Origin of the sequence: Streptomyces sp. NPDC006624 (assembly GCF_040611555.1) — a bacterium.
Taxonomy (GTDB): Bacteria; Actinomycetota; Actinomycetes; order Streptomycetales; family Streptomycetaceae; genus Streptomyces.
In genome coordinates, this window is sequence record NZ_JBEXOM010000002.1 from 168,483 (window position 1) to 225,688 (window position 57,206).

The window sequence follows — 57,206 nt, forward strand, 5'->3', positions numbered from 1 at the left end:
CGATCGCCGGCCGGACCGGGTTCGGCAACGCGGCCGCGTTGCGCCACCACTTCGTCCGGGCGGTCGGCACCACGCCGAACACCTACCGGCGGACTTTCAGAGGCCCCGAGGCGGCCTGACGGTCACCCGGCGGCGTCCGGCCGCTCACCTCGCCACCGGCCGCACCCGCAGGTCGTGCGGCCGGAGTGTGATGCCGACCCGTGTGGCGTCCTTGGAGCCGGGCACCTGCTCGAACCGGTACTTGGTGGCCAGCGCCGCCGTGATCAGGGTCAGCTGCGCCATCGAGAAGTGATCGCTCGGGCACTTGCGGTTGCCCACGCTGAACGGGCTCATGGCGTATTTCGGGATGTCCTTGACCCGGTCCGGAAGCCAGCGGTCGGGGTCGAACTCCAGGTGCCGCCGGTACGACTTCGGATCGCGCTGGATCGCGTACGGGCTGTAGATGATGTCCGCCCCGGCCGGAATCCGGTATCCGCCGAGTTCCGTGTCCCGTACCGCCCGGCGGGTCAGAATCCAGACGGCTGGACTCAAACGCATGGACTCCACGATGACATTGTTGGTGTGCCGGAGTGCCCGGACGTCCTGGAATGCCACGGGTCTCCCACCCGTGACGGCTTCCACTTCGTCGCGCACCCGGTCCGCGTGTTCGGGATGTTCCGCGAGCACATGCAACAGCCACATGATCGTCGAAGCCACGGTTTCACTGCCGGGGGTCAGGATCGCGACGACCTGGTCGTGGATCTCCTGTTCCCCGATGGGGTCGCCATTGTCGTCCTTCGCCTCCAGCAATGCCGTCAGCAAATCGTCCGGCTTTCGACCGGATGCGCGGCGCTCTGCGACGATCTCGTCCACCAGGAGATGCAAATCGGCCAATGCCCGGTTGAATTGCCGGTTGGCCGGAAGGGGCAGCTTGTAGAGCGGTCCGAGCGGGACCACCATCCGCCGGTACATCCCGCGGAAGACGGTCGCGAGAGCGACGCACAGCCGCTCCGCCCGCTCGTCCATGTAGTCCCCGCGCAGCAGGCAGCGGGCCGCGATGCGCACCGCCACCCGGAAGGACTCGGAGGTGCAGTCGACCGTCTCCCCCGGCTTCCAGCGCTCGGTCAGGGCGTGCGCCTCCTCCTCCATGATCGGGCCGTAGGCGGGGATGGCGTCGAGCCGGAAGGCGGGCTGGATGGTGCGCCGCTGGCGCCGGTGGAGCGAGCCGTTGGCGGTGGCCACCCCCTCCTTGCCGAGCAGGTCCTCCAGGGACTCCCACAGCGGCCCGGCGATGATGAAGTCGTTGCTCAGCGCCAGCGCGCCGGTCAGATCCGGGGTGGTGACGGCGTGGACCGTCTTCGGCCCGAGCTTCAGCCGCACCACGTCGCCGTGCTCGCGCAGCCGGGACATGAAGGCCAGCGGATCGCGGGCCAGCTTCCAGCCGTGCCCCAGACCGGGCACCCCGCCACCCGCCTGGGGCGGTTCGCGCAGCTCCGCGACCGGGGCGGTTTCCGGCTTCACAGACTCGACGGTCATTTCTCACCTGCCGCTTCGTTGTTGACGTACGGGGGCGTGGACCGGTCGTCCCAGCTGTCGACCCTGTACCGGCCGGACTCGTGGTGGAACCAGTAGACGGAACTGAACCAGTTGCGCATGTTTCCCAGACAGGCCCGTACGGCGGCGCTCAGTTCCTTCCCCCGTACGCTGCCGTCGTCGAGTTCGTCGGCGAACCGCAAAGCCTCCTGTTCCCGGTCATGGAATTCCGTGATGCATTCCTCGACTCGGCGCCTGACATCCGCGACCGCCTCTTCGAGGGTGAACCCCTCATGGGTGATGAGGCTGATTCCGAGATTGTGGACCTCGTCGCCCGCTATTTCCTTCGGGAGCGAGCAGAGGTCGTTGTACCAGGCGGCGAACTCCTGGCTCAGTAATGCCGCCCGACGGTACGCCGGGTGGGTGCGCACCGCTTCCGGGAGTTCGCATCCGGCGGTCGGCTCCAGCAGATCCGTCCATATCCAGTGCGCGAAGGTGAGCCGGCGCAGTTCGAGGTATTCCTCGACCGTGGGGACGATTCCGTGCGTGCGGTTGCGGAACTCCCGGTCGTAGGCGTCGATCACCGCGTGGAAGTGCCGGGCGAACCGGAGGTTCCATGTCCGGGGCAGGAACCCGTACAGCCGCAGCACGCTGTCCGCGAACCCGGCGACCAGTGGATCCTCGTGCTCCAGGTGCTCCCCCGGGTCGTCGAGCGCGGTGTGCAGCCGCTCCTTCAGCCGTCGCCAGGCGTCCGGACGGCCGTGCACGATGTCGCGGTCGTGACGGTCGTCCCAGACGAAGAACCAGGCGCTGTAGTCGGCGATCGCCTGTATGACCTCGTCGGGGGCGCCGATGTAGTACCCCGCCATGAGGTCCGTGTAGCACAGGCCGTCGGCATATTCCGCCACCTTCTCCGCGGGCATGAGCCGCTTTTCGAGCAGCCAGGCCCGCGTCTTCTCCTGGCACTTCGGCCAATACGGGTGGAGTTGCCGGGGAAACGCCGCCTCGATCACCGGGAGAGAGAGCGACGGTGGAACTGCGATCGTGGCCGGTGTCGATGTGGTGCCGTGTGACAAAGCATGCACGAACTAACCCCTCTCAGCCGCCAGTTGGCGCGAGCGCCCCTCCCTTCGTGCCGGGCGTGCGCCGTTGCATACCCCGCTCACCCCATTCAGCACTACAACTGACCGTTCTGGGAACGCATTTGCTTCATTCACTACCCCTGAGCGCCGGGATCCTCCCGATGTGTGACGGGCACGGGATGACCAGGGGTACGGAAGCGGCCGAACGTGCGACGGACAGCCGAACGGCGCCCGTCCGGGTGCGGAAACCCGGACAGGCGCCGTCCGCCTGGCGCGTACGAGGGGTCAGTCGTTGGCGACCACGGGGTAGCGGGGCTCGTTCTCGGCCATCTGCCGCAGCGCGTCCTTGCGCTCACGCTTGGAGAGCCGGTCGATGTACAGGTAGCCGTACAGGTGGTCGGTCTCGTGCTGCAAACACCGTGCGAAGTATCCGGTGCCGCGCACCCTGATCGGGTTGCCCCGCTCGTCCTGCCCGGTCACCTCGGCGTAGTCGGGCCGGGCGAGCGACGCGTACGCGGTCGGCACGGACAGGCAGCCCTCGTTGCTGTCGTCCAGCCGGCGCTTGTCGGCGGGCAGTTCGACGAGCCGGGGGTTGCACACCACGCCGGTGTGCCGCACGCCCTCGTCGTCCGGGCAGTCGTAGACGAAGACCTTCGCGTCGACACCGATCTGGTTGGCGGCGAGACCCACGCCCTCGGCGGTGCGCTGGCTGGCGAACATGTCCGCGACGAGCTGCTGGAGCTCCTCGCCGAACTCGGTGACGTCCTGGCACTCCTTGTGCAGCACCGGGTTCCCGACGACCGTGATCGGCCGCGAAGTCCCCCGCTCCCGCCAGGCCGCCTCGCGCTCCTCGCAGTCCTCCGTGTCGATCACGTACCCCTCGTCATCGACGGGAAGCACGCCCGCGTGCTGCTGATCGGTGTCCTGCTGAGCCATGACGTCGCGTACGCCTTCCTGAACAAATCCGAGCCGGGATGCTGATACAGGGTACGGGCAGGCGCCCCCGTCAGGGGCACGGGGAACCGCGCGGGCGGCCACGCCGGCACGGCACCCGGCGACGGCGCTAGCAGACCTCTTCCAGATCCCGCCAGTCCCGGGAGTCAGGGCTGTCGGCCACCCACCCGTCCAGCAGCCCCCTCACCAGCGACGCCGGCGCGGCCAGCCCGCACTCCCGCTCCGGCACCCACAGCTGCCCGTCCGTCCGGTGCCCCAGCGGCCCGGGGTGGCCCGGCTCACTGTGGTCGTGCGGGTCCAGATGCTCCCCGTCGCCCTCGTCCGAGGGCATCCGGGACTCCGAGCACATCCGGCACAGCAGCCGCACCGAGGAGGACCAGTCCTCCGCGGCGAACCCGGCGTCGGCCGCGAGCTGCTCCAGCGCGTCCCGGTCCGTCTCCGTGGCCGCCTCCAGCAGCACCACCCAGGTCGGCACCGGCGACGGCGCCCACAGCTCGATCTCGTCGAACACCGGGTACGTGTGCCCGGCCGCCGTGCTCCGCTCCCCGTGCGGCACCCCGTCGTGCAGGACGACCTCGCCCCAGCGCCGCCCCGAGGACGGCAGCGGGATGGACAGCACCTCGATCCGCGCGGGGTCCAGCCGCCGCCCCCACACCACCTCGGCCTCCCCTTCCGGGGACAGCCGTACGGCCGCGCTGCCCAGGTCCATGCCGACCGGCTCACCCGAGTCGTTGGCGGCCCCCGGCACCTTCAGACCGTAGGCCTGCCAGGCGCGCCGGGCCAGCGGCCAGTCCTGCAGCGCGGTGGCGGCGATGCCGACGTTCCACCAGTCGGGGGCGCCGGTGTCCCGGTCGAGCAGCGCCACGGCCCGCAGGCCCGCCGCCCGGGCCTGCTCCCAGTCGTGCCGGAACTTGTGCAGCAGGGCGAGGTTGAACCACGACTCGGACAGCCAGGGCTCCAGATCGGCGGCGCGGGTCAGCAGTGCGCCCGCGTCCTCGTACCGGCCGTCGCCGATGAGAGTGAATGCCCGGTCTGTGGCCTGCCGCCAGGAGGCGGAGGGCCGGTGCCGTCCCTTGCCGAAGATCCTCACGATTCCCGCCTGCCAGTTCCGTGCGGTGGGCTGGCCGTAGCTGTGTTTCGAGCCCCCGGACACCTTCTCCTTCGCATCCAACCACGTACGGCCTCCAGGGCGCTCATTACCCATGGGTTACCCAGCCGAGGGCCGGGTCAGACTGCTTCTTGCCAGTACCCGGGCCAGGGATTCCACCACCTGGGGGGCGTATTCCCCGGCGGTGGCGAGCCGGAGTTCCTCCAGCGCCGTCAGCGGCCCGCCCAAGCCGCCTTCCCGGGACTTCTCCTCGTACGCGTTCACGGCCCGTACGATCCGCGCCGCCAGCGGCTGCTCCGCGCACGGGTCGGCCTGCCGCTCCACCACCACGGCGACCGCCTCGTCGACGCCCGTCTGCCGGACGACGGCCCCGCCGAGCAGCGCGATCCGGCGCTGTTCCGCGGCGGGCAGGCCGGCGGTGGCGCCCGCCGGCACCGGGTCGACGAGGCTCAGCTGGCCGATGTCGTGCATGAGCGCGGCGTACTCCAGCACGGCCAGTTCGGGCTCGGTGAGGCCCAGGTCGCGCCCCACCGCCCGGCTGAGCGCGGCGACGCGCCGGGCGTGCCCGGCGGGGGTGTATCCGGCCACCTCGGTGGCCCGGGCGAGGGAGGCGATGGTCTGCCGGTAGGTCGCCCGGACGGCGGCGTAGCGCCGGAAGGACATCTGGGCGAGCAGCAGGGGCACGGAGAAGACGGGCAGCGCCCACAGCCCCACCACGGCGACCGCGAGGGCCATCACCGCCCCGGTCGCGATGACGGCCGACCCGATGCCGTGCACGGCCCGCAGCTCGTCACGCAGCACCGGCCCGAAGGGCCAGCCGGTGCGGGAGTGCGCCAGGGCGGCGGCGAGCACCGCGTCGCACAGCGCGGTCAGGGACAGCAGCGCCAGCAGCAGCAGCGCGTAGGCGGGGCCGCCCCAGTCGTCGAACATGCCCCGGTTGTACGGGGGCTGGAAGCACACGGCGACGAAGCCGACGGTGAGCACCCGGCGCGCGAGGTGGTCGAGGGTGGGGCCCTGCCCGCGGGCGACGTGCGGCACGCTGCCGAGCAGCGAGGCGGCCAGCACGACCGCGACGACCTGGGCGGGACCGTGGTGCGTGGCCCGCCCGCCGGCCTCGCCGAGCAGCGCGTACGACAGCGCGGCGGCGGCCCCGAGGGGTGCCGGTTCCCGGACGTCGGCGCCGTTGCGGCGGGTGAGTTCCCCGACGGCGACGAGGACGCCGAAGGCGAGGGCGACGCGGCGTTCGTGGACCCCGTCGTAGAGGGTGACGGCGAGGGCACCGGTGGCGGCGAGGGCGGCGCAGGCGTGGACGAGGGTGAGGAGCGGGGGCGGCCGGTCTCCGGTCATCGCTGCGCCCCCGGCCGCCCGGCGACGGGGGCGCCGGACGGGGGCACGCGCGGTGCGGGGACGTCCTCGGTGTCGTCGGCGGTCACCGCGGGGCGCCACCCGGCCCGCCCCACGGCCTCGGCCAGGGCCGCCACCATCACGGGGTCGAACTGGCTGCCCGCGCACCGCTCCAGCTCGGCCAGCGCCACCGGAACGGGCCGGGCCCTGCTGTAGCAGCGCGTGGAGGTCATGGCGTCGAAGGCGTCGGCGACGGCCACCACCCGTGCCGACTCGGGGATCTGACGGCCCACCAGCCCGTAGGGGTAGCCGCTGCCGTCCAGGCGCTCGTGGTGGTGCAGCACGGCCGCCCGGGCCTCCCCCAGGAAGCCGATGCCGCGCACCATCTCGTGGCCGTACTCGGGGTGCAGCTCGATCACCCGCCGCTCCTCGGGCGTCAGCGGCCCGTTCTTCCGCAGCAGCCGGGTGGGCACGCCCAGCTTGCCCACGTCGTGCAGGATGCCGGCGAAGCGGAGCACCTCCACGCGCTCGTCGTCCATGCCGAGCTCGCGCGCGATCATCATGGAGGCCTGCCCGACGCGTTCGCTGTGCCCGCGCGTGTAGCCGTCCTTGATGTCGACGGCCTGCACCAGCGCCCGGATGGTCGCCTGGTGGGCGGCCCGTTCCCGGTGGTACTGCGCGAACGCCCACCAGGAGACGCACATCGGCAGCAGCACCAGCAGCGCGGCCACGGGCCCGTACGGGCTGCGCCACAGCACGGCCATCATCAGCCCGGCGAGTCCGTGCACGGCGATCGGCGCGAGGGAGCGCGCCAGCAGCCCGCGCCAGGCCCGCCGCAGCGGCACCCGTTCCGCGACGGCGAGGATCCCGCCGTCGAGCAGCGCGAGCACCAGGCAGAAGGCCAGCACGGCCGCTCCGGCGGGTCCGAGCGCGTAGGGGACGTCCCCCGCGACGACGGCGTCCCGCCCGCCGAGCGCCCGGTGCACCCTGCCCGCGGCCCACACTCCGAGGACGAGCTGCGCGGCCCGCCAGATCCGGCGCAGCGCGACGGGCCGCTGCGCGACCTGCGAGAGCAGCGCCCCGGGCACGGCCACCAGGGCGGCGGCGGGCGCGGACAGCAGGAAGGCGGCGGCGAGCAGGACGGGGTAGAAGGTCCCGGCCGGGTGGGAGATGCCGACGTACCGCGACCGGGCGACGCGCTCGCAGCCCGCGTACAGGGCGGCGAGCAGCGCGACCGCCCACCAGGGGGCGTCGACGCCGGGCAGCGGCAGCAGGCACAGGACCGCGGCCAGGGCGACAGAGGTGACGTACACACGTGTCCGTGCCGTTACCGCTTCCATGAGCCCCTCCCCCGGCCATGTCCGTCAGGCCCGGAGAGCCTAGGACGACGGGAGGGGGCGCACCGGCGACAAGCCGCGGATTAGCACGTTCGAGTGAAGCGTTCGAGAGGGGGACTGCCCCGGCCGGGCCGGGGCGGTCGACGGGGTCCGGGCTGTCAGGACTCCTGCGGCGTGGCCGGCGAGGCGGTCACGTCCTGCTCGGGGACGGCCTGGCCGGAGCGGATCAGATCGATCCGCCCCATGACCTTGGCGCGCAGGTCGCCGGGCACGTCGTCATGCCCGCAGCACCGCTTGACGAGCTTCTTCACGGCCTGCTCGAGGCCGTACTTCTCGAGGCAGGGCGAGCACTCCTCGAAGTGGTGCTCGAACTTCACGCAGTCCGAGTCCGGCATCTCACGGTCGAGGAACTCGTAGAGATGATCGAGGATTTCGCTGCAATCCGTCTCGTGCGGCTCTCCGCAGCTCATGACCCCGAGCCTTTCGCTTCGTTCGACTCTCCGGCGCCGGCCGGGACCATCCCGCGCTCACGGGCGTAGTCCTCCAGCATGCCGCGCAGCTGACGGCGGCCCCGGTGCAGCCGGGACATCACCGTACCGATGGGTGTCCCCATGATGTCGGCGATCTCCTTGTAGGCAAAGCCCTCGACGTCCGCCAGGTAGACGGCGATGCGGAACTCCTCGGGGATCGCCTGGAGTGCTGCCTTCACGTCCGAGTCGGGCAGGTGGTCGAGCGCCTGCGACTCCGCGGAGCGCAAGCCCGTCGACATGTGCGACTCGGCGCGGGCGAGCTGCCAGTCCTCGATCTCCTCGGCCGCGGAGCGCTGCGGTTCCCGCTGCTTCTTGCGGTACGAGTTGATGAAGGTGTTGGTGAGGATCCGGTACAGCCACGCCTTGAGATTGGTGCCCTCGCGGAACTGGTGGAAGGACGCGTACGCCTTGGCGTACGTCTCCTGCACCAGGTCCTCCGCGTCGGCCGGGTTGCGCGTCATGCGCAGCGCGGCCGAGTACATCTGGTCGAGGAACTCGAGCGCGTCCCGCTCGAAGCGCGCGCTGCGCTCCGCGTCGGTCTCCGCGCTCACGCCGCCGCCCTGGCCCTCGGGCTGCTCCGCCTGGCCGTTGTCGGTCCCTGCGTCGGTCCCAGTGACCGGACCCACCTCCTCCGGAGTTCTCGTGAGACCGAGAGCGGTCTCACCCGAATCGGAGGATAGACGACGATCCGGTCCGCCCGCCGCCCGGACCGGGGCGGTCTTCGCCGCGTGCAGCACCGTCCAGTCCAGGTCGGCGCGGCTGCTGCGGGTCGGGCATACGGTCGAACCCATGCGGCGGACTTCCTCTCCTACGGCGTCGGCGCTGGTCTCCAGCACGTACGTCCCGCACAACAGTGCGTCCCGCCCGGGCATTCCCGGGGCTCTACCCGAGTGACCCGGTCCACCCCACGACGGCGTCCGTGATGACCGCCACGGCCTCGTCCTGCGTGATCTCCGCCCGCTTCGGCACGGCGAAGCCGTGATCCCCGTACGGAATCTCCACGAGCTCGTACGCCCCTTCGGGGAACTCCCGCGGCCTTCCGAACGGGTCGTTGCCGCCCTGGACGACCAGCGTGGGCACGCCGGAGCCCAGCAGTTCCTCGGCGCGGGACTTCTCCGGCTTGCCGGGCGGGTGCAGCGGGAAGCTGAGGGCGAGCACGGCACGGGCTCCGAGTTCGGTGGCGGTGCGGCAGGCGACCCGGGCCCCGGCGCTGCGCCCGCCGGAGACCACCGGCAGCCCGGGCGCGGTCAGCGCGGGCCACACGCCCCGCCAGCCGGCGTCCAGCGTCTTCGGCGCGGGTGCGAGCTTCTTCCCTGCCACCCGCCAGGGCTGCTCCACCCGGGCCACGGTCACGCCGTGGGCGGGCAGGACGTCGGCCAGGGCCTTCAGGTCGCGGGCCTCGATGCCGCCGCCCGCGCCGTGGCCGACGGCGAGCACGAGCCGGGCCCGCCCTGCCTCGTGCCAGGTGATGCGGGCGGTACCGGCGTCCGTCTCTACGGTCTCGGTGGTCACGTGGGTCACGTCAGAAGAGTGTGCCCTCCTCGGGCGCCTCCAGCTCCTTCAGCAGCTCAGGTCCGTTGTTGCGGACGTTGCTGACGGCGGTGGAGACCGGGTAGGCGCGCATCAGCCCGCCGGGCGGCGGGGCGAGCAGCTCGCGCAGGCTCTCCGCCTCGGAGCGGGCCGGGTCCAGCCAGGCGTCCCAGCGGTCGGGCGTCAGCATCAGCGGCATCCGCGGGTGGATGTCGGCGAGCGCCCGGGGCCCCTCGGCCGGGGCCACCGCGAGCGGGCCGCTCTCGGCCTCCGTCGTGATGACCGAGCACGTCACCCACCAGGCCTGCGGGTGGTCGTCCGGCAGCGTCCTGTCACGCCAGAACTCGTAGAGCCCGGCCATGGCGAAGACCGACCCGTCCGCGGGCGTCACGAAGTACGGCTGCTTGCGGGGCCGCTTCTTCCTGCCCTCGACCTCCAGCTCGCGCTCCTGCGTGCCGGTGACCCACTCGTAGTAGCCGTCGGCGGGCAGGATGCAGCGCCGGGAGGTGAAGGCACGGCGGTAGGAGGGCTTCTCGTGAACGGTCTCCGCCCGGGCGTTGATCATCCGGGCGCCGCCCTCGGGCGTCTTCGCCCAGGACGGGACGAGCCCCCACTTGAGCCTGCGCAGCTGCCGAACCGGCCGCGGGTCGTCCGCGTCCTTCAGGGGGCGGTCCAGGACGGCGTAGACCTCTTTGGTGGGCGCCACGTTGTAGTCCGGTTCGAGGGTCTCCTCGGGCTCCCACTTCTCGACCTCAAAGATTCCTGCGAGATCCTCGGGCCCACGACTGGCTGCATACCGTCCGCACATACGTGCCACACTGCCAGATTCCATCCGACCTCAGGGAGCCGACGCCGCACATGGACAGCACCGCAACCGCCTCGCTCGCCTCCCTCTGGGACGAGGTCTCCGGCACCCAGCCCGACCCCGGCCTGTGGGTGGTGCTGGGGACTCTGGCCGCCGCGCTCGCGGTGGTGATCCCGCACGGCCTGTGGCGCATATCCCGCAACGCCATCACCATCGCCCACGAGGGCGGCCACGGGCTCGTGGCCCTGCTGACCGGCCGCACCCTCACGGGCATACGGCTGCACTCGGACACCAGCGGCCTGACCGTCAGCCGCGGCAAGCCGCACGGCATCGGCATGATCCTCACGGCCGCCGCCGGCTACACGGCCCCGCCCCTGCTGGGCCTGGGCGGCGCGGCCCTGCTCGGCGCCGGGCGCATCACGCTGCTGCTGTGGCTGGCCACGGCCCTGCTGCTGGCCATGCTCGTGATGATCCGCAACGCCTACGGCGCCCTGACCCTGGTCGTCACGGGCGGGCTGTTCGTGACGGTGTCCTGGCTGGCCGGCACCCAGGTGCAGGCGGCGTTCGCGTACGCGGTGGTGTGGTTCCTGCTGCTGGGCGGGGTGCGCCCGGCGTTCGAACTGCAGGCGAAGCGGGCGCGGGGCGGCGCCGGGGACTCCGACGCGGACCAGCTGGCGCGGCTGACGCACGTACCGGCGGGACTGTGGTTCTTCCTGTTCCACGCGGTGTCGCTGTGCTCGCTGCTCGGCGGGGGCCGCTGGCTGCTGGAGCTGTGAGCCGGGGGCGGCGGGCCGTGCGGGCGTGCGGCTCCCCCGTGCGGGCGCGACCAGCGCCGACGGCACCGCACCCGGGAGACGGCCTCCTTATAAAGTAAGGGCATGGCACTGAACCCCACCGCCCTCTGGCCCGCCCCGCACGCGAGCGGAGCCGTCGACGCGACGGTCCACGTGCCCGGGTCCAAGTCGGTCACCAACCGCGCCCTGGTCCTGGCCGCCCTCGCCTCCGAGCCGGGCTGGCTGCGCCGCCCGCTGCGCTCGCGCGACACCCTGCTGATGGCCGGGGCGCTGCGCGCGATGGGCATCGAGATCGAGGAGGGCGTCGGCCCCGACGGCACCGGCGAGGCCTGGCGTGTGCTCCCCACGGGCCTGCGCGGCCCGGCCACGGTCGACGTCGGCAACGCCGGCACGGTGATGCGGTTCCTGCCGCCGGTCGCCACGCTCGCCGACGGTCCCGTCCGCTTCGACGGCGACCCCCGCTCCTACGAGCGCCCGCTGAACGGCGTCATCGACGCGCTGCGCCGGCTCGGCGCCCGCATCGACGACGACGGCCGCGGCGCGCTGCCCCTGACCGTGCACGGCAGCGGCGCCCTGGAGGGCGGCCGGGTCTCGATCGACGCCTCCTCCTCGTCGCAGTTCGTCAGCGCCCTGCTGCTGTCCGGACCGCGCTTCAACCAGGGCGTGGAGGTGCGCCACACCGGTGCCACGCTGCCGTCCATGCCGCACATCCGCATGACCGTCGACATGCTGCGCGCGGTCGGTGCCCAGGTGGACACCCCCGAGTCGGGCGGCGAGCCGAACGTCTGGCGGGTCACGCCCGGTGCCCTGCTCGGCCGGGACCTGGTGATCGAGCCGGACCTGTCGAACGCCCAGCCGTTCCTGGCGGCGGCGCTGGTGACCGGCGGCAAGGTCGTCGTGCCGGACTGGCCGTCGCGCACCACGCAGCCCGGTGACCGGCTGCGCGAGATCTTCACCGAGATGGGCGGTTCCTGCGAACTGACCGAGTACGGGCTGGTGTTCACCGGTTCGGGTGCGATCCACGGCATCGACGTCGACCTGAGCGAGGTCGGCGAGCTGACGCCGGGCATCGCGGCCGTCGCCGCCCTCGCGGACTCCCCGTCGACGCTGCGCGGCGTGGCCCACCTGCGGCTGCACGAGACGGACCGGCTGGCCGCGCTGACCAAGGAGATCAACGAGCTGGGCGGCGACGTGACCGAGACGGCCGACGGGCTGCACATCCGCCCGCGCCGGCTGCACGGCGGGGTCTTCCACACGTACGACGACCACCGCATGGCCACGGCGGGCGCGATCATCGGGCTCGCGGTGGAGGGCGTGCAGATCGAGAACGTCGCGACGACGGCCAAGACCCTGCCCGGCTTCCCCGAGCTGTGGACCGGGATGCTCGGGGCGTAGGACGCGGGGATCACGTCATGCGCCGTTACGGCAAGCACACCGACGAGGACGACATCCGCAGCCGTCCGGGCCGCCGGAACACCCGGCCCCGGACCAACATCCGGCCCAAGCACGAGGACGCCGCCGAGGGACTCGTCCTCACCGTCGACCGGGGCCGCCTGACGTGCCTGGTCGGGGACCGTGTGGTCATGGCGATGAAGGCCCGCGAGCTGGGCCGCAAGGCGGCCGTGGTCGGCGACCGGGTGGCGCTCGTGGGCGACCTCACCGGCAAGAAGGACACCCTCGCGCGGATCGTGCGCATCGAGGAGCGCACGTCGGTGCTGCGGCGCACGGCGGACGACGACGATCCCTACGAGCGCGTGGTCGTCGCCAACGCCGACCAGCTGGCGGTCGTCACCGCCCTGGCCGACCCGGAGCCCCGCCCGCGCCTCATCGACCGCTGCCTGGTCGCGGCCTACGACGGCGGGCTGGAGCCGCTGCTGGTGCTGACCAAGTCGGACCTCGCGCCGCCCGACAAGCTGCTGGAGCTGTACGGGGACCTCGACATCCCCTACGTCGTCACCAGCCGCGCGGAGCTGGAGAGCGGCGCCGCCGTCGACCGGGTGCGCGAGCAACTGGACGGCAGGGTCACCGCGTTCGTCGGCCACTCCGGCGTCGGCAAGACGACCCTCGTCAACGCGCTGGTGCCGCGGGAGCGGCGGCGTACGACCGGGCACGTGAACGCGGTGACGGGCCGGGGCCGGCACACCACGACCTCGGCGCTGGCCCTGCCGCTGTCCGGCGGCGACGGCTGGGTGATCGACACCCCGGGCCTGCGCTCCTTCGGGCTGCACCACGTCGATCCGTCCCGGGTGATCCACGCCTTCCCCGACCTGGAGCCCGGCACCGAGGGCTGCCCGCGCGCCTGCAGTCACGACGAGCCCGACTGCGCGCTGGACGCGTGGGTGGCCGAGGGGCACGCGGACCCGGCGCGGCTGTACTCGCTGCGGCGGCTGCTGGCCACGCGGGAGCGGAAGGAAGGCGACTGACCTCCGCGTTGTTTGTGAGAGGGCGCGGACGGTAAGTGCATAATCGCACCAAGCCGGATGCAAGCCCGACCAAACCCCGACGAGCCTGACGAATCCGAAGCAGCGGTCTGCAGCGGTCACTGAACGTGGGATACGGGAGGAACGACTCATGGCGTGGCTGCTGGTCATCGTGGCCGGGTTGCTGGAGACCGGCTTCGCCGTGTCGCTGAAACTGTCGCACGGCTTCACGCGGCTCTGGCCGACGGTCGCGTTCTGCGCCTTCGCCCTCGGCAGTTTCGGGCTGCTGACCCTGTCGCTGCGCAAGCTCGACGTGGGGCCCGCCTACGCGGTGTGGACGGGCATCGGTGCGGCGGGGACGGCCATCTACGGCATGGTGTTCCTGGGCGACCTGGTGTCGACGCTGAAGATCGTGTCGATCAGCCTCGTCATCATCGGCGTGATCGGGCTGCAGTTGTCGGGGTCGGCGCACTGACGCGCTGTCAGGCGGCCTGCCGCTGAAGGACGCCGCGGACCAGGCCGGCGACGCCGCCCTCGTCCGGGGGCGCGGCCACGCAGGACAGGGCCAGCCGCACGGCGAGCTCACAGGTGCGGGCCAGGTCGGCGGTGTCGGACAGCGGGGTGTCGGTGCCCGCCAGGACGGCGACGGCGCGGTCGCGGACGAGGGCGACGAAGTCACCGGGCGAGGGCAGGGGGCCGTCGGCGCGGCGCTGGGCCGGTACGGCGGAGCCGGACGGGACGGCCGACAGGACCGGTGACGGCAGGCGCTCGCTCCAGCAGCCGGTGAGCATGGCGCGCACGAGGGCGTTGCCGCGGGCCGCCGCGGTGGTCCACTCGGCGGTGGCCGTGAGCCGGTCGCACAGGTCGCACGGCCCGGCCAGGGCACGGTCCACCCCGGCGAGGTACCCGTCGGCCTCCCTGCGCACGAGGGCGCGGGCGAGCCCGTCCTTGCTGCCGAACTCGTTGTACAGCGTCTGCCGGGACACTCCGGCCGCCGCGGCCACGTCCACCATCCGCACGGCTGACCACGGCCGGCGCGCCAGCGCCGCGAAAGCGGCGTCCAGCAGAGACTCCCGCGCTGCAGGCATCATCGCCTCCCCTTGGGGCGAGCGGCTCTGCGCCCCAGATTTGACGCGCGCAGGACCACTGTCAAGGGTTCGCGAGCGCACGCGGGGGCGCGTTTCAGCCGTCCTGCGCGACTGCCGGCGCCCGCGGCGGCGGACGGCGCACCCGGCCGCGCCCGGCGCCCGCCAGAGCTCCGTCAGAGACCCCACGCACCATCTCCCCCACCCGCACACGCCCCCGGTAGCCCCACCCCCACCTCGGCAGATAGGTTCGTCACATGCCCGACTACCTCGACGACCTGCGTCTCGCCCACGTCCTCGCCGACGCCGCGGACGCCGCGACGACGGACCGGTTCAAGGCCCTCGACCTGAAGGTGGAGACCAAACCGGACATGACCCCGGTGAGCGAGGCGGACAAGGCGGCGGAAGAACTCATCCGCGGCCAGCTCCAGCGCGCCCGCCCCCGGGACGCGATCCTCGGCGAGGAGTACGGCGTGGAGGGCACCGGCCCCCGCCGCTGGGTGATCGACCCGATCGACGGCACCAAGAACTACGTGCGCGGGGTGCCCGTGTGGGCCACCCTCATCTCCCTCATGGAGGCCGGCGAGGGCGGCTTCCAGCCGGTCGTCGGGGTCGTCTCCGCCCCCGCCCTCGGCCGCCGCTGGTGGGCCGCCAAGGGCCACGGCGCCTTCACCGGCCGCAGCCTCACCAAGGCCTCCCGGCTGCAGGTCTCCCGCGTCTCCCGGCTCTCCGACGCCTCCTTCGCGTACTCCTCACTCAGCGGCTGGGAGGAGCAGGGCCGCCTGGACGGCTTCCTGGACCTGACCCGCGAGGTGTGGCGCACACGCGCGTACGGCGACTTCTGGCCGTACATGATGGTCGCGGAGGGCTCCGTCGACATGTGCGCCGAGCCGGAGCTGTCCCTGTGGGACATGGCCGCCACGGCGATCGTCGTCACCGAGGCGGGCGGCACCTTCACCGGCCTCGACGCCCGCCCGGGCCCTCACAGCGGCAACGCGGCCGCGTCGAACGGCCTGCTGCACGACGAGCTGCTGGGCTACCTCAACCAGCGCTACTGACCAAGTCAGTTGCCCCCAGGGGCCCATGGGCACCGCCACGGCACCGCTCCCGCGTCGCACGCCCCCTTGTTGACCCTCCCTTTGCCTGCCACTCTGAGAGTCCCCCCACTTGTGAACTTGTGAAGCAATGAACAAAGGCGGGGGTACTCCCAGGAGGTGGCTCGATCCATGCTCGTCCGTGATGCCATGAGCACCGTCGTCCTCACCATCGGCCCGACGCACACCCTTCGCCAGGCAGCCGCGCTGATGTCCGCCCGCAAGGTCGGCGCGGCCATCGTCCACGACCCCGACGCCGGCGGCATCGGCATCCTCACCGAACGCGACATCCTCAACTCCGTGGGCCGGGGCCAGGACCCGGACTCCGAGCGCGCCCACGCCCACACCACGACCGACGTGGTGTTCGCCGCCCCGACATGGACCCTGGAGGAGGCGGCCGGCGCGATGGCGCACGGCGGTTTCCGCCATCTCATCGTCCTGGACCGCGACGAGCCCGCCGGCGTCGTCTCGGTCCGCGACATCATCCGCTGCTGGGCACCGGCGCGTCAGCAGGTGCCCGCCTGACGGCAGTCGGTCGGCACGCACCGCCCAGGAGAAGCGCGAACGGGCCGGGTCCCCCTGAGGGGCCCGGCCCGTCCTCTACCGCAAGCGGTCCAGCGCTGGAGTTCAGCCGCGCAGGGCCTGCACCGCGGCCTCCAGCCGCTTGCCGTAGTCCTCGTCGGCCCGACGGAAGTTGCCGATCGCCCGCTCGGCGATGTCGTCGCGTGAGACCTTGGCGATGAAGCCCGCCAGGTTGGCGATCAGACGCTCCTTCTCGTCCTCCGACATGAGCCGGTAGAGGTTGCCCGCCTGCACGAAGTCGTCGTCCTCGGCGTGGACGGGCGCCGGGTGGTTGCCCGTGACGCCGTTCACCGCCGTGGCGGACCACAGCGGACGGTCCGTCTGGAACGGGCCGCCGAAGCTGTTCGGCTCGTAGTTCTTCGCGCCCCCGTGACGGCCGTCGTACAGGTACCCGTCACGCGAGTGGGTGCGCGCCACGGTGGCGTGCGGACGGTTCACCGGCAGGTGGTCGGCGTTGATGCCGACGCGGTAGCGGTGGGCGTCGCCGTACGCGAAGAGGCGGCCCTGGAGCATCTTGTCCGGGGACGGGCCGATGCCCGGCACGAAGTGGGCGGGGCTGAAGATCGACTGCTCGACCTCGGCGAAGATGTTCTCCGGGTTGCGGTTGAGCTCCAGCCTGCCGATCTCGATCGGCGGGTAGTCCGCGTGCGGCCAGACCTTGGTCAGGTCGAACGGGTTGAAGCGGTACGTCGCCGCGTCCGCCTCCGGCATGATCTGCACCTGCACGGTCCAGGACGGGAACTCACCGCGCTCGATGGCCTCGCGCAGGTCGCGCTGGTGGGAGTCGGGGTCCTCGCCTGCGAGCCGGTTGGCCTCCTCCTGTGTGAGGCACTTGATCCCCTGGTCGGTCTTGAAGTGGTACTTGACCCAGAAGACCTCGCCGGCCTCGTTCTGCCACTGGTAGGTGTGCGAGCCGAAGCCGTCCATGTGGCGGTAGGAGGCCGGGATGCCCCGGTCGCCGAACAGCCAGGTCACCTGGTGCGTGGACTCGGGCGACAGGCTCCAGAAGTCCCAGACGTTGTCCGCCTCGGTCGAGCCGGTGTACGGGTCGCGCTTCTGGGTGTGGATGAAGTCCGGGAACTTGATCGCGTCCTTGATGAAGAACACCGGGGTGTTGTTGCCGACGAGGTCGTAGTTGCCCTCCTCGGTGTAGAACTTCAGCGCGAAGCCCCGCGGGTCGCGCACGGCGTCCGGCGCGCCCAGATTGCCCGCCACCGTCGAGAAGCGCAGGAACGTCTCCGTCTGCTTGCCGACCTCGGAGAGGAAGGCAGCGCGGGTGTACGGGGTGACGTCGGCGGTCACGGTGAAGGTGCCGTACGCACCCGCGCCGCGTGCGTGCACCACGCGCTCCGGGATCCGCTCCCGGTTGAAGTGGGCCAGCTTCTCCAGCAGGAGCTGGTCCTGGACGAGCACCGGGCCGCCGGCGCCCGCGGTCTCACTGTTCTGGTTGTCGGCTACCGGAGCACCGGCCTCCGTCGTGAGCGGTCCCTGCGACACGTACGCCTCCTGCGCCATTCCTGCTGTTCCTGTCCCTTGGCCAAAGCCGTTCCCGATCCTACAATAGACAATGTCTAAAGCAAGTGAGCCTCTAACTTCACACCTGTTCGGGACCTGGTCCCCTTTGCTGTTAGGCTGGTGGCCATGAGTGACCTTCTGGAACGGCTGCGCGGACGCGGATGGCGGATGACCGCGCAGCGACGTGTGGTGGCCGAGGTCCTCGACGGCGAACACGTCCATCTGACGGCCGACGAGGTCCACGCCCGGGCCGTCGCCAAGCTGCCCGAGATCTCCCGCGCGACCGTCTACAACACGCTCGGTGAACTGGTGACGCTCGGCGAGGTGCTCGAGGTCTCCACGGACCAGCGCGCCAAGCGGTACGACCCGAACGCGCACCGGCCGCACCACCACCTGGTCTGCGCCCGGTGCGGCGCGATCCGCGACGTCCACCCGAGCGGCAACCCGCTGGCCGACCTCCCCGACTCCGAGCGCTTCGGCTTCACGGTTTCGGACGTCGAGGTGACCTACCGCGGCGTCTGCCCGAACTGCGCGGCCGCCTGACCGTCCCTGTACCGAAGCCCCGGCACTGATGGGTGCCGGGGCTTCGTGCTGCTCCGCAGGGGAACGACGGGGAGAACGACCGGAGAAACACCGAGGGCCGGAACCCTTTCGGATTCCGACCCTCGGCCTTCAGTAGCGGGGACAGGATTTGAACCTGCGACCTCTGGGTTATGAGCCCAGCGAGCTACCGAGCTGCTCCACCCCGCGTCGTTGAATGCAACGTTACGTCACCGAAGACAACGGATGCAAATCGCTTCCCGCCCCTGAGGGCCCATGTGACCAGGAGCACTCCCCGAAGGAGCCGCCGCTACGCCGACAGCTCCTGCCGGAGCGCGTCCCGCAACCGCTCCGCCCGCTCCGTCACGGACGCCGGCCCGAGCGCCATGGCCCGGTCGGCCCACCGCTGCCCCTCAGCCAGCTCGCCCCGACGCGCGTAGACCAGGGCCAGCCGCAACGCCGCCCGCCCGTGCCCCGCGTCGGCCGCGCGCGTCCACCACACGGCGGCCTCCGGCTCGCTCCCCTCCCGGGCCAGCAGCAGCCCGAGATTGAAGGCGCCGTTGCGGGACCCGGCCTCGGCCGCCTGCCGGTACCACCGGGCCGCCTCCACGACATCGCCCCGGGCGGCGGCCAGCATGCCCACCCGGACCTGTGCCCGCCGGTGGCCCTGCGTGGCGGCCCGCTCGTACCACTCCTCGCACTCGCTGCGCCGGTGCACGGGCTCCCCGAGCTCATGCGCCGGCTCCGGCGGCCGCCGCGCGTCCAGCAGGGTCGCCAGCCGGTACGCGCCCTCCGCGCTCCCGCCCCCGGCCGCGCACCGCAGGTGCCGCTCGGCCTCCTGCTCGTCGCCGTCCCGCAGCCGCGCGATGCCGACCTGCAGCGCCGCCTCGGTGTGCCCCGCGGCAGCGGCCCGCTCGTACCAGCCGAGGGCGGCCTTCTCCTCGCCCCGCCCGGCGTGCAGGATGCCCAGGTTGAACGCGGCGTCCACGCTCCCGGCCTCCGCGGCCTTGGAGAACCACGGCTCGGCGCCCGTCTCGTCCCCGCCCTGGAGCAGCAGGATCGCCAGCGCGTTCGCGGCCTCCCGGTGCCCGGCGTAGGCCGCACGCCGGTACCACTGCTCGGCCTGCGGGGTGCGTCCCTGCTCGGCGCAGAGCAGCCCGAGGTTGTACGCGCCGTTCACGTCGCCCGCGTCCATCGCGGCCCGGTACCACCGCTCGGCGGTCTGGGTCTCGCCCCGCTCGGCGTGCAGGGCGCCCAGCGCGTTCGCCGCGTTGCCGTCGCCGTCCTGAGCGGCCCGCAGCCACCACACGGCCGCGTTCTCCGTGTCGCCCGCGTCGCGCAGCAGGAACCCGAGCGCGCAGGCGGCCCGTGCCTCGCCGTCCTTGGCCGAGGTCAGGTACCAGCGCCCGGCCTCCTTGAGCTCCCCCCGCCGCTCCAGGATGGTGCCCAGCTGCAGGGCGGCGTGCCGGTGGCCGCGCGCTGCGGCCTGCCGGTACCACTGCTCGGCCTCCTCGAGCAGGTGGACACCGTTGTCACCGCCGGTTTCCCGCGTCGCCTTGCGGTCCAGCGCCCGGGCCAGCCGGTAGGCCGCCTCCCGGTGCCCGCGCTCGGCGGCGACCCGCATCCACCGCTCGGCGTCCGCGTCAGCGCGGTGCTCCAGCAGGTCGGCGAGGGCGTACGCGCCCAGGGTGTGGCCCTGTTCGGCGGACTGGCGCAGCCAGTACTCGGCGGCGGGCTCGTCGCCGCGCTCGCGGTGGTGCCGGCCGAGCGCGTGCGCGGCCGGCGCGGACCCGGCGACGGCGGCGATGCGCCACCAGCCGGCGGCCTCGTCGGCGTAGCCGCGCTGGTGCAGGAGGACGCCCAGGTTGTTGGCCGCGGCCCGGTCGCCCGCGGCGGTGGCGGCGCGCAGATGGGGCTCCGCACCGTCGAGGTCGCCCCGGCGCAGCAGCATGGCGCCGAGGACACTCATGGCCTCCACATCGCCGGCCTCCGCGGCGAGCCGCTGACGCAGCTCCTCGGCGGCGTCGTCGGCGAGCACCCCGGCCTCGTCCGGGGTGTCGGTGTCTTCCCGACTGGAAGGCTGCACAAAACGCCCTGTCTCGAACAGAGTTCCCTTGTCCCCCATAACGTCCATCGTCGCACCACCTGCAACCTGGGTACACCTGGTATACCGCAGCCAGTGAGGTCACTACAGCGTTTTGTCGACATGCCCACAGAGAGACAAGTCAAACACAGACGGCGCAACTCCCCCCGGTGGCGCGGCCGTAGTGGGCGCCAGCACATGCGTTCACACATCGCGAAGGCCCGGATTCCTGTGTGGAATCCGGGCCTTCGTGTTCGCTCCGTCTTCGGACTTCGCGATATCAGTAGCGGGGACAGGATTTGAACCTGCGACCTCTGGGTTATGAGCCCAGCGAGCTACCGAGCTGCTCCACCCCGCGCCGTTGTGTGCACAACCGTACCACGGCGCGGGATGGGCATCCGACCAGGCCAGGGGCCCTAACTGCTCGGCTTCGGGCTCGGACTGCCGCTCGGGGCGGCGCTGGGCTTGCTCTCGCCGCCCCCGGCTCCGCCGGAATCGCCCGCCTCGGCCTGTGCCTCCTCGGCACGCCGCAGGGCGTCCTCCAGGTCCTTCTGCGCCTTGCCGTACGCCTCCCAGTCGTTCTCCTTCAGGGCCTCCTGGCCCGCGTCGAACGCCTTCTGGGCGTCTTCCAGGGCCTGTTGGACCGTCGGGTTCTCGGACGTCGGCGGCGGTGTCGTCGTGTCGCCCTCGTCCTCCGGCGGCTGCGGTGTGGTGCCCTCGGCTCCGAAGACCTTGTCGAGAGCCTCCTCGAGCGTGTTCTCGAAGGCCGTCTCGCCTCCGTAGGTGACCAGCACCTTGCGCAGCAGCGGGTACTTCAGTCCGCCACCGCGTACGTAGACGGGCTCCACGTACAGCAGGCCTCCGTCGAGCGGCACCGTGAGCAGGTTGCCGTACTCCACTTCGGAGTCGCCGCCTCTCAGGAGCCTGATGGACTCGGCGATGTCCTCTTGGGAGTTGAACTGGCTCTGGACCTGCTTGGGTCCGTTGACCGTCGTGTTCGTCGGCAGTTTCAGGATTCTGATCTTGCCGTAGCCGTCGGTGCCCGCCTCGGCGTCGACCGCCATGAACGCGCTGAGGTTGTCCCGGCCGTTGGGCGTGAAGGTCGTCGTCAGCGAGAACGCCTGCGCCTGCTGGTCGGGCATCTTCATGCTCAGGTAGTACGGCGGCACCGCGCTGCCCGACCGGTTCGTCGGGTCGTCCGGCACCTGCCACACCTCGCTGCCGCTGAGGAACGTCGTGGCGTCCTTCACGTGGTAGCGCGTGAGCAGTTCACGCTGGACCTTGAACAGGTCCTGCGGGTAGCGCAGGTGGTCCATCAGGCCCTGCGAGATCTCGCTCTTGGGCTTGACCGTGTCCGGGAAGGCCTTCATCCAGGTCTTCAGCACCGGGTCCTTGGTGTCCCACTGGTAGAGGTTGACCTGGCCGCTGTAGGCGTCGACGGTCGCCTTCACCGAGTTCCGGATGTAGTTGACCTGGTTCTGCTGGGCCACCACCGCGCGGTTGTCGTTGGTCGCGGTCAGCGAGTCGGCCGTGGTGTCACCGAGGGTCGTGCGCGAGGAGTACGGGTAGCCGTTCGTCGTCGTGTAGGCGTCGACGATCCACTGGATGCGGCCGTTCACCACCGCCGGGTAGGCGTCGCCGTCGATGGTCAGCCAGGGGGCGACCGCCTCGACCCGCTCCTTGGGCGTGCGGTTGTACAGGACCCGCGAACCCTCCCCGATGGCACCGGAGTACAGGATCTGCGGCTCGCCGAACGCCACCGCGTACGCGGCCCGGTTGACCGGGCTGGAGAGGTTGACCCCGCTGCCGCCCTTGTAGCTGGTGGTCTTCTCCCCGTTGTCGTCGGAGTAGTCGATCTCCTTCTGGGGACCGCCGACGATCGAGTACGTGGTGGTCTTCTCGCCGTAGTAGACCCGCTGCTCGTACGTGCCGAGACTGCCCTTGGAGGGCAGGTCGGACTCGGTGAACACCGGCCGTCCCTGGGCGTCGGCGCTGGTGCCCTCGGCGGCGACCACTCCGTATCCGTGGGTGTAACGGAAGTGGTTGTTGATCCAGTTCTTCTTCGGGATGCCGGCGAGGTTGATCTCCCGCAGCCCGAGGACCGTGTCCTGGTCCTTGCCGTCCTTGGAGTAGCGGTCGACGTCCAGGTTGGTCGGGAACGCGTAGTAGTTCCTGATCTGCTGGAGCTGCTGGAACGTCGGCGAGACGACGTTCGGGTCCATGATCCGGATGCTCGCCGTGGAGCCGACGTCGTCACGCAGCTTGGTCTTGTCCTCGGTCGCGCTCGTGCCCGTGTAGTCCGTGACCTTGGTGCCGTCGATGCCGTAGGCCTTGCGCGTCGCCTCGAGGTTCTTCTCGACGTACGGCGCCTCCTTGGCCTGCTCGTTCGGCTGGACCTGGAACTTCTGCACGATCGCCGGGTACAGACCGCCGATCAGGATGGCGGAGAGCACCATCAGACCGAAGCCGATCACGGGCAGCTGCCAGGTCCGCCGCCACAGGGTGGCGAAGAACAGCAGCGCGCAGATCACGGCGATGCAGAACAGGATCGTCTTGGCCGGCAGGTAGGCGTTGGCGTCGACGTAGCGCAGGCCGGTCCAGTTGTCGGTCGCGCGGAAGTCACTGGACTTGACCGCGAGTCCGTACCGGTCGAGCCAGTACGCGACCGCCTTCAGTGCCACGAAGACACCGATGAGGACCGACAGGTGCCCGGTGGCCGCGGCCGTGGCGCGCGCGCCGGGGCTGGTGACGCGCAGCCCGCCGTACAGGTAGTGGGTGAGCGCGGCGGCGATCACGGAGAGGATCGCGGCGGCGAAGCCGAAGCCGAGCAGGAACCGGTACCAGGGCAGGTCGAAGGCGTAGAAGGAGACGTCCAGCTGGAACTGGGGGTCCTTCTGGCCGAAGGGCACGCCGTTGACCCACATCAGCCAGGTGCGCCACTGGCCGGAGGCGGAGGCGCCGGCGATCAGGCCCACCAGGGCCGTGATCCCGATCAGCAGCCACTTCTTGTAGGGCGCGATGCTCATGCGGTAGCGGTCGAGGTTCTGCTGCTCCATCGACATGGCGCTCAGCGGCGGCCGCAGCCGGTGCGCCAGCCAGATGTTGAAGCCCACTGCGAGCGCCATGAGCAGGCCGAAGACGAAGAAGAGCCCGATCTTGGTCCACAGGGTGGTGGTGAAGACGGACGAGTACTTCACCGACCGGTACCAGAGCCAGTCCGTCCAAAAGCCCGCGAACATGGTGAACGCCATGCCGAGAACGGCCAGGACGCCCAGCGTCATGAGCAGGGTCCGGACACGCCGGGACGGGCGGCCCACTCTGATCCGCGGCCCTGTCGGGCCTCCGCCGCGGTCCGGCATCTGGAAAGCCAAGGTGCGCACCTCGAAGTTCGCTGTCGATTCGTCAGGCCCGCGTCTTCACGGACCGTGCGTGGCCCCCGTGATCGGTGGCCCCCATCTATGCAACTTACTCACCCTTTACTCAGTTCCCGATTCCGGCCGGGAACGAGGCAGGATTGTGACCATGTCCAACACTCCCATGGCTGCGAACCCGCTCACCCGGGCCGTGCTCGAGATCGACGAGTACGTCTCCGGCCTCGGCTGGGACCAGCCGGCCCGCCTTTTCGCCCTCGTCGACACCGCACGGCTGCGGGCAGAACAGCCCACGCTCGCGGACCGGCTCGGCCTCGGGGACGAGCCGGAGAGCTCCGGCCTCACCCCGATCGAGCAGGACGAAGTGCCGACGGGCAAGCCGCTCGACGAGTTCCTCGCCACCATCGCCTGGCCCGACGCGGTGGCCGGCTGCGCCCTCACCGTGGAGCGCCTGATGCTGCCCCCGTCCGCCGAAGCCCAGGTTCCGAAGGACCTGGACGAGGCCGCGCTCACGAAGTGGGTGGCGGGCCACCCGGACCGGCAGGAGGTCCGGATGACGGTCGGGGTGCTGCGCGACGGCACCCGGGATTCGGCCCTGCGCCTGCGCGAGAAGGACTCCCCCACGGAGGTCCTGACCGGCTCGGACCTCGTCCCGGGGCTGGCTCAGGCCCTGACGGCGACGTTCGAGGAGTAGCCGGGCGGGCGTGGCACGGGCCGGCGGCGGGCGCTGGTCCCACCGCTGTCCGTTGTCCGGGCCGGTGCCTGGCGGTTGCCGCCGCGGGCGCCGGCCCTCGCGTCACTTACCGCACGTCGGCAGGTCCGCGGTGTCGCCGCTGCGCAGGTCCTCCAGGGCGCCGAGGGCGTCCTTGATGGTGTCCACCTTGATGAGGGTGAGCCCTTCGGGGGTGTCCTTGACGGCGGTCGCGCAGTTGTCGGCGGGTGTCAGGAAGTACCGGGCACCCTTCGCCCGCGCGCCCACGGTCTTCATCTCGATGCCGCCGATCGGCCCGACCTTGCCCTGGTCGTCGATCGTGCCGGTGCCGGCCACGAAGCTGCCTCCGGTCAGGCTGCCCGGGGTGAGCTTGTCGTAGATGCCGAGCGCGAACATCAGACCGGCGCTGGGGCCGCCGACGTCGGCCAGCTTGATGTCGATGGTGAAGGGGAAGGTGTGGTCGGTCCCCGCGGAGATCCCGACGATGGCGCGCTTCTCGCCTGCGTCGTCGGACGTCGTGGTGGTGATGGTGATGTCCTGCGTCCGGGTCGGGGTCCGCTTCTCCTTCTCCGCGGCGGCCTGCTCCTTGGCGGGCACGATCGTGAAGCGGACGTCCTGGCCGGGCTCGTGCCGGGTGACGAGCTCGGCGACGTCGGCCGGTTCCTTCACCGCCGTGCCGTCGACCGCCTTGATCACGTCTCCGGCGTGCAGCTTGTCCTCGGCCGGGGAGCCCTTGACGACCGTCGAGACGATCACCCACGACTTCACGGGGACGTCGAGCTCCCTGAGGGCCGCGACCTTGGCGCTCTCCTGGGACTGGCTGAACTCCTCCGCGTTCTCCTGGGTGGACTGCTCCTCGGTCTTGCCGTCCGGGTAGAGCGTCTCGCGCGGCACGACCTTGTTGTCGTGCGCGAGCCAGCCGTAGACGGCCTCGACCAGGTTCATCCGGTAGTCGGCGCTCGTGACCCGGACCGTCGTCATGTTCAGGTGGCCGCTGGTCGCGTACGTCTTGCGGCCCGCGATCTGCAGCACCGGCTCGCCGTCGTGATCGCCGAGCGTGTTCACCGTCGGCCCCGGGGACATCTCCGCGTACGGCACGGGGATGAACACTCCCGCGCACAGGAGCGCGATCAGCATCAGGGTGGAGGCGAGCATCGTCGCGGTGCGGCGTGGCATGACTCGACAGTACGGGACGGGTCTGTCAGCGCACCGTCAGGGCCGCCCGTCCGGGGCGGAGCACTGCCCTCGCACGCCTGTGACCTGGCCTTTCCATGGCCGTCAGCCACCCGGCCGGGGCCGCTCCATGGCCTCGCGGAAGCGGGCGTAGCCGATGAGCTCCGGGCCGTCGCCGCGGACCTTGCGGGTCCGGTTGGCCCAACTCCCCCAGAGCCCCGCGCCGATCGCAGCCACAAGCGGAATCAGCAACCAGGCGAGCGCCGCCATGCCGACCTCCAACCCCTTCGCGTGTCCGCAACTGACTGATCAGCAGATTAACCATCCGCAGTGACAACGCTCGTATCAGGGGTGCGGTTACGCAACCGGAGTCGCCCTCACGGATCAGCAGGCGCCGACCCACTCCTCGGTGCCGTCGGAGAACTTCTGGTGCTTCCAGATGGGCACCTCGTGCTTGAGGTCGTCGATGAGCTTCCGGCAGGCCTCGAACGCCTCACCGCGGTGCGGACACGACACGGCGACGACCACGGCGAGGTCCCCGACCCGCAGGTCGCCCACCCGGTGCACGGCGGCCAGCGCGCGTACCGGGTAGTCGGCGGCGACCTTCTCGGCGATCCGCCGCATCTCGGCCTCGGCGCTGGGGTGGCACGAGTAGCCCAGCTCGTCCACGTCCGCGCCGCCGTCGTGGTTGCGGACCGTCCCCACGAAGAGCGCGGTGCCGCCGGACGCGTCGTCCCCGACGGCCCGGAACACCTCGTCCACGGAGAGGGCCGTGTCCCGAATCCCGATCAGCTTGATCGGGTCCTGCGCGGCCTGCTCACCGGGGTGGTCGTTCGTGGATGCCATGGCTCCATCGTGCCGCACGGCACCGACAGCGCGGAATAGAGGTATCGACCGGCACGCGCGCGGGGGCGTTGGACTCTCCTACTACAGAGAGACGTCCTCAGATCCGCCGCCGGGCCTTCCGGGCCCGCCGGACCACCGCGGCAGCGCCCAGCAGCGCGACCGTCGCGCCCGCGGCGCCCGCCGCCGTGGCGTCCTTGCGGCCCAGGCGCCGACCGGCCACCGTGTGCCGCCCGGAGACCTCCTCCAGCAGCTCCGCGAGCACCTCCTCGTTGGTGTACCGCGGCCGCCACCCGGCGTCGTGCAGCCGGCTGCCGCTCACCACCCACGGGTACATCGTGTACGCGAGGTCGCCCGCGGGGGACGGGGTGAGCCCGATGCGGTGCAGGCGGGCCGCCGCGCCGAGCGCGACCGCCGACGGCAGCTCCATCCGGCGGATCCCGCTGAGCTCCTCGACCTCCTCCTGCTCCAGCCACCCGTCGCACCCGACGGCGAGTTCGCCGTCGGCCTTCTCCAGGACGGCGTACTCCAGCGCGCTGCACAGGTCCTCGACGTGGCAGAACTGCCACGCGGGCCGCGACCCGGCGACGACCAGCAGCCGCGGGGACTCGAAGTACCTGGTCAGCGCGGTGTCGGTGCCGCCCACCAGGACCGCGGGGCGCACCACGGTGACATTGAGCCCCGGGTGGGCGCGCGGTGCCCGGCGCGCCAGCCGCTCGATCTCCAGCAGGTCGCCGACGCCCGTCGCCTCGGCGGTGGCCCGCAGCTCTGCGTCCTCCGACAGCGGCAGCTCGTTGTCCGGCAGCGCCCCGTAGACCATCGCCGAGGTGCACAGCACGACCCGGTGCACTCCGGCGGCCGCGGCGGCCGTCAGGACGGTCTGCGTCCCCCGTACGTTGTAGGCCGTTCGGGCGGCGGCGTCGGTCTCCAGATCCAGGTCCAGCGCCAGGTGCACCACCACGTCGGCGCCGCGCAGCTTGTCCGCGATGGCCGGATCCCGGACGTCCAGGATGTGCCACTGGGCGGCGGCGCACTCGCCCCGCCGCTCGTCGATGGCCACGACCTGCCTGACCTCGTCGGACGCGGCGAGCCGCTCGGTGAGCAGGGCGCCGACGCCGTACGCGGCACCGGTGACCGCGACGACGGGCCCGCGTCCCGCGGGACTCGCGGAACTGGTTGACTGGTTTCGCGCTGCGCGAACCTGCGGATCTGGGGAACTCACCGGGCGTCTCCAGCGGTTGTCTTCAGTACGAGCGCGAGCGACGCGTGCGTACCAGGTGGCATCCATCCTGCCGCAGGCCGTCAGTCGGCGAAGCACCGAGGCCCGATCCGTTCCAGGTGTCTACGCTGGGTGGTGATGTCGGGCAGCCGTGCCGCCGGAAAGAACCGGCGGCCCTACCAGCCGAGGAATCCCGTGAGTGACACCCCATTCGGATTCGGCCTTCCGCCGGAGGAGCCGGACGACGGCGACGAGGGCAAGAAGAAGGACCAGCAGGGCGGTGGTGGTCAGGGACCGGCCAACCCGTTCGGCTTCGGCGGCCTGCCCGGAGCCGGAGGCTTTGGCGGCGGCCCCGGTGGCCCCGGTGCGGACAATCCGTTCGCAGCCATGTTCGGCTCCCTGAACCCCAACGACCTGGGCGCCGCGTTCCAGCAGCTGGGCCAGATGCTCTCCTACGAGGGCGGCCCGGTGAACTGGGACATGGCCAAGCAGATCGCCCGCCAGACGGTCTCCCAGGGCTCCCCCGACGGCACCAAGGACACGAGCGTCGGCCCGGCCGAGCGCCGGGCCGTCGAGGAGGCCGTCCGCCTGGCCGACCTCTGGCTCGACGACGCCACGTCCCTGCCGTCCGGCGCCGCCTCCGCCGTGGCCTGGAGCCGCGCGGAGTGGGTCGAGGCGACCCTGCCCGCCTGGAAGGAGCTCGTCGACCCGGTCGCCGAGCGCGTGGGCACCGCCATGGGCGACGTCCTGCCCGAGGAGATGCAGGCCATGGCCGGCCCGCTGATCGGCATGATGCGCTCGATGGGCGGCGCCATGTTCGGCACGCAGATCGGCCAGGCCGTGGGCGTGCTCGCGGGCGAGGTCGTCGGCTCGTCCGACATCGGACTGCCGCTCGGCCCGGCCGGCAAGGCCGCGCTGCTGCCGGTCAACATCGAGACGTTCGGCAAGGACCTGAGCGTCCCGCAGGAGGAGGTGCGGCTGTATCTCGCCCTGCGCGAGGCCGCCCACCAGCGCCTCTTCGCGCATGTGCCGTGGCTTCGCTCGCATCTGTTCGGCGCGGTCGACGGCTACGCCCGCGGCATCAAGGTCGACACGGCGAAGCTGGAGGACGTGGTCGGCCAGTTCGACCCGCAGAACCCGGAGCAGCTGCAGGAGGCGCTCCAGCAGGGCATGTTCCAGCCCGAGGACACGCCCGAGCAGAAGGCCGCCCTGGCCCGTCTGGAGACGGCTCTGGCGCTGGTCGAGGGCTGGGTCGACGCGGTGGTCCACGCTGCCGCGAAACCGCGTCTGGGGTCCGCCGACGCCCTGCGCGAGACGCTGCGCCGCCGCCGCGCCTCGGGCGGTCCGGCCGAGCAGACGTTCGCCACGCTGATCGGACTGGAGCTGCGGCCCCGCCGCCTGCGTGACGCCTCCCGCCTGTGGGCCTCGCTCACCGACGCGCGCGGTGTCGACGGCCGGGACGCCCTGTGGCACCACCCGGACATGCTGCCGACGGCGACCGACCTGGACGACCCGGACGGCTTCGTGCACCGCGAGCAGATCGACTTCTCCGAGCTGGACAAGATGCTCGGCGAGGCCGCGGACAAGCCCGACCTCAGGAAGAAGCGGGACGAGGGCGACGGCGAGGACGAGAGCAAGGGCGACGACGCCGGGTGAGCCTGTACGACGACGCGGTCCTCGTGCTGAAGGGGTACGAGGACCAGGCGGAGCTGCGCCAGGCCTATCTGGACCATCTGTCGCATCACCCGGACGGCCTCTGGAAGTCCTGCCACGCCGGTCACATCACGGCGAGCGCCCTGGTGATCGACCCCGAGGGCGGCCGCGTCCTGCTGACGCTGCACAGGAAGCTGCGCATGTGGCTGCAGATGGGCGGTCACTGCGAGCCGGGTGACGCCTCGCTGGCGGGTGCGGCCCTGCGGGAGGCGACGGAGGAGTCCGGCGTCCCGGGGCTGACCCTGCTGCCGGGCGGGCCCGTGCGCCTGGACCGGCACCCGATCCCGCCGCCGTGCCACTGCCACTTCGACGTCCAGTACGCCGTCCTGGCACCGCCCGGCGCCGCGCACGTGATCAGCGACGAGTCGCTCGACGTGCGCTGGTTCGGGTACGACGAGGTGCCGGAGGTGGCGGACGAGTCGGTCGTACGCCTGCTGAGGGCGACCCGCGCGCGGCTCGCGGCCTGAGCACGGTTCCGCGGGCTGAGCACGGGGTCTGCGGCCTTGAGCACGGGTTCCGCGGACTGATTACGGGTTCCGCGGCCTTGAGCACGGGTTCCGCGGGCTGAGCACGGGTTCCGCGGCCTTGAGCACGGGTTCCGCGGGCTGAGCACGAGCAAGGGGCGACCGCCGTGGCGGCCGCCCCTCAGGGGGCGCGGGGCACCGCGCCACCGGCCATGGACGGCCGGCGGCCCGAGGCGGCACGGACAGCCCCGACCGGCGGAACCCGCGGAGCGCTCAGCTCCAGGCGTTGCCCTGGTTCTGACCGCGCGCTCCCTGCTGCCCCATGCCGTACTGCGCGGCGACGCCCGAACCGATCTGGGCGTTCTGCGGCGGGAGCAGCTCACTGGGCTGGACGAGCGCGTAGCCGGTGCCCATGAAGCTCAGCTCCCAGCCCTCGCCGGTGCTGCCGCGCCGCCGCCACACCCCGGAGGAGTGCGTCTGGGCCTGCATCTGCACCCGCAGTCCGGTCGACCAGGCGACGATCGCGTCGGCGTCGCAGTTGACGTACCTGTCGGGCGTCACCTGCAGCAGCAGCGGCATGCCGGAGGTCATCAGCGCGATCTTGCCGCGGCCGCTGATGTTGAGCTGGTACTTCCCGGAGCCGGAGATGCCGTAGAGGCTGTCCACGGCGATGACCTCGTGGTGCAGTGAGGAGTCCATCGCCAGCACGTAGCTGCTGTCGACGGTGAGGCCGTCCTGGTCGACGTCCATGACGTGGACGTGCTGCTTGAGGTTGGCGAGGTAGACCGTGCCCTGCCCGTGGCAGCGCATCAGGTCGAGTCCCTCGCCGGTGTGCGCACGCGCGCGTGCCTGGTCGTTGCTCTGGTACTCGGCGTCGAACTCGACGAGGCCCTGGTAGGCGACCATGGTGCCCTTGCGGGCCAGGATGTCGTCGTGGCCCTCCAGGGCGACACGCAGCATCTGCTTGTTCTGCAGGCTCCAGCGTTCCTGGGACTGCTGCTCGTTGTAGGCGAAAATCGGGCTCTGCATGACGTTCTGGCTCCCCCTCAGCCCCGGAACCGGAGGCGGTCGGTGCTGTCCTCGCTGGGCTGGACGACGACGATGCCCTGACCGGAGAAGGCCATCTGGTAGGCCTCGCCGCTGCCGCGGCCGATCAGCGACTGCGCCCGGAAGCTGCGCTTGCCCTTCACCTTGAGGTTCGGGGACCAGGCGACGAGCGCGTCCGGGTCGACGTACGTCTCGTCCTCGCCGCCTCCGCAGTCGACCACGATGGGCTTGCCCCGGGAGGTCAGCGCCACCCAGCCCTGCCCGGAGATCCTGGTGTTCCACAGGCCCTGCCCGGCGAACTTCGCCAGGCCCTTGACCCGCTCCACGCCCCAGGTGAGGTGGGCGTCGAAGGCGAGCAGGTTGGTGGCGTTGACGGAGATGCCGTCGCCGTTGAGGTTGATGACGACGACGTTGGCGCCGTAGTCGGCGAGGTAGAGCAGGCCGTCGCCGGAGCACTTCATCAGGGGCGCGCCCTCCCCCGTGAGCCAGTCCTTGGCGATCTGGCGCACGGCCGGCGGGTTCGGCTCGTACTGGACGAACCCTTCGTAGGCGACCATCGAGCCCACGCGCGCGAGGAGGTCGTGCCCGGTCTGCATGGCGACCTTCAGCATGTGGTTGCCGTGGTTCTCCATGCGGGCGGTGACGGGTGCGGGGGCGTGGCCCGCGAGCTGCTGTGTCATGACGGGCTCCCTCAGACCTCGTACGGCTGGACGACGATGAAGTTGCCGGGTGCTCCCCGGAACTGGAGGTTCACGCTCTCGCCGGTGTCCCCCGGGTAGGCGTGGCGGCGCATCCGCACCTGGCTGGAGACGACGACCTGGGCGGCGGCCGACCAGGCGACCACGGCGTTGCAGTCGGCGAACGTGGTGGGCGTGACGGGCAGCACGACGGGTGTGCCGTGCGTCTTCACGACGATGGTGCCGGTGCCCTGGAACTGCATGGTGAACAGGGCGCCTCCGGGGATGCCGTGCCCCTCGATGCGGCGGACCTCGTAGGTGAGGCCCTCGTCGAACGCGAGGACGTTCTCGGCGGAGACGCAGATGGCGTCGCCCTGCAGCTCGATCGGGTGCAGCATCGTCGAGTTCTCGGCGAGGAACACCTGCCCCTGACCGGTGCAGCGCATCAGCTGCATCTCCTGGCCGGTCGCGTTGCCCACGATCCGGCCGGCGAAGCCCGCGCCCTTGTAGCTGAAGTCGACCTTGCCCTGGTACAGCACCATGCTGCCCTGCCGGGCCAGGACGGGCTGTCCGCCGATGCCGAGGTCGACGCGGACGAGCTTCTTGTTCTGCTGCGTCCAGCGCTGCCCGGTCGGGGTCTCCTTGAACTGCTGGAGAGCGGCGGTGACGCCCGCTCCCTGGGGGGCACCGGCCTGCGGACCGCCCTGCGGGGCTCCGTAGGGGGCCTGACCGGGGGGCGGCTGCTGCCCGTAGCCCGGGGGCGGGGTGGGCTGGCCGTAACCGGGCGGCGGGGCCGGGGCCTGGGGCGCCTGGGGCTGGCCGTATCCAGGGGGCGGCGGAGCCGTCTGGCCGGGGGGCTGACCGTACGGCGGCGGCTGCTGGCCGGGGTGGCCCGGCTGGCCGTACGGGGCGGGCGCCGGGGCCGGAGGCGGCAGCGGGGAGCCGCCGGGCGGGGTGTGCAAGGGCGCGACGATGGTCGGGGCGGCGTGCACCTGGGGTGCGGGCGCCGGGGCCGGGGGCGGGGTGGCTCCGGGCGGGGGCGCGAACCCCTGTGCGGCGGGCCGGGGCGCGGGCGCCGGGGCGGGAGCGGGAGCCTGGGCGGGTTCCGGGGAGCCGGGGGCGGCGAAGCCGGGCGGCGCGAAGCCCGGGGCGGCACCGGTCTGGGGCTGCTGCGGGGCGGGCGCGGGGGTCTCCTCCTCGGCCACCTCGCCGCCGAAGTTCTTCAGCAGCGCGTCCAGACCGCCGTCGAAGCCCTGCCCGACGGCGGCGAACCGCCACACGTCCTTCAGGTAGAAGTCGCCCAGCATCACGGCCCGCTCGGTGGAGAACTCCGAGCCGTCGAACGGGTAGCGGGCCACTTCCTCGCCGCCCGCGACGATCCGGAGGTAACCGGGGCCGACCTGCGACATCTGCCCGTCGCCGTCGATCGTCGCCGTGAAGGACAGCTTCTGGATCTGCGGCGGGATCCGGTCGAGCGTGACCCGGAAGGACTCCGTGTCGCCCGCCTGGGCGCCCAGGAGCTGAATGGCCTCCTCGGGGGACTTCGGCTGATTGTAGAAGATGAAGTACCGGTCGTCCGAGAGCCGTTCACCGGCGTCCAGGCCGAAGCAGCTGATGTCGAAGCTGAGCCCGGGGCCGGAGATCTGCACGCCTACGTACAGATCCGTGCCCGCGGTGAGGTCACTGATCCTGGCCTTGTGGCCGCGTTGGAATTCCCTGGCCATGCGTAACGACCGTCCCCCATCCAGAACGTGAGTGCGTCGCGCCAGGCTAACGGCAAATCCGGACATCGGACGAGGCCGGTACAGAGCCGGTACAGAACTCGCGCTCAGCCGTATCGGCTGCTCGCTTGCGCAAAGCGGTCACTCACCCCGCGGGGAGTCACCGCGTGCGCCGGGCACGTGCGGCAACCGCTCGGCGGCGACCACGCCTTCGAGGTACCCACGGGCGCGCTCGGTCCGGGGGTAGGCCTTGAGCAGTTCCCAGAAGCGAGGCCCGTGTCCGGGAACCAGCAGATGGGCGAGTTCGTGGGCGAGGACGTAGTCGATGACGTACTCGGGCATGCCCTGCAGGCGGTGCGAGAGGCGGATGCTGCCCTCGGACGGGGTGCAGGACCCCCAGCGGGTGTTCTGGTTGGTCACCCAGCGCACCGACGTGGGCCGGGCCCGGCCGCCGAAGTACTGCTCCGACAGCCGCCGTGCCCGCTCGGCCAGCTCGGCGTCGCCCAGGGTCCGCCTGCTCTCCTGCGCGGCCAGCTTGTCGAGCATGACGTTGACCCAGCGCTTTTCCTCCGCCTCGGACATCCGGGCGGGAATCAACACCACGGTGCGGTCGCCCTCGCGGTACGCGGAGACCGTCCTGCGGCGGCGGGGGCTCCTGCGGACCTCGATCGCGCTCGCCCCCGAGATCGCGCTCGCCCCCGAGCCGCTCGGCGGCTGGCTCGTCGTGCTGCGCTGTGGGTTTCCGGCGCGGTGCAGTGGGTCGGCGGGCACGCCCCGACGTTACCCGCTGCACACGGGGAAGTCTTGGCTCCGGGACGGTTCGAGTGCCGATGGCGTCACCGGCCGCCGGACTTGTACGACGAATTCGCCTGCCTGTGGACAACTGCGGGCAGCACATGGCGGGTTTGGGCATGCTGGGTCATGTCGACGGCGCGGCGGGCGGGGCCGGTCCAGACCAGGGACGGCCCCACAGGCAGGTTCGGTCCGCGCCGGACGCGGATGACCAGACGCGGATGACCGGACGCGGATGACCGGACGTGGTGCGACCAGCCGCGGCACGGACTTCGCCGGCTCGACATACAGGGACGATCTATGACACACGGGGGCTGTCGTGCATCCGATGGTGAAACCCGCGCTCCGGCGCGGCTGGCGGGACCTCAACACCGTGCAGTTCGGCATGACACCGGCGCACGCGATGACGCTCGGCCCGATGGACCTGGCGACGGGCAGCTTCCTCGACCTGCTGAACGGCACGCGGGGGATGGAGCTGCTGCGCGAGGAGGGACGCCGGATGGACCTGCCCGACGGCCATGTCGACGGGCTGGTGCGCCGGCTGTCCGGGGCCGGGCTCCTGGACGACGCCCGCGGCGGTGGACCGGCCGCCGACGCCCTGCGGCGCAGGCAGGAGACCCTCGACCGGCTGCGCCCCGACCTGGCCACCCTGTCCTTGACTGCGCCGGCACCCGGCGACGCGATGAGACGGCTTGCCGCCCGGCGTTCGCTGCGTGTCCAGGTGCGGGGCGCCGGCCGGGTGGGCACCGTGCTGGCCTCACTGCTGGCGGCAGCCGGTGTGGGTGAGGTCGATGTGCGCGACGGCGGGCGGGTGGAGCCCTGGGACGTCGCCCCGGGCGGGCACCCGGCGGAGGCGGTCGGTGACCGCAGGGAGGAGTCGGCCCGCCGGGCCGTGCGGCGAGCGGCCCCGGACCGGCGACCGCGCCGCGCGGAGATCCCGGCGCCTGCGGCGGAGGGCGATCCGGGCTTCTCGCTGGTGATCGTCGCCCCGCGGGACGATGTCGCGGTGCATGCTCCCGACCCGTCCGCGGTGGCACCCCTGATGTCCTCGGGGACACCCCATCTGTACGCCGGTGTCGTGGAGGGGACCGGCGTGGTCGGCCCGCTCGTCCTGCCCGGTGAGACGGGCTGCGCTGGGTGCCTGCACGAGAACCGCACGGACCGCGACCCGGCCTGGCCGCGTCTGCTCGCCCAGTGGCGCTCCGGCGGACAGCGGCAGGTGCACCCCTGCGATGTGACCCTCGCCACATCGGTGGCAGGGCTGGCCGCCGCCCACGCGCTCACCTTTCTGGACGGCCGGGTGCCGTCAAGCGCCGGGGCCCGCTGGGAGGTTTCCGTCCCTGGTCTGGACTGGCACGCCCGTCCGGTCCGGGCTCACGCCGCCTGCCCGTGCGGGGCGGCGGAGAGAGGAAAGAGGGAACACCTCTCGGAGGACGGGGAGCCAGGGGAGACAATGGCGGTGCAACGGCCGTCGAGGCAGTGCCGTAAGGCAGCGGCGGAGCGGCCGGCTGGGACTTGGAGGGCGCATGTCTGATCTTCCCCGGAAGGCGGTCACCCGGACCGCCAAGCTCGCCGCGCTCCCGCTCGGCATCGCCGGGCGGGCGACCTGGGGATTCGGCAAGCGGATCGTCGGTGAGTCCGCCGAGCTGGTCGGCCGCGAGCTGCAACAGCGCACGGCCGACCAGCTGTTCAAGGTGCTCGGCGAGCTCAAGGGCGGCGCGATGAAGTTCGGGCAGGCCCTGTCCGTCTTCGAGTCCGCGCTCCCCGAGGAGGTGGCCGGCCCCTACCGGGCCGCGCTGACCAAGCTCCAGGAGGCCGCGCCTCCGATGCCCACCCGCACGGTGCACGGGGTGCTCGCGGAGCGGCTCGGCGAGGACTGGCAGGAGCTGTTTCTGGAGTTCGAGGACAAGCCCGCCGCGGCGGCCTCGATCGGCCAGGTCCACCGGGGGGTGTGGCACGACGGCCGTGAGGTGGCGGTCAAGGTGCAGTACCCGGGCGCCGGCGAGGCCCTGCTGTCCGATCTGAACCAGCTGAGCCGCTTCTCCCGTCTGCTCGGTCCGCTGATCCCCGGCATGGACATCAAGCCGCTGATCACGGAGCTGAAGGACCGTGTCTCGGAGGAGCTGGACTACGGCCTGGAAGCCCAGGCACAGCGGTCCCACGCCGAGGAGTTCTCGCAGGACCCGGACGTCCTCGTGCCCCAGGTGGTGCACCAGTCCGACCAGGTCCTGGTCACCGAGTGGATCGACGGCATCCCGCTGTCGGAGATCATCTCGGACGGCACCCCGGAGCAGCGGGACCGCGCCGGCCAGCTCCTGGCCCGCTTCCTCTTCTCCGGCCCCGCCCGCACGGGCCTGCTCCACGCCGATCCGCACCCGGGCAACTTCCGGCTGCTGCCCGGCGGCCCGGACGGCGAGGACGACTGGCGCCTGGGCGTCCTGGACTTCGGCACGGTCGACCGTCTCCCGGGCGGTCTGCCGGACACCATCGGCGAGTCGTTGCGCATGACCCTGGACGGCGAGGCCGAGTCGGTCTACGAGCTGCTGTGCGCGGAGGGGTTCGTCAGGGAGACCATAGAGCTGGACCCCGACGCCGTCCTGGACTACCTGCTGCCGATCATCGAGCCGGCCCAGGTGGAGGAGTTCACCTTCACCCGCGGCTGGATGCGCAGCCAGGCGGCCCGGGTCGCCGACCCCCGCTCCCCCGCCTACCAGCTCGGCAAGCAGCTCAACCTGCCCCCGTCGTATCTGCTGATCCACCGCGTGACGCTGAGCACGATCGGTGTGCTGTGTCAGCTGGGGGCGACGGTGCGGCTGCGCGAGGAGCTGGAGGAGTGGCTGCCGGGGTTCCTCCCGGAGGACCCGGTGGACGACGAGATGCCGGCGGCCGAGGCGTGAGCCCGGGGGCCCGGGACCTGTCTCACCACCAGTCCGAATCCAGGCGCCCCTCGATCGATCTGAGGTTCTCCCGGGAACAGACCGCGCAGAAGTAGCGCCGGGCGCCGTGCTCCACGGAGAAGATCCAGGTGGGCGGCGCGGCTCCGCCCGGGGCCTGTGCCGACGCGCCGCAGCGAGCGCACACCACGTGGCGCGGCTCCTCGGCGGAGCCGTCGTCACCGTCCCCGGAAGGGCTGGCAGGACTCGTCGGACTCGTCACCCGGCGACGATAACTCCGCGCCCGGCGGCTCCGCGCACCAGGCGACCACCTCGCGGACACGACGCGTCCAGTTGCGACACAACGCACCTCGGGGGCCGGTCCGTTCGATACGGACCGGCCCCCGAGGGGAAGTGGTCGGCCTCCCGGGCGGGGAGGCCACCGGGTCAGCGGTCGGTCACCGCGTGGCCGCTACTGCATGACCGCCATGGCGAGCGCCCGGCGGGCACGCCGGGAGGCGCGCTCCGCCCTGCGCTGCATCCGGCGGGCGGTCACCAGGCGCACGGCCAGTCGCTCCCGCTCCACCTCGTGCAGTCGCTCGCGCATATGCGCACGAGCCATGGCTTCTGGGATGAGTTGCATCTCTCGGGTCCTGTTCTGACGCGAGTCGTTCGCGCCGGTGGTGGTGACGTCTTGGGTCGCGGAGCCTGCGGGCTCGTCAGCGGACGGCTTCATCGGGGCCTGCTTCTGGGGGTCGTGCGTGAGGGGGCGATCGATCGTTCCTGTGGTGTTCATGCTGTGACCGGGTTCTTGCGCGGGCGGCCACGCGGCCGCTTCCGGGCGACGACGACACCCTGGACGAACAGCTCCCCGCCCCAGACGCCCCAGGGCTCACGCCGCTCCTTGGCGCCGGCGAGGCAGGCCTCGACCAGCGGGCAGGTGCGGCAGAGGGACTTGGCGTACTCCACGTCCGCGGGCGACTCGGCGAAGAAGACCTCGGGGTCGTAGGAGCGGCACGGGACCGGGACGCCGAGGTTCTCGATGGCGTCGTCGAGCGCGGTCAGCGCGGTGAGCGGGGTCAAGGCGGGGTCCTCCGTGGAGCCGGGCTTGGGGATCGTTTGCGAAGGCGGTACGGACGGGGCGTGCGCTTCGAGTTGCACGGTTCGTCTTCCTCGTCTGGTCGTTCCGGCCTGTGGGCCGGGGGGCGGCTGGTACCGGGTTCTTTTCTTGTCCCGAGGCTCCTTCGGTCTGCCGTCCCTGGTCGGGGACAAACAGAAGGGCCGCGGATCCCGGATGGGGTTCCGCGGCCCTGAAGGCGCCGGCCTGATCGGCGATCAGGCTGGATCACTCCAGGGTTCTGGCCCACGGAAGGCCCACATCAGGTGGTGCTGCGTCGTCTGCTTCCGGAATCCGGCACCGGTCGCCGTAAAGGCATAGGCCTGCGCCTGTGCCGCTACTGCCGCTTCCAGTGCCTTGGTCGGTCGCTCGCTGCGCTCGCGGACAGGAAGACCCGCGGGGGCAACGGAGGAGGACGCCGGACGCACGGCACGAATGCCGGACAGACCGGTGCCCAGGTTGGAAACGCCGAGCATGCACGCGGAGACGGCCGAGCGATCGGTCATTTTCACGGTGCTGATGGAGCTGGTGTTGATGCTGATCACTTGACTCGCCTCCTCTCGGCGTCTCGGGGGACCGGTTGAACCGGTCCGACGGATATGTAAGTACAACACGAAATCAGGGCCTTCGAGAAGGCCGCTGCTCTCGTGGCTAAGAACCTATGGGGATTGCTGGGGCATGCGCAAACTATTTTTTCGACGAGTTCGTTTCAGCCGGATCTGCGTCCGTCCCGGGGTACTGGCCTGCGCAGATGGCCAGTACGTCGGTTCCGTAGCGGGTGAGCTTGCGCATGCCCACGCCCGGGATGCGCGCCAGCTCGTGCTCGTCGCCGGGCGCGGTCTCGGCGATGGCCATCAGCGTCCTGTCGGTGAAGACGCAGAAGGCGGGCTGACCACTGGTGCGAGCCTGTTCGGCGCGCCAGTCGCGCAGCCGCTCGTAGAGGCCCTCGTTCATGTCGGAGGGGCAGTCGTCGCAGCGCATCAGCTTCATCTCGCCCGCGTCGGTCAGGGTGCGGCCGCAGACGCGGCAGCGGGCGGGGGTGCGCTGGACCCGTCTCGGGGCGGACCCCCTGATTCCGGGGGTGCCGCGCTCGATTCCGCCCGCACCGCCGGCGGCGGCGCGACCGGTGGTGGCCGTCGAACCGGGGCGCAGCCCGTCGAGGAAGCGGCTGGGACGGCGGCTCGGGCGGCCGCCGGGTGAGCGGGCGAGGGCCCAGGAGACGTGGAGGCGTTCCCGCGCACGGGTGACACCGACATAAAGGAGGCGGCGCTCCTCCTCTATCTGTTCGTCGGTCTTGGCGTAGGTGATCGGCATCATGCCCTCGGCCACGCCGACCAGGAAGACGACGTCCCACTCCAGTCCCTTGGCGGAGTGCAGGGAGGCGAGGGTGACGCCCTGGACGGTGGGGGCGTGCTGGGCGTTCGCCCGCTCGTCCAGCTCGGTGACGAGGTCGGCGAGGGTGGCGCCGGGGCGGGCGGTGGCGAAGTCCTGGGCGAGGTTCACCAGGGCGGCCAGGGACTCCCAGCGCTCCCGCACGGCCCCGGAGCCGGCCGGGGGCCGGGGCGTCCAGCCCTCCCCCGAGAGCACGGCGCGCACCTGGGAGGGCAGGTCCACGACGTCGTCGAGGAGGGAGTCGTTGCCGCCGAAGCGGGCCGCTCCTCTCAGGGCGACCCCGGCCTTGCGCACCTCGGGGCGGTCGAAGAACCGCTCGGCGCCGCGCAGCTGGTAGGGCACTCCGGCGTCGGCGAGGGCCTGCTCGTAGGTCTCGGACTGCGCGTTCGTACGGAACAGGACGGCGATCTCGGCGGCCGGGACCCCGGAGTCGATGAGTTCGCGGATGCGGCGGGCGGCGCCCTCCGCCTCGGCCGGCTCGTCGGTGTACTCGGCGTAGACCGGCTCCGGTCCCGGGGCCCGCTGGGAGACCAGCTCGAGGCGGTGGTCGGCCGCCCGGCCCCTGGCCTGGGCGAGCAGGCCGTTGGCGAGGTGCACGACCTGGGGGGTGGAGCGGTAGTCGCGGACCAGCTTGACGACCGTGGCGCCGGGGTGGCGGGTGCGGAAGTCGAGCAGGTGGTCGGGGGTCGCTCCGGTGAAGGAGTAGATCGTCTGGCTGGCGTCGCCGACCACGCAGAGGTTGTCCCGCTCTCCCAGCCACAGTTCCAGCAGGCGCTGCTGGAGGGGGCTGACGTCCTGGTACTCGTCGACCACGAAGTGCTGGTACTGGGCGCGGACCTGTTCGGCGATGTCGTGCCGGTCCTGCAGGACGGCCACGGTCAGCAGCAGCACGTCCTCGAAGTCGATGACGGAACGCTCGCGCTTGACGTCCTCGTAGGCGGCGTAGAGCTGGGCGATCTCGGCGGGGTCGCGGGGGGCCTCGCGGCCGGCCTTGGCGGCGGCGGGCGCGTAGTCGGCGGGGACGGTCTGGGTGACCTTGGACCACTCGATCTCGGCGGTGACGTCGCGCAGCTCGCCGCGGTCGAGCCGGATGCGGCAGGCGGCGGCCGCGTCGGCGACGAGCTGGATCTTGCGGTCGACCAGCCGGGGCATGGAGCCGCCGATCGCTTTCGGCCAGAAGTACTGGAGCTGGCGCAGCGCCGCCGAGTGGAAGGTGCGCGCCTGGACGCCACCGGCGCCGAGCTGGCGCAGCCGGCCCCGCATCTCGCCGGCGGCCCGGGCGGTGAAGGTGACGGCGAGGACGCTGGAGGGCTGGAGGATGCCGGCACGCACTCCGTAGGCGATGCGGTGGGTGATCGCCCGGGTCTTGCCCGTGCCCGCGCCCGCCAGGACGCACACCGGGCCGTGCAGGGCCGTGGCGACCTCGCGCTGCTCGGGGTCGAGCCCGTCGAGCACCGCGTCGGCCGAGTCCGGTACCTGTGGGAACAGGGTGGAGTGCGTTGCTGCTGTCACACAGCCATGCTGCCAGGTCGCGCGAGATGGCTGCGCCGGGTTGTCCACAGGCAGGCACTGATAGTCGTATCAATGCGGCAGGCGTCACGTGGGGCGCGGCCGGCCCGGGGAATGGTGGACGTTTCACATACGTTCCCCCACTGCGAACCCGACACCGAGCCACTGAAGGAGCACGAGAGACATGCCGGGCACTGTGACGATGTACAGCACCACGTGGTGCGGCTACTGCCGTCGGCTGAAGAGCCAGATGGACCGAGAGGGCATCGCGTACACCGAGGTCAACATCGAGCAGGACCCGGACTCCGCCGCGTTCGTGGAGAAGGCGAACGGCGGAAACCAGACGGTGCCGACCGTCCTCTTCCCGGACGGCTCCACCCTCACCAACCCCTCGCTGGCTCAGGTGAAGCAGCGGATCGGCGCGTAACCGAGACGTACGGAAGGCGGCTCCTGAGGCAGCTCAGGGGCCGCCTTCTTGTCGTTCGCCCCCCTCAGGACGGGGCACCGGAGCAGCGTGCGGCGGATGTCACATCGCAGGGTGGGCCCGCCGCCCGGCCGGCCCTCCCGTCGCCGGGCACGGCCAGGCCGGTGACCGTCCGCTCGAACGGTGCACGGCGCCGCCCCAGCCCGCGACGACGACGGGCTCGAACCGCCACGGCGACGTCAGGCGACGCTCCTCGTGGGGAGCGGCTTGCCGTACCAGAGCTCGATCAGGCGGGCCGCGATCGAGATGCCGTAGGGCGGGAGCACCTCGCCGGACTCGAAGGCGGCGTGCAGCTCCTCGCGGGAGAACCAGCGGGCTTCATGGATCTCGTCGCCGTCGACGTCGATCTCGGTGGTGGTGGCGCGGGCCATGAAGCCCAGCATCAGGCTGGACGGGAAGGGCCAGGGCTGGCTGGCGACGTACTCGACCTCGCCGATGGTGATGCCGACCTCCTCGTGGACCTCGCGGCGCACCGACTGCTCGATCGCCTCGCCGGGCTCGACAAAGCCGGCGAGCGTCGAGAAGCGGCCCTCGGGCCAGTGCACCTGGCGGCCGAGCAGGATGCGGTCGTCCTCGTCGGTCACGGCCATGATCACCGCCGGGTCGGTCCGCGGGTAGTGCTCCGCGCCGCAGGCCGGGCAGCGGCGGATGTGACCCGCAGCGGCGATGACTGTGCGCTCGCCGCAGCGGGAGCAGAAGCGGTGGGTGCGCTGCCAGTTCTCCAGGCCCACGGCGTGCACCATCAGGCCCACGTCACGCGGCGACAGCAGCAGCCCCGCCTCGCGCAGGCCGGCCGGGCGCGCGGACTGGTCCATCCGGCCCGGGAGCGAGTCCTTCTGGAGGGCGAAGTAGCTGACGCCGTCCTCGTCGATGCCGAGGAAGTAGCGGTGCGCCTCGGTGAGGGGGGCCTCGAAGGAGGGGGTCATGACGAGCTCGGTGCGGCCGTCCGCCGTGTCGTCGATGAGGACCTGGCCGCCGGAGACCACGAAGCAGCGCGTGGAGGGGTGGCTCCAGGCCGCCGCGAGCCAGGCCTCGTCGAGCCGGTGGTGGGCGGCCCGGTCGATGCCGCTCGGGTCGGTGAGCGAGATGGGTCGCTCGGGGTTGTGGTCGGTCCTGATGGTCACGGGTGCTTCCAACTCCCCGGTGGAACGGTCGGGTTCGGCAGGCTGATCAGCGGGACGTACGGCGGGAGGGGACCGGTTGCGGTGGCTCGGGCGGTACGCGGCGGCTCTTCCAGTGTGCCCCGCGCGCGTGCCCGGTCCGGACGGCGGAGGTGCCTCAGGGCGCGTGGTGCCAGTGCTCGGCGAGGTCCCCCCAGAGGTACGCGGTGGTCTCGACGCCCTTGAGGAGCAGGTCGAGTTCCACTTTCTCGTTCGGCGCGTGCCAGCCGTCGGACGGGACGGAGATGCCCAGGAAGAGCACGGGGGCGCCGAGGACGTCCTGGAGGTCAGCGGCCGGACCGGAGCCGCCCTCGCGGGTGTAGCGGACCGGTGTGCCGAAGGCCCGGCCCATCGCGCGGGCGACCGACTCCAGGGCCGGGTGGTCCAGCGGCGTCAGGCACGGGCGCGTGGCGCCGCTGAACGTGATCTCGCAGCGGATCCCGTCGGGCACCTGCTGCTCGGCCCAGTTGCGGACGGCCTTCTCCACGTGGCCGGGGTCCTGGCCCGCCACCAGCCGGAAGGACAGCTTCACCATGGCGGAGGACGGGACGATCGTCTTGCTGCCGGGGCCCTGGTAGCCGCCGCCGATGCCGTTGACCTCCGCGGTGGGGCGGGCCCACACGCGCTCCAGGGTGGTGTAGCCGGCCTCGCCCTGGGCGGCGTGGGACCTGGCGGTGCGCAGCCACCGGTCCTCGTCGAAGGGCAGCTCGGCGAAGAGTTCGCGCTCGCGGTCGGTGAGCTCGATGACGCCGTCGTAGAAACCCGGGATCGCCACGCGTGCGTGCTCGTCGTGCAGGGCGGCGACCAGGCGGGCTGCGGCCGTCGCCGGGTTGGGCACCGCGCCGCCGAAGGAGCCGGAGTGGATGTCCTGGTCGGGGCCGTGCAGCCGTATCTCGCACTCGGCCAGGCCGCGCATGCCGGTGCAGACCGTGGGGGTGTCCTCGGACCACATACCCGTGTCGGAGACGAGCACGGCGTCGGCGGCGAGGCGCTCGGCATGCCGCTCCACCAGGGCCCTGAAGTGCGGCGAGCCGGACTCCTCCTCGCCCTCGATCAGCAGCTTGAGGTGCACGGCCGGGGCGGTCCGGCCGGTGGCGGCGAGGTGGGCGCGGACGCCGAGGGTGTGGAAGAAGACCTGACCCTTGTCGTCGGCCGCCCCGCGCGCGTAGAGACGGTTCCCGCGGACGACCGGCTCGAAGGGCTCGCTGTCCCAGCCGTCCTCCCGGGCCGCGGGCTGGACGTCGTGGTGACCGTAGACGAGCACGGTGGGCGCCTGCGGGTCGCCCGAGGGCCACTCGGCGTAGACGGCGGGCGCACCGGGGGTCTGCCAGACCTCGGCCGTCGGGAACCCGGTCTCCCGGAGCTTGGCGGCGAGCCAGTCGGCGCTGCGTCGTACGTCGGCCGCGTGGTCCGGCTGGGCGGACACCGACGGGATGCGCAGCCACTGGACGAGGTCGTCGAGGAAGGCGGCGCGATGCTGCTGGATGTACGTACGGACGACGCTGTCCGGGGTCTGGCTCATGGTCACGAGCCTATCGGCCCGCGGTGACGTCCTCGGAGTGCGGTTCCTCACCGGCCCGCCCGCCGGACGGCTCCTCCAGCAGCAGCCGTTCCAGGGCGGCGCGGTCCGGCAGGGCGTGCGGGCGTACGACCTCCCCGGTACGCACGTACAGGAACGCCGCCGTGACCGACTCGGGGGGCACGCCCTGCTGCTCGGCCCAGGCCAGGCGGTAGACGGCGAGCTGGAGCGGGTCCGCGGTGCGGGAGCGGTTGGTCTTCCAGTCGACGATCTCGTACCGCGCGTCCTGCCCGTCGCCCTCCTTGTAGACGGCGTCGATACGGCCCCGGACGACACGGCCGGCGATCGCGAGCTGGAAGGGTGCCTCGACGCGGTGGGGCGTGCGGTGCGCGTACTCGGTGCGCTCGAAGGCGTCCTTGAGCGTCTGGAGGTCCCGTTCGTCGGCGATCTCGGCGTCGTCGCCGGGCAGTTCCCCGGGCTCCAGCAGGGGCAGGGTCAGCTCTTCGAAGCGGGCTTCGACCCAGGCGTGGAAGCGGGTGCCGCGGCGGGCGGCGGGCTGGGGCGGGCGCGGCATGGGGCGGGCCAGCTCCTGTGCGAAGCCGTCGGGGTCGGCGGCCAGGCGCATGAGCTGGGACGCCGTGAGGCTGGTCGGCAGCGGCACCTCGGTGACGCTGTCACGGGCGCGCAGGAGCTCACCGGTGAGCGCGTCGAGGTCACGGTCCCAGGAGGCGACGGTGCGGGCCTCTTCCGGGGTGAGGCGCGGGTGGCTCCTGGAGGAACGGTGGTTCCCGGGGGGACCCTGGCTCCCGGAGGGACCGTGGTCCTCGGCGGGCCGGCGGTTCCCGGCGTGCGCAGGTTCGGACGGGGCCGCCTGGTGGGGGACGGTGGGGCGGCCCGCGGAGCGGGCGTTCCCGTCCGGCCTGGCCTCCCCGAGGGGGCCGCCGTCGAAAGGGATCTCGTCGGACAGGCCGGTCGCATCGAAGGGCCCGTCGAACGGGTCGGCCTCGTCGAACGGGTCCGCCTCGTCGAACGGAGGCTCGTCGTCCTCCGGCGGCGGGGGCCACTCCGGGTCTTCGAGGACGTCCTGGTCGTGTACGGCCGCGGGGTGGCCGTGCCGGTGCCCGTTCTCGTGCCCATGCCCGTGCTCGTCCTCGTACTCGTGGGGGGCATCGTAGGAGGCGAGGTGCTCCAGGTGGGCCAGGACGGTCTCGGCGGCGGCGCGGCGGCGGGCCAGGGCCGTCTCGTCCAGGGGCAGGGGCCAGGCCTGGTCGGCGGTGGCCCGGTGCAGGGCCGGGTTCTCCTCGTCCTCGGCCGGTTCCTCCGCCCAGGCCTCGATCTCCCCGTATCCGGCCTCGCAGTGCTCGTAGAGGGCCTGGAGGAACGCGGAGGGGCCGCGGCGCTTCTTCTGGGTGGGTCCCCACCAGTGGCCGGAACCCAGGAGCAGGGAGCGGGGGCGGGTGAAGGTGACGTAGCCGAGGCGGAGTTCCTCGGTGTGCTGGTGGTCCTTCATGGCCTCGTGGAAGGCCTTCAGGCCCTTGGGGTCCCAGGACGCGACGTCGGGCAGGGTGTCGGCGTCGCCGCGCAGCTCGTGCGGCAGGACCTTGCCCTGGGAGGTCCACTTCTCGCGGCCCTGACCGCTGGGGAAGGTGCCGGTGACCAGGCCGGGGACGACCACGACGTCCCATTCCAGGCCCTTGGACTTGTGGGCGGTGAGCACCTTGACGGTGTTCTCGCCGCCGGGGAGGGCGTTGTCGAGCCCTTTCTCGTACTGGGCGGCGGTGCGCAGGAAGCCGAGGAAGGCGAGCAGGGTCGCCTCGTTGTCGCCGGCGGCGAAGGAGGCGGCGATGTCGAGGAAGTTGGACAGGGTCTCGCGGCGGCGGGCGGCCAGGGCGTGCGGGGACGCCGACAGCTCGACCTCCAGGCCGGTGACGGCGAGGACGCGGTGCAGGACGTCCATGAGCGGGTCGGCCAGGGAGCGGCGCAGCTCGCGCAGTTCGGTGGCCAGCCGGGCGAAGCGCACGCGCGCGTCGGGCGAGAACGGCAGTCCGTCGTTGTCCCCGTACCCGTCCAGGGGCGTCTCCAGGAAGGTGTCGAGGGCGTCCGCGAGCGAGATCACCTCGGCCGGGTCGACCCCCTCGACGGCCTCGGCCAGGCGGCGGTCCGGGTCGTCGTCGCCCTCCACGCGCGCGTGGGACACCAGGAGCCGGGCACGCCGTCCCAGGAGGGCGAGGTCGCGCGGGCCGATGCGCCAGCGCGGGCCGGTCAGCAGGCGCACCAGGGAGGCGTTGGCGCCGGGATCCTGGAGTACCTCGCAGACGGCGACGAGGTCGGCGATCTCGGGCAGGTGCAGCAGCCCGGACAGGCCGACCACCTCGACGGGGACGTCCCGGGCGACCAGGGCGCCCTGGATCTCGGCGAAGTCGGTCGCCGTGCGGCACAGGACGGCGATCTCGCCGGGTGGCGTGCCGGTGCGGACGAGGTGGGCCACGGAGTCGGCGGCCCAGTCGATCTCCTCGGCGTGGGTGCGCAGCAGGGCGCAGCGCACGATGCCGTCGCGTTCGGCGCCGGGGGCCGGGCGGAGGGCCTCCACGCCCGCGTGCAGGGCGCGCAGGGGTTCGGCGAGGCCGTTGGCGAGGTCGAGGAGGCGGCCGCCGCTGCGGCGGTTCTCGCTGAGGGCCTGGCGGGTGGCGGGGCGGCCGTCGGCATGGGCGAAGTGCTCGGGGAAGTCGTCGAGGTTGGCGACGGAGGCGCCGCGCCAGCCGTAGATCGCCTGGCAGGGGTCGCCGACGGCGGTGACCGGGTGACCGGTGCCCTCGCCGAAGAGGCCCGCCAGGAGGACGCGTTGGGCGACCGAGGTGTCCTGGTACTCGTCGAGCAGGACCACCCGGAACTCGTCGCGCAGCACGCGGCCCACCTCGGGGACCCGCGCGAGCCGCGCCGACAGGGCGATCTGGTCGCCGAAGTCGAGCAGGTCCCGCTCGCGCTTGGCGGCGCGGTAGCGGGTCACCAGCTCGGCCAGTTCACGGCGGGCGGCGGCCGCCTCGGGGACCTTGCGCAGGTCGGCGTTGCTGAGCTTGGCGCCGCGCAGGGCCAGCAGCAGCTCGGCGTCGTATGCGCGCAGCGCCTCCGGGCGTACGAGGTGCTCGGCGAGTTCGGCGTCGAGGGCGAGGAGGTCGCCGACGAGGTCCGGGAAGGAGCGGGTGAGCGCCGGGTAGGGGCCGGGGGACTCGCGCAGCACGCGCGCGGCGAGCTGGAAGCGCGTGGCGTCGGCGAGCAGCCGGGACGTGGGCTCCAGCCCGATGCGCAGGCCGTGGTCGCTCAGCAGGCGGCCCGCGAAGGCGTGGTACGTGGAGATCACCGGCTCGCCCGGCGGGTTGTCGGGGTCGATGACGTCCGGGTCGGTGACACCGGCCCGGACGAGCGCCTTGCGGACGCGCTCGGCCAGTTCGGCGGCGGCCTTGTTGGTGAAGGTGAGGCCGAGTACCTGTTCGGGGGCGACCTGGCCGGTGCCGACCAGCCACACCACACGCGCCGCCATCACCGTCGTCTTGCCCGAACCGGCGCCGGCCACGATCACCTGCGGGGCGGGCGGCGCGGTGATGCAGGCCGTCTGCTCCGGGGTGAAGGGGATGCCGAGGAGGTCCTTGAGCTGTTCGGGATCGGTGATACGGGCGGGCACATCCGAGAGGCTAGCGGCGGCTACTGACAGCGGTGGCCGGATCGGGCGTCCGCGAAGGAAGAACCGCAGGTCAGCTTGTGGGGTGCGATGGGTCACTCCACGATGTGACGTCCCTCCTGGCGCGCGCTGCAGGAGGCCTGGAACGCGCAGTGGGTGCAGTGCTGCCCGGCGGTCGGGGTGAAGCGCTCGTCGAGGACCTTGCCGGCGGCAGTGGCCAGCAGGTCCCCGACCCACTCCCCCTCCAGCGGCTGCTGCGCCTGCACCTTGGGCAGGGTCTCGCCGCCGTCGCGGCGGGCGGCGCCCTGGCGCAGGTGGACGAGTTCGGCGCCGCCCGGCTCGGGGCGCACGCCGTCGAAGGCGTCGTCGACGGCGCCCTCCCGCACGGCCAGCTGGTAGACGGCGAGCTGCGGGTGGCGCTCCACCTCCTTGCCGGTGGGTGCCTGCTTGCCGGTCTTGAAGTCGACGACGTAGGCGCGGCCGTCGCCGTCCGTCTCGACGCGGTCCATCTGGCCGCGGATGCGCACCTGGTACTCGCCCGCTTCGAGGGTGACGTCGAAGTCGTGCTCGCTGGCCACCGGGGCGCGTCCGCCGCGGTCCATCACGTGCCACTGCAGGAACCGCTCGAGCGCCACGCGCGCGTTGTCCTTCTCCTGCTGCGACTTCCAGGGCGCGTCGAAGGCGAGCGCGTTCCACACGGAGTCGAGGCGCTCCAAGAGGACGGACAGATCGGCCGGGGTGTGCCCGGAGGCGACCTCGTCGGCGAGGACGTGCACCACGTTGCCGAAGCCCTGGGCCGCCGTCGCGGGGGCGTCGGCCTTCACCTCGCGGCCCAGGAACCACTGCAGGGCGCAGGTGTTGGCCAGCTGGTCGAGGGCGCTGCCCGAGAGGACGACGGGCTGGTCGCGGTCGCGCAACGGCACCTTGGACTCGGTCGGCTCGAACATGCCCCACCAGCGGTAGGGGTGCGCGGACGGCACCAGGGGGCGGCCGTCCTCGTCGGCGAGGGCGGCGAGCCGGGCCAGGCGCCGGGCGGCGGCCTCCCGCAGCGCGTCCGAGACGCGCGGGTCGACGGTGGTGGCGCGCAGTTCGGCGACGAGCGCCGCGACGGACAGGGGGCGGCGGGGGCGTCCCGTGACGTCCTTGGGTTCGACGCCGAGTTCGGTCAGGAAGCGGGAGGGCTGGTCCCCGTCGTCCGCCGGAGCCTTGACCGCGGTGACGACGAGGCGCTCCCGCGCGCGTGTGGCGGCCACGTAGAACAGGCGGCGCTCCTCGGCGAGCAGGGCGCCGGGGGTGAGGGGGTCGGCGAGTCCGTCGCGGCCGATGCGGTCGGCCTCCAGCAGGGAGCCGCGGCGGCGCAGGTCCGGCCAGAGCCCTTCCTGGACGCCCGCGACGACCACCAGGCGCCACTCCAGGCCCTTGGAGCGGTGCGCGGTCATGAGGCGGACGGCGCCGGGGCGTACGGCACGCCGGGTGAGGGTGTCGGCGGCGATGTCCTCGGCGTCGATCTCCTCCAGGAAGTTCAGCGCGCCCCGGCCGCCGGTGCGCTCCTCGGCGCGGGCGGCGCTGGCGAACAGCGCGCAGATCGCGTCCAGGTCGCGGTCCGCGTTGCGTCCCGCCGCGCCGCCGCGGCGGGCGGCCCGCTCCAGACGGGTGGGCCAGGGTGTGCCCTCCCACAGGTCCCACAGCGCCTCCTCGGCCGTACCGCCACCGGCCAGCCGTTCCCGGGCCTTGCGCAGCAGCGCGCCGAGCCGCTGCGCGCCCCGCGCGTACGTGGGGTCGTGCACGGCGAGCCGCTCGGGTTCGGCGAGCGCCCGCGCGAGCAGGACGTCGGAGGGCGGCGGCAGCGGGTTGCCGGCGGCCCGCTCCTCGTCGCGCAGGGCGCGGCCGAGGCGGCGCAGGTCGGCGGCGTCCATGCTCGCGAGGGGCGAGCTGAGGAGGGTGAGCGCGGTTTCGGTGTCGAGCCAGCAGTGGTCCGGCTCTCCGGACGGAGCATCGTCGGCGCCGGCGTCTCCATCGACAGTCCCGGGCTCGGAGAGGGCTGCCTGCGCCGTCCGGGGCTCGGCAGCTCCCGCCTCCGCCGTTCCGGAAGCCGAAGCTTCCGCCTCCGCCGGCCCAGACTCCGAGGGTCCTCCCTCCGCCTCCGCCGGCCCAGACTCCGAGGGTCCCCCCTCCGGCGCCGCAGACCCGGATGCTCCCGACTCGACCGCGCCGGCCCCCGAAGCTCCCGCCTCCGCCACCGCAGCCCTTGAAGCTCCTGCCCCCGCTGCCGTCCCAGTCCCCGCAAGCCCCGCCTCCGCCGCGGCCACCGCCCGCAGCGCCGTCAGCAGCGGCGCGACCGCCGGTTCGTGGCGCAGCGGCACGTCGTCGCCGTCCACGTCGACCGGGACGCCCGCCGCCGTGAGGGCGCGGCGGACCGTCGGGATCGTGCGGGAGCCGGCCCGTACCAGCACCGCCATCTCGCCCCACGGAACCCCGTCCTCCAGATGGGCCCGGCGGAGGATGTCGGCGATGTTGTCCAGCTCCGTCCCCGCCGTCGGGTACGTGTAGGCCTCCACGCGGCCGCCTTCCCGCACGGCGGCGAGTTCGCGGTGGGCGCGGACCTTCTCGGCGGGCAGCCGGGTCAGCGGCATGCGCTGGGTGAGCAGCCGGGTGGCGGCCAGCAGCGCGGCGCCGGAGCGGCGGGACGTGCGCAGTACCGCGACGGGGGCCGGGCGGCCGTCCGCGCGCGGGAAGGCGTACGGGAATTCCAGGATGCCGTTCACGTCCGCCCCGCGGAACGCGTAGATCGACTGGTCGGGATCCCCGAAGGCGACGAGGGTGCGCCCGTCGCCCGCCAGCGCGTGCAGCAGCCGCACCTGGGCGGGATCGGTGTCCTGGTACTCGTCGACGTAGACGGCGTCGTACCGGTCGGCGAGCCACGCGGCGACCTCGGGGCGGCGGGCGAGGAGCACCGCGCGATGGACGAGTTCCGCGTAGTCGATCACGCCCTGCAGGTCGAGCACGTCGAGGTACTCGGCGAGGAAGGCGGCGGCGGCGCGCCAGTCGGGACGTCCCGTGCGGCGTGCGAAGGCGTCCAGGGCGTCGGGGCCGAGGCCCAGTTCCCGGCTGCGGGCGAGGACCGCGCGGACCTCGTCGGCGAAGCCGCGGGTGGTCAGGCAGGCGCGCAGGTCGTCCGGCCAGCGCACGTGCGCGAGCCCGCGCCGCTCCAGGTCCACCTGGCCCGCGAGGAGTTCCCGCACGGAGACGTCCTGCTCCGGGCCGGACAGCAGCCGCAGCGGCTCCACGAACAGGTCGCTGTCCTGGTGGGCGCGGACCAGGGCGTAGCAGAAGGAGTGGAACGTGGTCGCCTGCGGAGCGCGGGCGGCGCCGGTCCGCAGGGCCATGCGGTCGCGCAGCTCGACGGCCGCCTTGCGGCTGAAGGTCAGCACGAGGATGCGCTCGGGGTCCCCGCCGCGGGCGAGCCGCTCGGCCACGGACTCCACGAGCGTGGTGGTCTTGCCGGTGCCCGGACCCGCGAGGACCAGCAGCGGTCCGGAGGCGTGGTCAACCACGGAGCGCTGCGGGGCGTCCAGAAGAGGGGGGTCCGGTCGGGCAGGAGGGGTACGTACCAGTCGGTAGGCGCCATGGCTCCCCCGCCGCACCCGGGGGTGCGACAGGCCGCTGGTGGAGGAAGAGGAGCTCACGTGGTTCGCCGGTTCTGGTGGATGTGCGGGTTGGCGGGCCCTCGCGCGCGTGGCGGGCGGTGACCGCGGGGTGACGGGGACTCGTGCGGCCGACGCTACGCCGGGGAATGAGGCGGAAGGGGGACTTCCCCTTCTTCCCACCGGTCACTCCCGGCGCCCTCGGCACTCCTGGCGCTCGCGCCCCTCGTCTCTCGAACGTACGTCATGGCGGCGGTGTGCCCCGATTCCCCCGTCCGGATCACGGGTCACACGACGGGCCGCGCAATGGCCGAAGCTGTCAGGTGTGACCCTCCGCGCGTTCGCCGCCGTCCCACCGCGCCCGTCTCATGTCGATGCGCGGCGGGTGGCCCTCGGCGGCCCGGCCCGCCTCCTTCAGCGGCGTGCCCTCGTCGCGGTAGTGGCCGAGCGCCCGCTGTTCGTGTCCCGGGAGCAGGACGCCGTCCGCGCGGACGACACGCCACCACGGGGCGGCTCCCCCGTAGAGGGCCATGACGCGGCCCACCTGGCGCGGCCCGCCCTCCTCCAGCCACTCGGCGACGTCCCCGTAGGTCATGACCCGGCCGGGCGGGATCAGTTCGGCGACGTCGAGGACGCGCTCGGCGTAGGCGGGCAGCGCCGGTGCGCACTCGTCGCCGTACCGGCCCCCCTCAGGGCTCTGCTCACTCATCCGCCCCATCCTGCCCCACCCCACCGACAACGGGACGTGGGTGCTCCGGAGCGTTTGCCCCACCTTGCCGGAGCGCGTCGGGCAGACTGTCCGCCCCCGCATGTGCACCCTGATGCCCCCGTGTGTCGGTGTGGCATGCCACCATCGTGCGGGCGGTGACCGGTGATACGAGACCAAGAAGAGACGATGAAGCAGCAGGGTGCGCACCCCGAGAACACGGAGGGCACCTCTGACGCTTCGTCGCGCCCGGACACCGGGGACGGCGGCCGCAAGGGCCCCCTGAAGAAGGCGCGGCAGGTTCCCGAGGAGCCCGACGTCGCGCACATCGACGAGGTGGACGGCGACGAACCGCTGCTCCCCGCGCGCGTGCACCGCCCCTCGGACCTCATGCGGCTGCTGGTGGGCGTGCTGGCCATCGCGGTGCTCATCGGGATCGCCGCGTTCGCGCACGGCACCACCTCGGGCCTCGAACAGGACATCAACAAGGGCACCGGGCAGGCACCCGACCTGCTCATCAAGATCGCGGGCCTGGCCTCCAGCATCGCGATCCTGCTGGTGCCGGTGGCCTTCGCGATCGAGCGGCTGATCAAACGGGACGGGCTGAGGATCGCCGACGGCGTCCTCGCCGCCGTCCTCGCGCACGGAGTGACGCTCGCCACAGACCTGTGGGTCGCCCGGGCCGCCCCGGACTCCATCCAGGAGGCGCTCACCCAGCCCTCCCCGGGCGACGTCCACGCGCTGACCGACCCCGTGCACGGCTATCTGGCCCCGGTCATCGCGTACATGACCGCCGTCGGCATGTCCCGCAGACCGAGATGGCGTGCGGTGCTGTGGGTCGTGCTGCTCCTCGACGCCTTCTCGATGCTCGTCACCGGGTACACGACCCCGTTCTCGATCATCCTGACCGTGCTGATCGGCTGGACGGTGGCCTACGGCACGCTGTACGCGGTCGGCTCCCCCAACGTCCGGCCGACCGGCCAGACCCTGATGGCGGGCCTGCGGACGGTCGGCTTCCGCCCGGTCAGCGCCTCCCGTGAGGACACCTCGGACCAGCCGGACACCGGCGACCGCGGCCGGCGCTACTTCGTGACGCTGGAGGACGGCCCGCCCCTGGACGTGACGGTCGTGGACCGGGAGCAGCAGGCGCAGGGCTTCTTCTACCGCGCCTGGCGCAACCTGACCCTGCGCGGCTTCGCCACCCGCAGCAGCCTCCAGTCCCTGCGGCAGGCCCTGGAGCAGGAGGCGCTGCTGGCCTACGCGGCCATCGCGGCCGGCGCCAACGCGCCCAAGCTGATCGCCACCTCCGAGCTCGGCCCCGACGCGGTGATGCTCGTCTACGAGCACAGCGGCGGCCGGACCCTCGACTCGCTGCCGGACGAGGAGATCACCGACGACCTGCTGCGGGACACCTGGCACCAGGTGAAGGCGCTGCAGTCCCGGCGTATCGCGCACCGCAGGCTGGTGGGCGACGCGATCCTGGTGGATCGTTCCGGCACGGTGATCCTGACCGACCTGCGCGTCGGCGAGATCGCGGCCGGCGATCTGCTGCTGCGCATGGACATCTCCCAGCTGCTGGTGACCCTGGGCCTGCGGGTGGGCGCCGAGCGGGCGGTGGCCTCGGCGGTGGGCGTGCTCGGCCCGGACGCGGTGGCGGGCTGTCTGCCGATGCTCCAGCCCATCGCGCTCAGCCGCTCCACGCGCGCGACGCTGCGCAAACTGGCCAGGGAGCGGGCCCAGCGCGAGCGCGAGGCGGTGCTTGAGGCGTCCCAGCAGGCCAAGCAGGCCCGTCTGGAGGAGGACGCGGAGAAGGCCGTACCCGTCCCGGGCAAGCCCGACAAGAAGGCCGTACGGGCGGAGCAGCGGGCCGAGAAGCGGGCGATCGACGAGGCCCTGGAGGAGGCGCGCGAGGAGGACCTGCTCACGCAGATCCGCCACCAGGTGCTGCGCATCCGGCCCCAGGCACCGGTCGAGCCGGCCCGGCTGGAACGGGTGCGCCCGCGCACGCTGATCAGTTTCATCGCGGGCGCGATCGGCGCGTACTTCCTGCTGACGCAGCTCACGCACATCGAGTTCGGGCCGCTCATCGCCAACGCCGAGTGGGGCTGGGTCGCCGCGGCCGTGCTGTTCTCGATGGGCAGCTACTTCGCGGCGGCGATGGCGCTGCTGGGGTTCGTGCCCGAGCGGGTGCCGTTCCTGCGGACCGTGGCGGCGCAGGTCGCCGGGTCGTTCGTGAAGATCGTCGCCCCGGCGGCGGTGGGCGGTGTCGCCCTCAACACGCGCTTCCTGCAGCGCGCGGGTGTGCGGCCGGGGCTCGCGGTGGCGAGTGTGGGCGCGTCCCAGCTGTTCGGGCTCGGCTGCCACATCCTGATGCTGCTGGCCTTCGGTTACCTGACCGGTACGGAGAAGACGCCGTCGCTGTCGCCGTCCCGGACGGTCATCGCCGGACTGCTGACGGTGGCGGTGCTGGTGCTCGTGGTGACGTCCGTGCCGTTCCTGCGCAAGTTCGTCGTCACGCGCGTGCGGTCGCTGTTCGCCGGTGTCGTGCCGCGCATGCTGGACGTGCTCCAGCGGCCGCAGAAGCTCGTCACCGGCATCGGCGGCATGCTGCTGCTGACCGCCTGCTTCGTGATGTGCCTGGACGCGTCGATCCGCGCCTTCGGCGACGAGTCGACCTCGATCAGCCTCGCCAGCGTCGCCGTCGTGTTCCTCGCGGGCAACGCGCTGGGATCCGCGGCGCCGACACCGGGTGGTGTGGGCGCGGTGGAGGCGACCCTGACGGTCGGTCTGATCGCCGTCGGGCTCCCCAAGGAGGTCGCGGCCCCGGCGGTTCTGCTGTTCCGCCTGCTGACGCTGTGGCTTCCCGTGCTGCCGGGCTGGCTGGCCTTCAACCACCTCACGCGCAAGCAGGCTCTCTGACCGACGGGCCAAGCCGTTGCGCCGCAGCTGAGCGGCCCCTCAGCCCCACCCGCCCCGCCTACCTCGTACGGCACGCGCCCCCGCGCGCCCCGGCCGGCGCCCCCGCAGGATGGAACCATGCCGACCCTCCTCCGGCTGCGCGCCGCCGCCCTGACCGCCACCGCCGTGCTGCTGTCCGCCGTGCTGGCGGGCTGCGGCGGTGACGACGCCCAGGACGTGGACCTCCCGCGGCAGGAGCTGGACTGGAAGGCGTGCCCGGCCCCGGACGAGGCCCAGGGCGGAGGCGCCCCGCCCTCGCCGCTGCCGGACGGCGGCGAGTGGCAGTGCGCCACGATGAAGGCGCCCCTCGACTGGGACGATCCCGAGGGCGACACGATCGGCCTGGAGCTGATCCGGGTCAGGACCACCGGCACCGCGCAGGAACGCATCGGCTCGCTGATCTTCAACTTCGGCGGCCCGGGCGGCTCGGGCGTCACCTCGCTGCCCGCCTTCGCCGAGGGCTACGAGACCCTGCGCACCCGCTACGACCTGGTCAGCTTCGACCCGCGCGGCGTCGGCCGCAGCGCCCCCGTGATCTGCGAGAACGACCAGCAGCTCGACGCGTACTTCCAGCAGGACGCCACCCCCGACGACACCGCCGAGCGCGCCGAGCTGCTGGACAACACCAAGGATTTCAACGACGCCTGCGAGCAGAATTCCGAGAAGATGCTGCCGAACGTGCGCACGACCGACGCGGCCCGGGACATGGACCTGATGCGCCAGGTCCTCGGCGACGACAAGCTGTACTACTTCGGCATCTCCTACGGCACCGAACTCGGCGGCGTGTACGCCCACCTGTTCCCCGAGCGCGTCGGCCGGGCCGTGTTCGACGCTGTCGTCGACCCCTCGCAGAACGCCGAACAGGGCTCGCTCGGTCAGGCCGAGGGCTTCCAGCGCGCGCTCGACAACTTCGCCGAGGACTGCGTGTCCAAAACCGAGGAGTGCCCCATCGGCACCAGCGCGCAGGACGTGAAGGACCGTATCGCCACGCTGCTCGCGGACCTCGACCGCACGCCGATCCCGGGCATCTTCCCCCGCGAGCTGACCCAGACCGCCGCGACCAACGGCATCGCGCAGGCGCTGTACTCGCAGGACTTCTGGGAGTTCCTCACCGAGGGCCTGCAGGAGGCCTACGACGGCAACGGGCAGACCCTGATGCTGCTGTCGGACTCGATGAACGGACGCAGCGAGAACGGCGAGTACAGCAACATCGCCGCCGCCAACACCGCCATCAACTGCGCCGACGACAAGTCCCGCTACGACACCGCCTACGTGGAGCAGAAGCTGCCCGAGTTCCGGGCCGCGTCCCCCCTGTTCGGCGACTATCTGGCCTGGAGCATGATCAGCTGCACCGACTGGGCCGTTCCGGGCGCCGCCGAACACCCGGACGTGAGCGCGCCGGGCGCCCCGCCGATCCTGGTCATCGGCAACACCGGCGACCCGGCCACCCCGTACGAGGGCGCGCGGGCGATGGTGAAGGCCCTGGGCAAGGGCGTCGGGGTCGAGCTGACCTACCGGGGACAGGGGCACGGCGCCTACGACAGCAAGAACACGTGCGTGCAGGGCGCGGTGCACGGCTATCTGCTGCAGGGAAAGGTGCCGCCGGCGGGGACCGTCTGCACCTGAATCCCACCCTCCTCTTGACAGAATCGCAGGTCAGAGGGTTATCCACAGGCTCGGCGGGCCGAGGGTTCATCTGCCTACCATGGCCTGACCGCCATCCGCGGCACGAAGCGGACGGCCTGCGAGGGGGGATGGGCAATGACGCGCTTCGTACGGTGGACCGCTCTGGCGGCCGCCTCGGCCCTGCTGGCCGCGGGCTGCGGCGCCGGCTCGTCGGACGACGGCGAGGGCGGGCTCTCCTGGGGCCGCTGCAAGGCGACCGCCGACGCGCCCGCGCCGAGCGGCGAATGGCAGTGCGCGACCCTGAAGGTGCCGCTTGACTGGTCCGAGCCGGACGGCGAGACGATCGGGCTGGCCCTGATCCGCGCCAGGGCCGACGGCGACGACCGAGCCGGCTCGCTGCTGTTCAACTTCGGCGGCCCGGGCGCCTCGGGCGTGTCCATGATGCCGTCGTACGCCTCGACGGTCTCCCGGCTGCGTGAGCGCTACGACCTGGTC

At 72.2% G+C, this 57,206-nt stretch carries 49 protein-coding genes and 2 tRNA genes (2 of these 51 cut by a window edge); 17 read left to right on the forward strand and 34 right to left on the reverse strand.

The features are described from left to right. On the forward strand, positions 1-119 hold the 3' portion of the coding sequence (locus ABZY20_RS04415; RefSeq protein ID WP_356436376.1) for a helix-turn-helix domain-containing protein. The gene continues 844 nt to the left of window position 1, outside the view; the window shows 119 of its 963 coding nt (coding positions 845-963); its start codon lies beyond the left edge, outside the window; the stop codon is at positions 117-119. A 25-nt stretch (positions 120-144) separates the two neighbouring features. On the opposite strand, the gene ABZY20_RS04420 is transcribed toward ABZY20_RS04415, so the two are convergent. The 10 genes from ABZY20_RS04420 to ABZY20_RS04465 all read right to left on the reverse strand — a co-directional run bounded on the left by ABZY20_RS04420 (position 145) and on the right by ABZY20_RS04465 (position 10,205). Next, positions 145-1,515 carry a cytochrome P450 gene (locus ABZY20_RS04420; protein WP_356436379.1) on the reverse strand — a complete coding sequence of 457 codons (1,371 nt, stop codon included), beginning with the start codon at positions 1,513-1,515 and terminating at the stop codon, positions 145-147. Further along, the gene (gene cyc1 / locus ABZY20_RS04425) at positions 1,512-2,597 is read right to left on the reverse strand and encodes an epi-isozizaene synthase (protein WP_356436382.1); all 1,086 of its coding nucleotides are present in this window, start codon (positions 2,595-2,597) and stop codon (positions 1,512-1,514) included. The genes ABZY20_RS04420 and cyc1 overlap by 4 nt, the downstream gene beginning before the upstream one ends. Positions 2,598-2,879: 282 nt before the next feature. After that, a complete protein-coding gene (gene def, locus ABZY20_RS04430; RefSeq protein ID WP_356436385.1) occupies positions 2,880-3,530 on the reverse strand; it encodes a peptide deformylase in 651 nt (216 codons plus the stop codon). A 127-nt stretch (positions 3,531-3,657) separates the two neighbouring features. Then, entirely contained in the window at positions 3,658-4,638 is a 981-nt protein-coding gene (locus ABZY20_RS04435) for a hypothetical protein (RefSeq protein ID WP_356437384.1), read from the reverse strand. A 117-nt stretch (positions 4,639-4,755) separates the two neighbouring features. Further along, the gene (locus tag ABZY20_RS04440) at positions 4,756-6,003 is read right to left on the reverse strand and encodes an HD domain-containing protein (RefSeq protein WP_356436387.1); all 1,248 of its coding nucleotides are present in this window, start codon (positions 6,001-6,003) and stop codon (positions 4,756-4,758) included. Beyond that, positions 6,000-7,340: an HD-GYP domain-containing protein gene (locus ABZY20_RS04445; protein ID WP_356436390.1), complete on the reverse strand. Its 1,341-nt coding sequence runs from the start codon at positions 7,338-7,340 to the stop codon at positions 6,000-6,002. Before ABZY20_RS04445 ends, ABZY20_RS04440 begins: the two co-directional genes overlap by 4 nt. A gap of 155 nt (positions 7,341-7,495) precedes the next feature. Beyond that, positions 7,496-7,807, reverse strand: coding sequence for a mycothiol system anti-sigma-R factor (gene rsrA / locus ABZY20_RS04450; RefSeq protein WP_309095367.1), 312 nt, complete (start codon positions 7,805-7,807; stop codon positions 7,496-7,498). After that, a complete protein-coding gene (gene sigR, locus ABZY20_RS04455) occupies positions 7,804-8,493 on the reverse strand; it encodes an RNA polymerase sigma factor SigR (RefSeq protein ID WP_356437386.1) in 690 nt (229 codons plus the stop codon). The genes rsrA and sigR overlap by 4 nt, the downstream gene beginning before the upstream one ends. 256 nt (positions 8,494-8,749) lie before the next feature. Then, entirely contained in the window at positions 8,750-9,379 is a 630-nt protein-coding gene (locus ABZY20_RS04460) for an alpha/beta family hydrolase (protein WP_356437388.1), read from the reverse strand. Between the two features lie 10 nt (positions 9,380-9,389). Next, on the reverse strand, positions 9,390-10,205 hold the full coding sequence (locus ABZY20_RS04465; protein WP_356436393.1) for an SOS response-associated peptidase: 816 nt from the start codon (positions 10,203-10,205) through the stop codon (positions 9,390-9,392). A gap of 50 nt (positions 10,206-10,255) precedes the next feature. On the opposite strand from ABZY20_RS04465, the gene ABZY20_RS04470 reads away from it, so the two are divergent. From ABZY20_RS04470 to ABZY20_RS04485, 4 genes are all read left to right on the forward strand, one after another. Next, positions 10,256-10,978: a M50 family metallopeptidase gene (locus ABZY20_RS04470; protein ID WP_356436396.1), complete on the forward strand. Its 723-nt coding sequence runs from the start codon at positions 10,256-10,258 to the stop codon at positions 10,976-10,978. 102 nt (positions 10,979-11,080) lie between these two features. Beyond that, positions 11,081-12,391: a 3-phosphoshikimate 1-carboxyvinyltransferase gene (aroA, locus tag ABZY20_RS04475; RefSeq protein WP_356436399.1), complete on the forward strand. Its 1,311-nt coding sequence runs from the start codon at positions 11,081-11,083 to the stop codon at positions 12,389-12,391. 17 nt (positions 12,392-12,408) lie between these two features. After that, the gene (gene rsgA / locus ABZY20_RS04480; RefSeq protein ID WP_356436402.1) at positions 12,409-13,419 is read left to right on the forward strand and encodes a ribosome small subunit-dependent GTPase A; all 1,011 of its coding nucleotides are present in this window, start codon (positions 12,409-12,411) and stop codon (positions 13,417-13,419) included. Positions 13,420-13,567: 148 nt separating this feature from the next. Beyond that, positions 13,568-13,891 carry a multidrug efflux SMR transporter gene (locus ABZY20_RS04485; protein WP_356436405.1) on the forward strand — a complete coding sequence of 108 codons (324 nt, stop codon included), beginning with the start codon at positions 13,568-13,570 and terminating at the stop codon, positions 13,889-13,891. A 7-nt stretch (positions 13,892-13,898) separates the two neighbouring features. Here ABZY20_RS04485 and ABZY20_RS04490 read toward each other — a convergent pair whose 3' ends face one another. Further along, positions 13,899-14,507 (reverse strand): helix-turn-helix domain-containing protein, encoded by a 609-nt coding sequence (locus ABZY20_RS04490; RefSeq protein ID WP_356436407.1) that lies wholly within the window; start codon positions 14,505-14,507, stop codon positions 13,899-13,901. A gap of 251 nt (positions 14,508-14,758) precedes the next feature. On the opposite strand from ABZY20_RS04490, the gene hisN reads away from it, so the two are divergent. Both hisN and ABZY20_RS04500 read left to right on the forward strand, forming a co-directional pair. Then, complete coding sequence (gene hisN / locus ABZY20_RS04495) at positions 14,759-15,559, forward strand: histidinol-phosphatase (RefSeq protein WP_356436410.1); 801 nt, start codon at positions 14,759-14,761, stop codon at positions 15,557-15,559. Between the two features lie 168 nt (positions 15,560-15,727). Further along, positions 15,728-16,120, forward strand: a complete 393-nt coding sequence (locus ABZY20_RS04500) for a CBS domain-containing protein (protein WP_356436412.1) — start codon at positions 15,728-15,730, stop codon at positions 16,118-16,120. A gap of 102 nt (positions 16,121-16,222) precedes the next feature. Here ABZY20_RS04500 and ABZY20_RS04505 read toward each other — a convergent pair whose 3' ends face one another. Next, on the reverse strand, positions 16,223-17,674 hold the full coding sequence (locus ABZY20_RS04505) for a catalase (RefSeq protein WP_356437391.1): 1,452 nt from the start codon (positions 17,672-17,674) through the stop codon (positions 16,223-16,225). A 144-nt stretch (positions 17,675-17,818) separates the two neighbouring features. Between ABZY20_RS04505 and ABZY20_RS04510 the strand changes: the two genes are divergently transcribed. Beyond that, the gene (locus tag ABZY20_RS04510) at positions 17,819-18,235 is read left to right on the forward strand and encodes a Fur family transcriptional regulator (protein ID WP_067236834.1); all 417 of its coding nucleotides are present in this window, start codon (positions 17,819-17,821) and stop codon (positions 18,233-18,235) included. Positions 18,236-18,368: 133 nt separating this feature from the next. Here the strand turns inward: ABZY20_RS04510 and ABZY20_RS04515 are convergent. The 4 genes from ABZY20_RS04515 to ABZY20_RS04530 form a co-directional block, all read right to left on the reverse strand. Then, positions 18,369-18,442, reverse strand: a tRNA-Met gene (locus tag ABZY20_RS04515). Between the two features lie 100 nt (positions 18,443-18,542). Then, on the reverse strand, positions 18,543-20,366 hold the full coding sequence (locus tag ABZY20_RS04520) for a tetratricopeptide repeat protein (RefSeq protein WP_356436414.1): 1,824 nt from the start codon (positions 20,364-20,366) through the stop codon (positions 18,543-18,545). 233 nt (positions 20,367-20,599) lie between these two features. Next, positions 20,600-20,673 (reverse strand) — tRNA-Met (locus ABZY20_RS04525). A gap of 58 nt (positions 20,674-20,731) precedes the next feature. Next, positions 20,732-23,674, reverse strand: a complete 2,943-nt coding sequence (locus tag ABZY20_RS04530) for a UPF0182 family protein (RefSeq protein ID WP_356437394.1) — start codon at positions 23,672-23,674, stop codon at positions 20,732-20,734. 163 nt (positions 23,675-23,837) lie between these two features. On the opposite strand from ABZY20_RS04530, the gene ABZY20_RS04535 reads away from it, so the two are divergent. Then, positions 23,838-24,380 carry a PPA1309 family protein gene (locus ABZY20_RS04535; protein WP_356436416.1) on the forward strand — a complete coding sequence of 181 codons (543 nt, stop codon included), beginning with the start codon at positions 23,838-23,840 and terminating at the stop codon, positions 24,378-24,380. 102 nt (positions 24,381-24,482) lie between these two features. Here ABZY20_RS04535 and ABZY20_RS04540 read toward each other — a convergent pair whose 3' ends face one another. From ABZY20_RS04540 to ABZY20_RS04555, 4 genes are all read right to left on the reverse strand, one after another. Then, a complete protein-coding gene (locus ABZY20_RS04540; RefSeq protein ID WP_356436418.1) occupies positions 24,483-25,574 on the reverse strand; it encodes a PDZ domain-containing protein in 1,092 nt (363 codons plus the stop codon). A gap of 102 nt (positions 25,575-25,676) precedes the next feature. Beyond that, positions 25,677-25,841 carry a hypothetical protein gene (locus tag ABZY20_RS04545; RefSeq protein WP_356436420.1) on the reverse strand — a complete coding sequence of 55 codons (165 nt, stop codon included), beginning with the start codon at positions 25,839-25,841 and terminating at the stop codon, positions 25,677-25,679. Between the two features lie 114 nt (positions 25,842-25,955). After that, positions 25,956-26,417 (reverse strand): molybdenum cofactor biosynthesis protein MoaE, encoded by a 462-nt coding sequence (locus ABZY20_RS04550; RefSeq protein WP_356436423.1) that lies wholly within the window; start codon positions 26,415-26,417, stop codon positions 25,956-25,958. A gap of 97 nt (positions 26,418-26,514) precedes the next feature. Then, complete coding sequence (locus ABZY20_RS04555) at positions 26,515-27,636, reverse strand: SDR family oxidoreductase (RefSeq protein ID WP_356436426.1); 1,122 nt, start codon at positions 27,634-27,636, stop codon at positions 26,515-26,517. A 192-nt stretch (positions 27,637-27,828) separates the two neighbouring features. Here ABZY20_RS04555 and ABZY20_RS04560 point away from each other — a divergent pair, with 192 nt between their 5' ends. Further along, a complete protein-coding gene (locus ABZY20_RS04560) occupies positions 27,829-29,289 on the forward strand; it encodes a zinc-dependent metalloprotease (protein ID WP_356436428.1) in 1,461 nt (486 codons plus the stop codon). Then, complete coding sequence (locus ABZY20_RS04565) at positions 29,286-29,813, forward strand: NUDIX hydrolase (RefSeq protein WP_356436431.1); 528 nt, start codon at positions 29,286-29,288, stop codon at positions 29,811-29,813. Before ABZY20_RS04560 ends, ABZY20_RS04565 begins: the two co-directional genes overlap by 4 nt. 270 nt (positions 29,814-30,083) lie before the next feature. Here the strand turns inward: ABZY20_RS04565 and ABZY20_RS04570 are convergent, their stop codons facing one another. From ABZY20_RS04570 to ABZY20_RS04585, 4 genes are all read right to left on the reverse strand, one after another. Further along, positions 30,084-30,839 (reverse strand): AIM24 family protein, encoded by a 756-nt coding sequence (locus tag ABZY20_RS04570; protein ID WP_356436434.1) that lies wholly within the window; start codon positions 30,837-30,839, stop codon positions 30,084-30,086. Between the two features lie 17 nt (positions 30,840-30,856). Further along, positions 30,857-31,537, reverse strand: coding sequence for an AIM24 family protein (locus tag ABZY20_RS04575; protein WP_356436437.1), 681 nt, complete (start codon positions 31,535-31,537; stop codon positions 30,857-30,859). Positions 31,538-31,548: 11 nt separating this feature from the next. Continuing rightward, positions 31,549-33,258: a TerD family protein gene (locus ABZY20_RS04580; RefSeq protein WP_356436440.1), complete on the reverse strand. Its 1,710-nt coding sequence runs from the start codon at positions 33,256-33,258 to the stop codon at positions 31,549-31,551. A gap of 138 nt (positions 33,259-33,396) precedes the next feature. Beyond that, positions 33,397-34,026, reverse strand: coding sequence for a M48 family metallopeptidase (locus tag ABZY20_RS04585; protein ID WP_356436443.1), 630 nt, complete (start codon positions 34,024-34,026; stop codon positions 33,397-33,399). Positions 34,027-34,366: 340 nt separating this feature from the next. Between ABZY20_RS04585 and ABZY20_RS04590 the strand changes: the two genes are divergently transcribed. Then, entirely contained in the window at positions 34,367-35,581 is a 1,215-nt protein-coding gene (locus tag ABZY20_RS04590; protein ID WP_356436446.1) for a ThiF family adenylyltransferase, read from the forward strand. Further along, positions 35,574-36,944 (forward strand): AarF/ABC1/UbiB kinase family protein, encoded by a 1,371-nt coding sequence (locus ABZY20_RS04595; RefSeq protein WP_356436449.1) that lies wholly within the window; start codon positions 35,574-35,576, stop codon positions 36,942-36,944. The genes ABZY20_RS04590 and ABZY20_RS04595 overlap by 8 nt, the downstream gene beginning before the upstream one ends. Before the next feature lie 22 nt (positions 36,945-36,966). Here the strand turns inward: ABZY20_RS04595 and ABZY20_RS04600 are convergent, their stop codons facing one another. The 5 genes from ABZY20_RS04600 to ABZY20_RS04620 form a co-directional block, all read right to left on the reverse strand. Continuing rightward, positions 36,967-37,203: a hypothetical protein gene (locus ABZY20_RS04600; protein WP_356436452.1), complete on the reverse strand. Its 237-nt coding sequence runs from the start codon at positions 37,201-37,203 to the stop codon at positions 36,967-36,969. 189 nt (positions 37,204-37,392) lie between these two features. Continuing rightward, positions 37,393-37,716, reverse strand: coding sequence for a hypothetical protein (locus tag ABZY20_RS04605; RefSeq protein WP_356436455.1), 324 nt, complete (start codon positions 37,714-37,716; stop codon positions 37,393-37,395). Continuing rightward, positions 37,713-38,081, reverse strand: a complete 369-nt coding sequence (locus ABZY20_RS04610) for a WhiB family transcriptional regulator (RefSeq protein WP_356436458.1) — start codon at positions 38,079-38,081, stop codon at positions 37,713-37,715. Before ABZY20_RS04610 ends, ABZY20_RS04605 begins: the two co-directional genes overlap by 4 nt. 174 nt (positions 38,082-38,255) lie before the next feature. Further along, positions 38,256-38,582: a hypothetical protein gene (locus ABZY20_RS04615; RefSeq protein WP_356436461.1), complete on the reverse strand. Its 327-nt coding sequence runs from the start codon at positions 38,580-38,582 to the stop codon at positions 38,256-38,258. 142 nt (positions 38,583-38,724) lie between these two features. Then, complete coding sequence (locus ABZY20_RS04620) at positions 38,725-40,941, reverse strand: ATP-dependent DNA helicase UvrD2 (RefSeq protein WP_356436464.1); 2,217 nt, start codon at positions 40,939-40,941, stop codon at positions 38,725-38,727. Between the two features lie 181 nt (positions 40,942-41,122). Here ABZY20_RS04620 and ABZY20_RS04625 point away from each other — a divergent pair, with 181 nt between their 5' ends. Beyond that, positions 41,123-41,365: a mycoredoxin gene (locus ABZY20_RS04625; RefSeq protein WP_356436467.1), complete on the forward strand. Its 243-nt coding sequence runs from the start codon at positions 41,123-41,125 to the stop codon at positions 41,363-41,365. 236 nt (positions 41,366-41,601) lie between these two features. On the opposite strand, the gene nudC is transcribed toward ABZY20_RS04625, so the two are convergent. From nudC to ABZY20_RS04650, 5 genes are all read right to left on the reverse strand, one after another. Further along, positions 41,602-42,558 carry an NAD(+) diphosphatase gene (nudC, locus tag ABZY20_RS04630; RefSeq protein WP_356436470.1) on the reverse strand — a complete coding sequence of 319 codons (957 nt, stop codon included), beginning with the start codon at positions 42,556-42,558 and terminating at the stop codon, positions 41,602-41,604. Positions 42,559-42,700: 142 nt separating this feature from the next. Further along, positions 42,701-44,104 (reverse strand): dipeptidase, encoded by a 1,404-nt coding sequence (locus ABZY20_RS04635; RefSeq protein WP_356436473.1) that lies wholly within the window; start codon positions 44,102-44,104, stop codon positions 42,701-42,703. Positions 44,105-44,114: 10 nt separating this feature from the next. Continuing rightward, positions 44,115-47,780 carry a UvrD-helicase domain-containing protein gene (locus ABZY20_RS04640; RefSeq protein WP_356436476.1) on the reverse strand — a complete coding sequence of 1,222 codons (3,666 nt, stop codon included), beginning with the start codon at positions 47,778-47,780 and terminating at the stop codon, positions 44,115-44,117. Between the two features lie 92 nt (positions 47,781-47,872). Continuing rightward, positions 47,873-51,463, reverse strand: coding sequence for an ATP-dependent DNA helicase (locus ABZY20_RS04645; RefSeq protein ID WP_356436479.1), 3,591 nt, complete (start codon positions 51,461-51,463; stop codon positions 47,873-47,875). 277 nt (positions 51,464-51,740) lie between these two features. Beyond that, complete coding sequence (locus tag ABZY20_RS04650; protein ID WP_356436482.1) at positions 51,741-52,130, reverse strand: MGMT family protein; 390 nt, start codon at positions 52,128-52,130, stop codon at positions 51,741-51,743. Positions 52,131-52,316: 186 nt separating this feature from the next. On the opposite strand from ABZY20_RS04650, the gene ABZY20_RS04655 reads away from it, so the two are divergent. The 3 genes from ABZY20_RS04655 to ABZY20_RS04665 form a co-directional block, all read left to right on the forward strand. Beyond that, on the forward strand, positions 52,317-55,046 hold the full coding sequence (locus ABZY20_RS04655) for a lysylphosphatidylglycerol synthase domain-containing protein (protein WP_356436485.1): 2,730 nt from the start codon (positions 52,317-52,319) through the stop codon (positions 55,044-55,046). A 117-nt stretch (positions 55,047-55,163) separates the two neighbouring features. Beyond that, entirely contained in the window at positions 55,164-56,711 is a 1,548-nt protein-coding gene (locus ABZY20_RS04660; protein WP_356436488.1) for an alpha/beta fold hydrolase, read from the forward strand. Positions 56,712-56,846: 135 nt separating this feature from the next. Next, positions 56,847-57,206, forward strand: partial view of an alpha/beta hydrolase gene (locus tag ABZY20_RS04665; protein WP_356436491.1) — the beginning only. The gene runs 1,110 nt beyond the window's last position; only the first 360 of its 1,470 coding nucleotides appear in the window; the start codon lies at positions 56,847-56,849; the stop codon falls past the right edge of the window.

Excerpts from the sequence above, each read along its gene's own strand:
- hisN (WP_356436410.1), top strand. The coding sequence starts at position 14,759 with ATGCCCGACTACCTCGACGACCTGCGTCTCGCCCACGTCCTCGCCGAC.
- ABZY20_RS04510 (WP_067236834.1), top strand. The coding sequence starts at position 17,819 with ATGAGTGACCTTCTGGAACGGCTGCGCGGACGCGGATGGCGGATGACC.
- ABZY20_RS04570 (WP_356436434.1), bottom strand. The coding sequence starts at position 30,839 with ATGCAGAGCCCGATTTTCGCCTACAACGAGCAGCAGTCCCAGGAACGC.
- ABZY20_RS04485 (WP_356436405.1), top strand. The coding sequence starts at position 13,568 with ATGGCGTGGCTGCTGGTCATCGTGGCCGGGTTGCTGGAGACCGGCTTC.
- ABZY20_RS04575 (WP_356436437.1), bottom strand. The coding sequence starts at position 31,537 with ATGACACAGCAGCTCGCGGGCCACGCCCCCGCACCCGTCACCGCCCGC.
- aroA (WP_356436399.1), top strand. The coding sequence starts at position 11,081 with ATGGCACTGAACCCCACCGCCCTCTGGCCCGCCCCGCACGCGAGCGGA.
- ABZY20_RS04470 (WP_356436396.1), top strand. The coding sequence starts at position 10,256 with ATGGACAGCACCGCAACCGCCTCGCTCGCCTCCCTCTGGGACGAGGTC.
- ABZY20_RS04440 (WP_356436387.1), bottom strand. The coding sequence starts at position 6,003 with ATGACCGGAGACCGGCCGCCCCCGCTCCTCACCCTCGTCCACGCCTGC.
- ABZY20_RS04530 (WP_356437394.1), bottom strand. The coding sequence starts at position 23,674 with ATGCCGGACCGCGGCGGAGGCCCGACAGGGCCGCGGATCAGAGTGGGC.
- ABZY20_RS04595 (WP_356436449.1), top strand. The coding sequence starts at position 35,574 with ATGTCTGATCTTCCCCGGAAGGCGGTCACCCGGACCGCCAAGCTCGCC.
- ABZY20_RS04655 (WP_356436485.1), top strand. The coding sequence starts at position 52,317 with ATGAAGCAGCAGGGTGCGCACCCCGAGAACACGGAGGGCACCTCTGAC.
- ABZY20_RS04660 (WP_356436488.1), top strand. The coding sequence starts at position 55,164 with ATGCCGACCCTCCTCCGGCTGCGCGCCGCCGCCCTGACCGCCACCGCC.
- ABZY20_RS04550 (WP_356436423.1), bottom strand. The coding sequence starts at position 26,417 with ATGGCATCCACGAACGACCACCCCGGTGAGCAGGCCGCGCAGGACCCG.
- ABZY20_RS04490 (WP_356436407.1), bottom strand. The coding sequence starts at position 14,507 with ATGATGCCTGCAGCGCGGGAGTCTCTGCTGGACGCCGCTTTCGCGGCG.
- def (WP_356436385.1), bottom strand. The coding sequence starts at position 3,530 with ATGGCTCAGCAGGACACCGATCAGCAGCACGCGGGCGTGCTTCCCGTC.
- ABZY20_RS04535 (WP_356436416.1), top strand. The coding sequence starts at position 23,838 with ATGTCCAACACTCCCATGGCTGCGAACCCGCTCACCCGGGCCGTGCTC.
- ABZY20_RS04625 (WP_356436467.1), top strand. The coding sequence starts at position 41,123 with ATGCCGGGCACTGTGACGATGTACAGCACCACGTGGTGCGGCTACTGC.
- ABZY20_RS04540 (WP_356436418.1), bottom strand. The coding sequence starts at position 25,574 with ATGCCACGCCGCACCGCGACGATGCTCGCCTCCACCCTGATGCTGATC.
- ABZY20_RS04465 (WP_356436393.1), bottom strand. The coding sequence starts at position 10,205 with ATGTGCGGACGGTATGCAGCCAGTCGTGGGCCCGAGGATCTCGCAGGA.
- ABZY20_RS04635 (WP_356436473.1), bottom strand. The coding sequence starts at position 44,104 with ATGAGCCAGACCCCGGACAGCGTCGTCCGTACGTACATCCAGCAGCAT.
- ABZY20_RS04520 (WP_356436414.1), bottom strand. The coding sequence starts at position 20,366 with ATGGACGTTATGGGGGACAAGGGAACTCTGTTCGAGACAGGGCGTTTT.
- ABZY20_RS04500 (WP_356436412.1), top strand. The coding sequence starts at position 15,728 with ATGCTCGTCCGTGATGCCATGAGCACCGTCGTCCTCACCATCGGCCCG.
- rsrA (WP_309095367.1), bottom strand. The coding sequence starts at position 7,807 with ATGAGCTGCGGAGAGCCGCACGAGACGGATTGCAGCGAAATCCTCGAT.
- ABZY20_RS04580 (WP_356436440.1), bottom strand. The coding sequence starts at position 33,258 with ATGGCCAGGGAATTCCAACGCGGCCACAAGGCCAGGATCAGTGACCTC.
- ABZY20_RS04650 (WP_356436482.1), bottom strand. The coding sequence starts at position 52,130 with ATGAGTGAGCAGAGCCCTGAGGGGGGCCGGTACGGCGACGAGTGCGCA.
- ABZY20_RS04605 (WP_356436455.1), bottom strand. The coding sequence starts at position 37,716 with ATGAACACCACAGGAACGATCGATCGCCCCCTCACGCACGACCCCCAG.
- ABZY20_RS04545 (WP_356436420.1), bottom strand. The coding sequence starts at position 25,841 with ATGGCGGCGCTCGCCTGGTTGCTGATTCCGCTTGTGGCTGCGATCGGC.
- ABZY20_RS04420 (WP_356436379.1), bottom strand. The coding sequence starts at position 1,515 with ATGACCGTCGAGTCTGTGAAGCCGGAAACCGCCCCGGTCGCGGAGCTG.
- rsgA (WP_356436402.1), top strand. The coding sequence starts at position 12,409 with ATGCGCCGTTACGGCAAGCACACCGACGAGGACGACATCCGCAGCCGT.
- ABZY20_RS04445 (WP_356436390.1), bottom strand. The coding sequence starts at position 7,340 with ATGGAAGCGGTAACGGCACGGACACGTGTGTACGTCACCTCTGTCGCC.